A 42618-nucleotide genomic window follows, 5' to 3' on the forward strand; every position below is an offset into this window, starting at 1 on the left:
CCGGTTGCCGGCGTGTCGTGTTGGTGACGCCGCCAGGTGCGCCGCTCGCGTCCGATATCGCCCCTGAGATCATTTATGCCGCGCAGCTATGTGGCATTCGCGAAATGTACACCATCGGCGGCGCTCAGGCGATCGCTGCCCTCGCCTATGGCACTGCAACTATCGCCAAAGTCGATAAAATTTTTGGCCCGGGCAATCGTTTTGTCACTGAAGCCAAACAACAAGTGTCACGCGACGCGCAAGGGGCTGCTATTGATATGCCGGCCGGACCTTCTGAAGTGTTGGTGATTGCTGACGAGACTGCAGATCCGGCTTTTGTCGCTGCCGATTTGTTGTCGCAAGCCGAGCACGGTATGGACTCGCAAGTCATGCTGCTCAGCCCCAGCGAGAAATTGCTGAAAGACACTATGGCCAAACTGGAAGACCAACTGCTGGTGTTACCCCGCGCCATCATTGCGAAAAAAGCGCTGGATCACAGCCGGTTTATTCTGGTGGAAGATTTAACGCAGGCTGCGCAGGTGTCGAATCAGTATGCACCGGAACACTTAATTATCCAGACCGCCCAAGACGACAAATTACTGCCGCAGCTGAAAAATGCTGCCAGCATTTTTGTTGGCCCCTGGACGCCGGAATCTGCCGGTGATTACGCCAGCGGCACCAACCATGTGTTACCGACTTACGGTTATAGCCGCAACCACAGCAGTTTATCGCTGCTGGATTTCTACCGGCGATACACAGTCCAAACCCTGACCAGCAAAGGCCTGCAGACGATAGGCCCGGCGATTGTCACACTGGCCACCGCAGAGAGTCTGAATGCCCACGCCAATGCAGTCACGCTTCGGCTGAAAAGCCTGAACAAAAAACTGCAGCAGCAGGACGAATTCAGCCCAATTCCGCAAGAGAGTGAATAAATGAGCAGTATCAGTAATTTAGCCCGTGACAGCGTCAAAGCACTGGTGCCTTATGCCTCAGCGCGGTTGTCGATGTCCGGTGGTTCGGTCTGGCTGAATGCCAACGAAAATGCTTTAGCGCCGGAGTATCAGTTAAACGGCAGTTTTAACCGCTATCCGGATTGTCAGCCACCGGCACTTATTGCCGCCTATGCAGACTATGCCGGCGTGGCACCGGAGCAAGTATTAGTCAGCCGCGGCGCGGATGAAGGCATTGAGCTGTTGATCCGTAGCTTCTGTGAACCCGGCACAGACAATATCGTCATTTGCCCACCGACTTATGGCATGTATGCCATCAGTGCCCAAAGCAATCAGGTTGGCCGTACCGTCGTGCCTTTAACGGCTGAGTTGACGTTGGACCTGCCAGCAATCAAACAAAGCCAGCAAACCAAGCTGGTGTTTATCTGCAGCCCGAACAATCCAACCGGCGATTTAATTCCGCGCTCGCAAATTACTGAGCTGCTGGAATTCTACCGCGACAGCGCTTTAGTGGTCGTCGACGAAGCCTATATCGAATTCGTATCAGAGGCGTCCACGGTGGATTTATTGGCACAGTATCCGAATTTGGTGATCCTGCGCACTTTATCCAAGGCGTTTGCGCTGGCTGGCCTGCGTTGTGGTTTCACGCTGGCAAGCCCAGAGGTGATTGGCGCGCTGAAAAAAATGATTGCGCCATACCCAATCGCTGCGCCTGTTGCTGATATCGCCGCTCAGGCGTTGTCTGCAACCGGTCAACAACGGATGCACCAAAGCGTAGCAACCATCAACGAGCTGCGCGCTGCGTTTAGCCGTTTTGCCGCGAGCCTGCCGCAGGTGCACCGCGTATTTAATTCCAATGCCAACTACGTATTGCTGGCCGTCGAAGACGCGGCAGCCTGGGTTCAGGGCATTGCTGCACAAGGCATTCTCATTCGCAACCAATCCAGCCAGCTCGGTTTAGACCGGCTCGGTTGTACTCAGGTCGTCAGGGTGTCCATTGGCAGCCCGGCGGAAATGGCTCTGCTCGAGCAGGCGATCCAGACATTTTGGGCGCAACAAGCAACTAATACTCGCAGTTCAGGGGAACAATAATGGCCGGACAGCCTATTTTATTTATCGACCGTGATGGCACTATGGTGGAAGAGCCACCGATTGATAAGCAGCTGGATTCATTAGAAAAGCTGGCCTACGAACCGGGGTTAGTGCCGGCCTTATTAAAGCTGCAGGATGCCGGTTTTCGGCTCGTGATGGTCACCAATCAGGATGGCCTCGGTACCGATAGCTTCCCGCGCCACACTTTTGATGCGCCGCATGACAAAATGATGCAGCTGTTAGAGTCGCAAGGCATCCGCTTTGACGACGTACTGATTTGTCCGCATTTTGACCGCGACAACTGCAGCTGCCGCAAGCCGAAGCTCGGTTTAGTCAAAGATTATCTGCAACAAGGCCGGATTGATTTTACCCGCTCTTATGTGATTGGCGATCGCCTGACCGACGTGCAACTGGCTGAAAACATGGGCTTGCCGTCATTTCGCTATGACCGAGCCACGCTTGGCTGGGCTGAAATCACCCGCCAGCTGTTAAGCCGTGGCCGGGTCGGTTCGGTACGCCGCACCACCCGCGAAACAGATATCAGCGTGCAGCTGGATCTGGACCGCAAAGGCGGCAATCAAATCAGTACGGGTATTGGCTTTTTTGACCATATGCTCGACCAAATCGCCACCCATGGCGGTTTTTCGCTGCAACTGTCCGTAACCGGCGACTTACACATCGACGACCACCACAGCGTCGAAGATGCTGCACTGGCACTTGGCCAGGCGCTGAAACAAGCGATTGGCGACAAACGCGGCATCAATCGCTTTGGTTTTGTGCTGCCGATGGACGAATGCCGCGCTGAAGCCGCGCTGGATTTATCCGGCCGGCCGCTGCTGAAATTTGATGCTGCGCTTGGCGAAGGTAAAGTGGGTGAACTGAATCTGGAAATGGTCGAACACTTTTTCCGCAGTCTCTGTGATGCGATGCTAATGACGCTGCATTTGTCGGTCTCTCCAGGCAATAAACACCACATGGTGGAAGGTTTATTTAAAGCCTTCGGCCGCGCCTTAGGTCAGGCCATTTTGAAATCCGGCGATGCGCTGCCAAGCAGTAAAGGTGTGCTCTAATCATGGCAGAGCAAACAAATAAACCGCAGCTAGTGATTGTTGATACCGGCTGCGCCAATATCACTTCAGTGTTTTGTGCACTGGAACGGCTCGGTGCCAGCGTGCAGATCAGTGCCGATCCGGCCGTGATCCGCGCCGCAGAAAAGGTGATTATTCCAGGTGTTGGCACGGCAAAACAGGCGATGGCGAATATCGACGCCAAGGGCCTGCGCAGCACCTTGCAACAACTGACGCAACCAGTGCTCGGCATTTGCCTCGGCATGCAGCTGCTAACCGAACATTCGGCCGAGGGCGATGTGACTTGCCTCGGTTTGATACCGGGCCAGGTCGCGCCGCTTGAAGCGAAAGGTCTGCGTCTGCCGCATATGGGCTGGAACACGCTGCAGGTGGAAAGTACTGCGCTGCAGGCCGCCCATCCAGTGCTACAGGGCATCACTGCGGCGGATTACGTCTACTTTGTGCATAGCTTTGCGGTGCAGCCCTCGCCTTATATGCTCGCCAGCTGCGACTACGGCAGCAAGTTTGCGGCCGTGATTGGCCGGCGCAATTTCCTTGGCATGCAGTTTCACCCCGAGCGCTCCGGCAAAGTCGGTGCCCGCCTTTTACAGAATTTTATCCAGCTGGATGCGCAATCACTGCGCGCGCCAGACTGAGCACAGGACTAAGCACAGGACTTCGGAATGATAATCCCGGCAATAGATTTAATTGATGGTCAGACCGTGCGCCTTTATCAGGGCAGTTATGACCAAACTACTCACTATACCCAAACGCCGTTTGAACTGCGTGACCGCTACGCCGCTGCGGGCGCTGGTGTGCTGCATCTGGTTGATTTGTCCGGTGCCAAAGATGCCAGTCAACGTCAAACTGCGCTGCTGCGTGAACTGATGCAACAAAGCCCGTTACCGGTACAGGTGGGCGGCGGTGTACGCAGTGAAGCCGACTTAGTCACTTTGTTAGAAGCCGGCGCCAGCCGGGTGGTGATTGGATCCTTGGCCATTCGGCAAAGCGCGCTGGTGCAACAGTGGCTTAAACAATATGGCGGCGAGCGCATCGTGTTGGCGCTTGATGTATCCATTAACGAGCGCGGCGAAAAAACGCTGCCGAGCCACGGCTGGATCGAGGCCTCTGGCATCGTGCTGGAACAGGTGCTCGATGGCATGCTGGACGCCGGTGCCCGCCATGTGCTTTGTACTGATATCAGCCGTGATGGCACGTTACAAGGGCCGAACGTTGGCCTCTATCAGGAACTTGCGGCGAAGTATCCCAGCATCGCCTGGCAAGCGTCCGGCGGTGTTGGCAATCTTGACCATATCCGCAGTTTACGCGGTCAAGCAGGCAGACCGTCGCCAGTGGCCGGGGTGATCCTCGGCCGGGCCTTGCTTGAAGGCAAATTCAGCATTGAGGAGGCGATCGCATGCTGGCAAAACGGTTAATTCCTTGTCTGGACGTGCGCGATGGTGTCGTCGTTAAAGGCGTGCAATTTCGCAATCACGAAATTATTGGCGACATAGTCCCGCTGGCCGCCCGCTACGCCGAAGAAGGTGCCGACGAGCTGGTGTTTTACGATATCACCGCATCCAGCGACGGCCGCGTCGTCGACAAAAGCTGGGTGCGAAAAATTGCCGAAGTCATCGATATCCCGTTTTGTGTCGCCGGTGGCATTAAGTCTGTTGCCGATGCCGGCAAAATTCTTGAACTCGGCGCCGACAAAATTTCGGTCAATAGCCCGGCACTGGCGCGTCCGGAACTTATCAGCGAGCTGAATGCCGCTTTTGGTCAGCAATGCGTGGTGGTCGGCATCGACAGCTATTTTGACGCCACCACCGGCCAATATCAGGTGTACCAATACACCGGAGACGAATCGCGCAGCCAGAAAACCCGCTGGTTATTGCTGGATTGGGTAGAAGAAGTGCAGCGTCGCGGTGCTGGTGAAATCGTGCTCAATTGCATGAATCAGGACGGTGTGCGCCAAGGCTATGATTTAGCCCAGTTATCCTTAGTACGGCAATATTGTCAGGTGCCATTGATTGCCTCCGGCGGCGCCGGCGCGGTGCAGCATTTTATCGACGTGTTCCGCGACGCCGACGTCGACGGCGCACTCGCTGCATCAGTGTTTCACAAAGGCATTATTGCCATCCCTGATTTAAAAGCAGCGCTGATCGCTGCCAATGTGGAGATCCGGCCATGAGTTTTGTGCTTGACCCTAATGCGCCCCTGCCCGATCAGCTGGAACAGCTGAAGTGGCCCGCCGACGGTTTGCTGCCATTAATAGTCCAGCACGCCGTATCCGGCAAAGTGCTGATGCAGGGCTTTGCCAACAGCGAAGCAGTTGCGAGCACGCTGCAAAGCGGCCGGGTGACTTTTTTCAGCCGCAGTAAAAACCGGCTTTGGACCAAAGGCGAAAGCTCAGGCCATTTTTTACAGCTGCAGAGTTTAAGTTGCGATTGCGACCGCGACAGCCTGCTGGCCCTCGCCCTACCGGACGGCCCAACCTGCCATGTCGGCACCGAAACCTGCTGGCATGACCAAACCAGTAATGCTCCTGCTCTAAGCTTTTTAACCGATTTAGAAGCAGTGATCGCCAGCCGCCAGCATGCGGATCCCAAATCCAGCTACACCGCCAGCTTGTTTGCCCGCGGCGTCAAACGCATCGCACAAAAAGTCGGTGAAGAAGGCGTCGAATCTGCGTTGGCGGCGATGGCCGGTGATCGCGAAGAGCTGAAAAATGAAGCCGCAGATTTAATCTTTCACTTGCTGGTCCTGCTGCGCTCGCAGGATCTTGCGCTCAACGATGTCATTGATATCCTCAAAGCCCGTCATCAGCAATAAACAAACTGAGGCAACGGACCACAAGGCTCGTTGCCTCAGGCATCCCCAATCGCTGATACCCAACATCATGCTCGCAGCCCATTGACCAGAGCGAACTCCTTTTTACACAATCAGAAATAGAAATAATCACCGGTCATTCACCGCAAGGATCTCTCGATGAAATGCATCATTCTTGGCGCTACAGGCTTAGTCGGGCAACAGCTGCTCGCCCAGGCGCTCGCGAACCCTCAGATAAGCGAGGTGATAGCACCAACCCGCAAACCACTCCCTGCTTGTGCAAAGTTGACCAATCCCATTGTCGATTTCGCGCAACTACCAGAGCAAGCGGCATGGTGGCAAGCCGACATTGCCCTGTGTGCGCTCGGAACCACACTGAAACAGGCTGGTAGCCGAGGCAGATTTTTTGAAGTTGACCACGATTACGTGCTGCAAAGTGCCAAGCTGATGCTCAAGGCCGGCACGCCGGTCTTTGTCTACAACTCGTCACTGGGCGCCAATCCGCACGCGAGCTCGTTTTATTTACAGGTCAAAGGTCAGATTGAAACAGACCTGACCGAGCTCGGCTTTCAATCGCTTGGCATCGTACGGCCATCATTACTCGATGGTGGCCCCCGCCCGGATCATCGCGTTGCTGAACGCATTGGCTTAGTAGTCGCTAAACTACTGGGCCCGGTCGTGCCAAAACGTTATCGCGCGGTAAAAACTGATGCTGTGGCCGCCATGATGTGGCAATTGGCAATCACAGCGGCGCATGGAAAGACTATTGTTGAATCAGATGTAATCTATCGAATGCAGCAGGACATACAGGGTGGCCGCTATCGAGGCATCAGCGAATGACCATACAGGTGGTGGCACGTTGTAAGCGAAGACGCTCTGCCATCTGACAAGACCAAATCGGCCCGACAGTCTTGTACCGTTTCAAGTCACTTGGTAATCTTGCGAGTGAATAAATAATCAATATAAAACTACAAGGAGTTAACGATGTTTGGCAAAATTGCATCAGAAGCACTGGGATTAAGTGATATTGGCCGGGTGATAAGCCCGGAAAACTACCACAAAGTGGAAGCCGACGACTACATCAAGCACGAAACCGGTGAAAAAATCTTCTTTTTAATCAAAAGCAAAACCGACGAATATTGCTTCACCAACTTCGCTTTGCTGCATCTGGACGGCAATACTGCGCTTAGTAAAAAACGTCTGCTTAAACGCTACGAATACATCAACGCCGATATCCGCAACGTGTTACTGGAAACTGCCGGGACTATTGATTTAGACGTTGAACTGAAATTCCGCATCCACAGCACCGATTTTTCCATCGATGTGCACAAAGAGCATATAGAACAGCTCAAAGACATCTACAAAGTACTGAGCGAAATCAGTTTACTGATGGAAGCGGAACAACGTGATTTGCAAACCGTGGAAAAGAGCCTGCAGCATGTCGTCAGCTCACTGGCGCGCCAGGGCGGTGAAGGTGCGAATATCGCCCAGCAGGCGCGGGAACTCTATAGTTTTTATCACGATACGTTAAGCGATGCGATGTCACAGGCCTATCGCAAAGATTACAGTAGCGTGTTTGAAACCTTTATCCGCAATTAAATGAACTGGCGCTCTGTAGTTTTAACAACCACCGCTATCGCGGCGAGCTGCTGGTGGTTTTGGCCAGATAGCATGGTGACCGCCGATGCCACCGGTCCATTGCCCTTGGCTGAAAAACAAGAAGTCATTGCGCCTGCGGGTAAAACCCTGGCGTTTTCTGACCAACCAGTGACCTCCCCCACAGTAAAGACGCAATGCCAGCTTCCCGATATCAATGCGTTTGAGGAGCGCCGCGCACCACTTCGGCAACAACTACAGCTGTATTTACAGCAACAGTTGCAGGATGCGGTGCCCTATACCGAGTTGCAACGCGCGTTGCCGGCGCAGTATTTGCCAGATTTAGCACTGGCCCAGCGCAAGCTGCTGACCGAACAGGCAAAAAACCCGCAATTGATCTCAGAGCACCGCGATACACTGCAGCGGCTGCAGCAAGTGCTGGGCGATCCTGTAACTGCAGTGCCACAGATCAAAAATTCAGCGTTATTTAATGCAACACTGATTGCGCCAGACGGCATGGCGTCGCCATTCTCACTGAAATCATTATTGCTGTCGGCCGCGGCGGATGACATGGTATTGCTGACCCAGGCACTGGATGACGTTGAACTCAGCGGATCTGATTACGCCATTGGCTTACGGCATATGGGAAAGGCGCAACTGGCGTTACTGCTGCAAAAAACCAAAACGCCTGCCGAATTTCGCATGGAAGGCATGAATCTGGCGGATGTCGCCGTGATGTATTTGCGCGCCGATTTATTGCCACTGTTAGCCAGTTACGACATCATCCCAACCGAGATCCGTGGCCAATATAGTGCAATGGATTTAGCCTTTACTGCTTCAGAATGGCCTGAACCCAAGCAAACATCAGTCCATAAAGCGGACCGCCAGCAAACCATCCGCTATCTGCAACAACGTGGTTACGTGCTACACGGCGCATTGATACAACAGGATGGTGCTCCGGCATTAACCGTCAATTCCATCTGGAACTATGGCCGCAGAACTCAGCGGGATAACTTCAAGCAGATCATCACAGATGCGGCGCGTTTGGCGTTGGCAAATGAGCAGCAGTTGGAGGCCGTCACAACGGCTGCAGTGCCAGCTGAATTCGCCGCGTTGTTACAGCCGCTTCAAGACGAAGAGCGGCAATTTGAACAATCCCGTCAGCATTGCCAACAGATGCGTGATAGTGCTCGGCAAACGCAAGGTCTTTGGACTGATGCACAAATCAGAGCTGCTATACAAAATGCGCTGAAGACGCTGATCTCGCCCGAAACTGCAGCGGCAGCGTTGCATCAACAAGACCCGGCATTGGCGGATCGACTATGGCCAACGCCCAAAAAGGATCTGAATATCCCTGTGCTGGATCAAGCTGGCCGTGAACGACTGATCGCCCGCTTGCAAGGGGCTGGGCATCCGATCCGCGCCAGCCGCGCGCTGAAACATCTGCAGCAAGAACCGGCTCTGGCGGTACATTGGCAGTCGCAGAACGTTGAGTACTTGAGCTATTTGCAAAGCCAGAGCAATACCGTCGCTTTCTGGCGTGAATTAATCAAATACGGCTTTTCGCTGCATCTGCAGGACATCCACGGCCGGAATTTGTATCCACAAGCTTTTGCCGCCGGCCCCGATGCAGTCGCGTTGTTGTTAGCAGAAGGTGTGGCGGTCGATGTGCCCGCTGTGGGGCCGGACGCACTGGATGTGGCGCTGGACCGCAGCTACCGCGACAAGAAACTGCATCCGGCAGTGCTGACCATCATGCAGAAAGTCGGCAAGCCGGAAGCGTCGCATCTGAGCCGGCTGCGCCGGTTACAGCAGTATCAGCCTGAGGTCTTTACGACTCTGCAGCAGGCGCTGGCCAAAGAGCCGATGTTACTGGCTTGGCTAGATGATCTCAGCCGCTATGAGGCCAACCCGGTGCTGGCGGTGGCGGATGAATAGAGGCTGGTTTTCGCTGCTGGCCGGCCTGTTATGCGTCGCGATGCTGTTATTCTGGCGCATGCAGGCAGATATCACGCTTTTGCCGCAACCACAGCCTGCTGAGACGAAAACGACGTCGGCGCACGCGCCTTCACCTGAGAGTTCCGCACCGCAACAATCAATCACTGTCGCCAAAGAAGTCCCCATCTGCCAGCAAGTGCTGCCCGACCATGACTGGCATCAGACACCGCAGCGTGAGGCCATCCGGCGATATTTGTATGAGCGACTGCAACAAGGCGACAGCTCTGAGCAGTTATTACTGATGCTGCGCGACCAATCGTCACCAGATAAAGGGCTGAGCAAGCGTCAGGCAGAACTGCAGTATGAATTGTTTGATGCGTTCAGCCGTTTTGAAGGCAGTTTGATAAAGCATGTGTTTCAGCAAAAAGCATACAGTGCTTTTTTCAACGGTTTAAAACGCCTGCCACCGGCAGAGAAAATCGACTATCTGCGCAGCGCGCCTGAAATCGAACTGGTATACCTCGAACCTTCAGGTCGGTTGGATAATTTTCAGCCGAAAACCATCTTGCTAATGATGGCCTTGCAACAGCAGCAATTTGACAAAGCTTTGCACGGTGTACGTTTTTTATCGAGGGATTACAGTATGTTGCTAGGGGAGCACCTCAATGCCCCACAATTAGAACAGCTGTTGCAACAAACCGACGATGTGCAAAGCCGGCACAACCTGTTTAATCTGGCAGATATGGCGGTCTATCATTTCAGGGACGACTTGCTGCCACTCCTCGCCCGCTATCAGATCCTGCCAAGCCGTAAAGACGGTCTGTTCAGTGCAATGGATTTTGCTTTTAGCAGTACCTGGCGGCAAAAAGGCTGGGACGACAACCAACGCTGGCAACGCCAACAAGCGACGATCCAGTTCCTGCAAAATCTCGGTTATCCGCTGCATGGCGAACTGAACACGGCGAAAAACGGTCGCTCTTTTCTGCAGGTATCTGCTTTGGGTGAAGCACGGTTTGTCAGCTATGACGAAGATCTCATCAACCTCGCCAAAGCCCAGCAACTATTGCCGCTACAAAGTCTGCCGGCGCCTGAACCGCTGCGCACTTTACTGCAGCAATATCAACAGCTCGACCAACAGCAACAACAAATCAAAGCGGCTTGTAAGGCAGAGCAAGATGCGGAATTAACTGCACAAGGACTATGGTCAGAGTCTCAGCTCCTCGGCCAGCTGGATACGCTGACTAAACAGCATAGCCCCGGCGAACTGCCACAGCTGTTACATCAGCAGGATCCGGCTTTATTAGCATTTTACTGGCAGCAACAAGATATAGAATTGCTGACCTCATATGACGTGCCAGACAACGAAGTTGATTTTATCAAAGCCATCGCGGCAGGCCCGTCTCCTGAGCAAGCTGCAGCTTTACTGCTCGCGTTGTCTATGCGACCAGACTGGGCAAAGCACTGGCCAACCGGTCTGGCGGTCAGTCAACTCGAACACATGCTCACTTATGACGGCACTGAACACTGGCAGGTCCTGCAACAACAGGGTTTTGACCTGGGGATCACCGATACCAAAGGCCGCAATTTATACCCGCTGGCCTTTGCCGACAGCACTGAGGCGGTGAGTTTGTTGATTAACGCTAAAGTACCGCTGCAACAAAATCCGTTAGGCCCGGATGCGCTGGATTTGGCTTTGGATGCCAGTTACCTGCAGCAAAAACTGCATCCGGCACTGTTTTATATTCTGCAGGAAACCGAAAGGTTGCGCCCGTCGCACTTGTCACGCTTAAAACGTCTGCAGCAATATCGACCGGCGTTATTTCAACAACTGCAGACCCAGTTTAAGTTGCCGGATCTGACTGCAATGACGCCAAACCCGATGCTAAGCCTGGAACCTTAAAAGCGGATTTCAGCCGGGTAAATATTGTCTGACAAACATCTGCACATTGCTGTTAAGCACCTGCTCTGCCTGAGCAGAAAAATCATGAAAGCGGAACACCGCCGGCCAGAAGGCGAAACTCTTCATCAGACCCCAGAACTGTGTTTCAGCGATTTTGATATCCGGGATTTGTAATGCACCGGCGCTCACCGCCTGCTGCAAAAATGGTAAAAGTCCGCATTCCTGATCATTGACCTGTGCTAACGCCTGCTCGACCAACTCGGGCTGTCGGATCAGTTCCGCTAAAACAATCCGCGCCTGTTCTATTAGCTCGGCACTCTGATACACAGCCCAGACTGAGCGGGCAATTTGCAGCAGTTGATCTTCAACTGTGCGACTGGCGTCAAATTGCAGACTAGCCGCTTGTTTACTGCGTACCCAAAATGAGCTGGTTACTTCATTGAATAACAGATCTTTGCTGGCAAAATGGTTATACACGGTACGTTTGGAGACCTGCGCGTGCTCGGCAATCGCGTCCATGCTGGCACCGACAAAACCTTTGTCTTTAAATTCTGCCAATGCAGCATTTATCACCGCCTGACGCTTCTGCGCTGAACGACCTACAGGTTCCATCACTACCCTCTTTTTCAACATCATCAATGCCGCAGCACACGGCCACGGCAAAATACAATTGCTGAAAATATTACACTAAGCAGTTTACTTTTGCTATTTTAACACTAAACTACACCGTGTAGTTTACTTCTGATAATTCCACGCCAGCCACTCACAGCAGGAGCCCCTGATGAGCATCGCAGATAAACCTTGTGCACTTTTCCGATCCGGCACCGCGCAAGTCCCGGCGCGCGCCAGATTTCGTAATAGCGCTAAAACTCAGGATGGCAGTGCGGCACTTGGCCAGATCATCTGGCGCTATCTGACGCAAAAAGTGGCTGACAAAACACCCCGCCAAACAATTCCGGTGCAAGCTGCGGATCTGTCCGGCAACCATGACATTCTGCTGAAAATCAGCCACAGCTCTGTGCTGCTGCGCCTCGATGGTCAGTATCTGTTATTAGATCCGGTGTTCAGCAAACGTGCGTCCCCCCTGCAATGGCTGGGACCAAAACGTTTCCACGCCCTGCCACTGCAACTGGATGAGCTACCTCAACTCAGCGCTGTGTTGATCTCACACGATCATTACGATCATCTGGATAAACATGCCGTCCGCGCTTTAATCAGCAAAACCCGCCGCTTTATTGTGCCGCTTGGTGTTGATGCGCATTTGCGCCGTTTTGGCGTGCCGGCCGAGATGATCACGGTATTGGACTGGTGGCAACAGACGGAATTTGCCGGTTTAACAGTCCACGCGACTCCCGCGCAGCATTTCTCCGGCAGAGCATTAAACGACAAAAACCAGACGCTGTGGGCTTCTTTTGTCATTGGTTCCAGCCAGAAACGACTGTTCTTCAGTGGTGACAGTGGCTATTTCAGTGGTTTTGCCGAGATAGGCCGGCGCTTTGGGCCAATTGACGTCGCCATGGTTGAAACCGGCGCTTACGACGAACTTTGGGCCGATATTCACATGCAACCAGAGCAAAGTCTGCGCGCACATCTGGATTTGCAGGCGTCTTATCTGGTTCCCATTCACAACAGCAGTTTTGACCTTGCCATGCATGCCTGGTATGAGCCACTGGAACGGCTCGCAGTCGCTGCAGATGCCTATCAGGCGCAGCTGGTGACGCCGGTTTTTGGTGCATCAGTAGATTTGTCGCAACTGAGCTTCGCCCCTGCCCTACACCATGCCTGGTGGCGCGCACTGATGCCGGTGCAGACACAGAATCAAAACGTACTGCAAATTCCGGCTTAAACAACTTACTTCCTTTTACATCACAATAAAAAAAACCGCAGCAAAGCTGCGGTGCAGGGAACTCAGCAATCAGGGATGACACTGATTGCTGACTGTAGTGTTTGTGCTGAGGAACGCGCTACTTACTTAAGAATTGCGGATCAGGTAATCGAAGGCACCCAGTGATGCGGTCGCGCCAGATCCCATCGCGATGATGATTTGTTTAAACGGTGTATTGGTCGCATCACCGGCGGCAAACACCCCTTTCATTGACGTCTGGCCATGGCTGTCGACGATGATTTCACCGCGATTCGTCAGCTCCAGCGTGCCACGCAACCATTCAGTATTTGGCACCAGACCAATTTGTACGAAGATACCAGCTAAGGCCACATGTTTGGCTTCGCCTGTGACGCGGTCTGTGTAATTAATGCCGGTCACTTTGCTGCCATCACCCAGCACTTCAGTACTTTGTGCGTTCAGCACGATGTCGATATTGCCCATCGACTGTGCCTTTTTCACCAGCACAGCGTCGGCCCGCAGTTTGCTGTCGAATTCCAGCACTGTGACATGCTCGACAATACCAGCCAGGTCGATCGCCGCTTCAATGCCGGAGTTACCGCCACCAATCACAGCGACGCGTTTGCCTTTGAACAGCGGGCCATCACAGTGCGGGCAATAGGCCACGCCACGACCGCGATACTCTTTTTCGCCCGGCACGTTCATCTCTCTCCAGCGCGCGCCGGTCGACAGGATCACGGTTTTCGCTTTCAGTACGGCGCCGTTTGCCAGTTCCAGTTCAAACAACTCGTTTTGCGACAACTTCACCGCTTTCTGGCTGTGCATAATGTCGACTTCATAGTGACGCACATGGGCTTCTAAGTTCGCCACCAGCTTCGGCCCTTCGGTTTCTTTCACCGAAATGAAGTTCTCAATCCCGACAGTATCGGCAACCTGACCACCAAAACGTTCTGCGACCACACCTGTATTCAGGCCTTTGCGTGCTGCATAAATGGCTGCCGCAGAACCTGCCGGGCCACCACCGACGACCAGTACGTCGAAGTTATCTTTTTTCGCCAGCGCTTCGGCTTGACGGGTTGCTGCTGACGCATCCACTTTGTTCAGAATATTGCCAAGGCTGATAGCTCCTTGTGAGAACTGCTCGCCGTTTAAATACACCGTTGGCACGGCCATGATATTGCGATCAGCCACTTCTTGCGGGAACACAGCACCATCCACCATCGTCGTGGTGACATTCGGGTTCACCGCCGCCAGCAAATTCAGCGCCTGCACCACTTCCGGACAGGTCTGACAGCTCAGCGACACATAGACTTCAAAATTCAACGAACCTGGCAGTGCAGCGATTTGTTCCAGAACTGATGCTTCCTCTTTGATGGTGTGACCACCAGAGTGCAACAGCGCCAGCACCAGTGAAGTAAATTCGTGGCCCAACGGCACACCGGCAAAGGTCATCACAGTGCCTTTCGCCTGTGAACGGACCTGCATCGAAGGCACACGGCTCGCCGTGGTGTTTTGCGTGACAACAATCAGGTCAGACAGACTGGCGATATCATCAACCAGTGCTTTTAACTCTAAGCCTTTTTCGCTTTGATCGACTGCTAACGCCAGCTCTACTGGTGTTTTCAGGTTTTGCAGATAGCCTTTTAATGCTGATTTTAAATTGTTGTCTAACATGCTGAGTTCCTCTTCATGACGAAAGCTGGGTGTTGCCCGTTGTTCAACTGACCGGCAACTGGGTTTCTGTTTGATAAAGCTATCTTAGGCAAAATAACCAATCTCATAAAACGAATTAAACGGATTCATTCAATTTGTTTTATAGATTAAACTTCAAAACTCACTCGGCGCAGTGCCAAGTATCCCCGCCTGCTATTTCGGCCTTAAAAAACAAAAAGCCGGAAAAATTCCGGCTTTTTTAAAGGGTTACATCATGCGGCCAGGTTAGATTTTACCAACCAGATCCAGTGATGGTGCCAGAGTCTTTTCACCCGGAGTCCATTTTGCTGGGCAGACTTCGCCGTCATGGTTAGCAACGTACTGAGCAGCCTGCACTTTACGGAACAGTTCAGAAGCGCTACGGCCGATACCCAGGTCATGGATTTCAGCAACTTTCACTACGCCTTCTGGGTTGATTACGAAAGTACCGCGCAGCGCCAGACCTTCTTCTTCAATCATCACGTCAAAGTTGCGAGTGATAGTGCCTGTTGGGTCAGCAACCATTGGGTAGTTGATTTTCTTGATGGTTTCAGAAGCGTCATGCCACGCTTTGTGCGTGAAATGGGTGTCAGTTGATACTGAATACACTTCAACACCGATTTCCTGGAATTTCGGGTAGAAATCAGCCAGGTCGCCTAATTCAGTTGGGCATACGAAAGTGAAGTCAGCCGGGTAAAACACAACGACAGACCATTTGCCGATCAGGTCCTGATCAGATACAGAAACGAATTTACCCTGATGGAAAGCCTGTGCATTGAATGGCTTGATTTTGCTGTTGATAATCGACATTTGTCGTTCTCCATGTTGTGGTTAATATGAATGCTTTGTCTACAAAAGCTATCGCGTTGCAAGCATAGTAGTCCAGTGTGACAATTGCGTATAACGAATAAAATGAATTCATCTAATCTATTTTAACGATGAAATTCCCGTTTTTTGCCCATCTAACAGCGCTACACTGCAACAATTACTGCTGCAACGGAGATGGGGTCACAAGTTGCAGAACACAATAGAGTTTTTTGCGAAAAAACCCACAATCTCAGCAAGCAGGCAAGTTGTGCCGGTACATTGCAACATCAGATAGTGGCGTCTAAGCTGCTTGAATGTTACACCTTGATTAAGCGCGATATTTCCGGCATTCCGGTAGACATCAACCAGCCAATGAAGCAATTTAAACTCGATTTAAGCAAATTGTTCGATTTGCAGGTACTGCTGATAGAAGCCGACCCTGACCTGTTGCATTTGTTTAAACAAATGCTGCTGAATCTGGGGATCAAAAAAATTGAAACCGCCCGGCAAATCGACGAGTTGCTCGGCCGGGAGACACCGGTCAATGTCGATATTATTTTTCTTGATTACGCCGTCGACACCCAGCTAACCGGAGGTGAGATTGTCGACCAACTGATACAACACGGTATTCTGCCGAACCGAACCCGGCTGGTCCTGATGGCGCAACAAAATGACCGGGCACAATATGCCATTGAATACCCTTATCATTTAATCAGTTATCTGGAACGACCATTTAACAAAGTTACGTTAGACCAAGAACTTAAACAGCATGTACTGTTTTATCCGCAGCTACGGCCATTGTTGACGCTGGCCGGGATTGGCCGCTATGCCGATTGCCTGAAATTGTTATTACACACCCAAAGCCAGCCATTGCCGTCAGGCCTTGAACAAATTCTGCAACGATTGCGTGTGCAATTACTGCTGGACTTACATAAGTTTGATGCCGTAATCCCGCTGCTCAAAGCCCCTATTGCTGAACAACAAGGTTGGGCATTGTGGGCGCTGTTCCGCGTCCGCTATGAACGTGGGGATTTAACGGCATGCCAGGCGTTTCTGACTGACAGCTCAGAAGAGCTAGCCCGTTACATGCAGCGCCGCGAACTCTGGCTAATCTATCTGGCATTGCAGGAACGTGATTATGCCGCCGCTTTACAAGTGGTAAATAAAATTCCGGCGGTTGGCATGTCGAGTAATTTAGTGCGACTGGTTCATCTGGTGATGATACTGGCGGACGAATTTGAGCGGGCACAGGATTTTATTGAACGAAAGCGCCGCTTAGCTGTGCGGGGGGAATTGTATGTTCAGCTGAGTATCGCGCAGACGCGGGCAGTTTTATGGCAGCTGCAACACAGCGAAGCCGAGCAACGTCCGGCATTGTTAAGTCAGCTTGAACAACTGCAGACACAAATTCGGCAAGATAAAACTGCGGCGGTCTTTAGCGTCTCAGTGAGACTGCTGGAAGCACATATCTGGCAGTTCCTTGACAGTACTGAGAAGGCATTGCAGCTGATCCAGGACCACCTGCGGGAAGTGCAGTGGCAACAACAACCAGCTTACGTGTTATGCCATGCTGCACTGGTATTTCACAGCCTGCAGCAAACTCAGCTGGCGGCCGATTTGCTGTTTTATGCTGACAACCAAATACAGTCGATGCTGGACAACTGCCATCGGGTATTTATTGGCTGCTTACACCAGCACGCCTTTGATTTGGTTTATCCGGCAGCCACAAGATCCATCGCCTATCAACAAATGGCCAGCCGATATGTACAACAACAAAATCTGCTGGCCGCTGCCAAAATGCTGCGTCGTGCCTGTCGCTACGAACCACAAAACCAGACGTTACGGCAAGCTCTGTATAAACTGATGCAGCAGTTGGGGATCCAGCGCTTCCGTGGCATCAACCTGCCGCAGGAACAAACCTGAGCAAGTGTGGCTAAAACAGCACTTGTTCAACAAAACCGCCAAAGCCACTGGTGGGATCCAGCAGTTGGATCTCCAAAACCCAAATACCACTGCGAACTTCCCCATCGCAGCCCCCCAGCTGACCACTGGCGTATAGTTTATGCGGGAAATCGCCAACGCGATGACCTTTGATCTGATGGTTCAGTTGCATGCCATATCGTGCTGCCGCCTCTGCGGCAAACTGATACAACGCCTCGCCAGAACAACCTGTTTGACGCCAATGAGCCGCAACCTGATCAAACACCTGATGCACAGCTTGTTGCACTTTGCGATGCACCGGATTGTGCCCCAGACAATAGGTGGCACCAACATCGGCTTCATGTCCGGCAAACACCGGCCCGATATCGACAAAAAAGATATCCTCTGCCTGCAACAACACAGCGGCATCGGACGCTTCGCTATAAATTTTCGCAGTATTGTGGCCAAACCTGACAATAGGCGGGTGCCAGTGCTGCTCAGCGCCGGCTTGTTGCAACAATTTCAGCGCCAACGCACAGGCTTGCTGTTCAGTCATTCCAGGCTGCATTTGGTCGGCAAGCTGCTGCAGTACCTGCAAGGCGTGCATCTGCGCCTGTTGCATTGCAGCTATTGAAAAATTAGGACCCACTGCTTGGGCAAGCGATTGATTTTGCATCTGAAACTCCGAAACCTCAGCAAAGGCCCATGATAGCCGCCCTTGTAGAGCGTCGCGTATTTATTTTGTTGAATTGATGTAATTTTTAGCGCAATAATCAGCCGGGCTGACTTTGCTTGTCGCTGCGAAGTCTGCTTTCTATACTGTAACTCCGAACAAAAAAACAAGGGAACGACCATGGCACTGACCATCAGCTTTGACCTGCAAGAGCAGGATTTAGATTACTTCCGTCAATTAATGCAAAAAACTGAGCGTGTAGTCAGTCATCATAGCAGCGAGGAGATCCTGAACGCCGCAAAAGCGTTGGCAGGTGAAGTACAAAATCAGGTGCCAGAATTTGTCGCCATACGTTTAAAACAACTCGAAACATTGGTCGCGATGGTTGAAGATCAGGATTGGGATCTGACTGAAGAAGAAAAGCTGGATGTGCTGTCTGCACTGGCCTACTTCACTAAACCGGAGGACTTGATCGCCGACCACCTGCCGGTATTGGGCTTCCTCGATGATGCCATCATGATCGAGCTGGTAGTGCAGTCACTGGCTGATGACTTTGAAGCATATAGCCAATTTTGTACTTTCCGTACCAACGAAATCGAACGCCGCGGCCCGGACGCTCAAACCAGCAAAGCTGACTGGCTGGAAACAAAGAAACAGGAACTGCATTCCTGGTTACGTCGCCGGCGCGCCGAAAAGCGCAGCAGCACCGGTGGTGGCGGTTTCCGCTCTGTCTTCTCGTTCCGTCGCTAAACCGGATGAAACAAGACGCTCTGATAAAAGCAGCAGGCGCCCTCGCCTGCCTGCTTTTATTAGCCAGCGTACCGGCTCACAGCAAACAACTAAAGGTATATCAATACACCCAGCCAAATGGTGTTGTCGCTTTTAGCGATAAGCCACCCGCTGACAGTCCTTTTAAAGTATTGCGCTACGACTGCTTTGCCTGTGGCGTCACATCCAGTGTTAACTTTCATACGACCCCATTGTTTTTACAGCAGTATCATCAGGAAATTCAGACTGCAGCCCGCCAGTATCAACTTGAACCCAGTCTGCTTCGTGCTGTGATCCATGCAGAATCCGGTTTTAATCCAAGAGCCTATTCAAAAGCGGGTGCGCAAGGGTTGATGCAATTGATGCCGGATACCGCGAAAGAACTGGGGGTCGGCGATGTCTGGTTGCCGCAACAAAATATTCAGGGCGGTGCGGCTTACCTCGCCAGTTTATTGCAGCAGTTTAATGGTAACCGCCGCCTGGCACTGGCGGCTTATAATGCAGGACCCGGCGCCGTCAGTCGACATGATGGGGTACCACCTTATGCTGAAACCCGTGCTTATTTGCAACGTGTGGATATCCTGCTGCGTCGCTATCAGCAACAGTCGGCCACGCTCTAAAGATCTACTGTAATTTTATTTGCAGCTGATTTAAACCATTCGAAGCGTCAGCGCGACTACCCCTTTAAGAGCCCATGGAGTGCATCACCAATTTGCCTAAATTTTGGTGAAACACACAGTACCTCCATGGCACCTGATCCTACACAATGCTGATTTTATTAAATATTTTATATGGTATAGCTTTTGCTCACGAGTCTGTACTCTCACTAAAAAGGACGTGTCATGAAAAAGATTGTTCCACTTATTTGTTCGTTAACGCTGTTAAATGCCTGTGTGATCCATGTCGGCGCCAACGAGCCTGCCAATATTCAAAACCGCCAGCTACAACTCAATGCCAATAATCTGCAACAACTGGTCGCCGAAACAGAAGCCGGCGATCTGCATGTTATCGGTGAAAAAGGCCGTGAGCAGATTGAAGTCGAAGCACGCATCAATTTTGATAACATCGACCAGTTGGAATTGACGCTGGAAGCCAAAGGCAATGCTGCAGTGCTGGTTGCCCGCAATAAAGAACAAGTGTCCTTTGGTTACGTTGATAACGCTTCGATCGATTTAGTGGTAAGAGTGCCGGAACGTTTTGCGCTGAAACTGGAAGACGGTTCAGGCGATACGCGGGTTGAAGGCTTAACCGGTGATCTGCTGATCGCGGATGGTTCCGGTAATCTGCAGGTCTCTGGCGGTCGTCAGGTCACCATTGAAGATGGTTCAGGTAATTTGTCATTAGCGCAAACGACTGGCAATGTCAGTATTGATGATGGCTCTGGCGATATCCGCGCCAGTCAGATTGGCGGGACTCTGACTTTGACCGATGGCTCAGGCGATGTCGAAATTAGTCAGGTTCAGGGCACCGTCACTATTGAAGATGGATCAGGAGATATCCGTGTCGCTCAGGCCGGCGGCCTGACCGTGGATGATGATGGTTCCGGCGAGCTGAGTTATCAGCAGATCTCAGGCCGGATCACCGTGCCGGATGACCATATGCGCGAATAGTGAAAGCCTGCAAATTGCGAAATACAACGGGGCTTCTGCCCCGTTTTGTTTTTCAGTGCGACAAGGGTTAAAACAACGCGGCAAATTTTTCCTGTAATTGTGGTTTTAAGGCAAAAGTAATCAGTTTACCAGCCTGTTCCAAAAACGCGATTTGGCTGGCATTCCACTCCATGACACTGCCCACCTGCTCACAACAAAACACCCCCACCAACTGACCGTTATAGCGAATGCCGACATCCAGCAGAGACAAAATGTCATTCGGTTCAAAGTAGGCTTCGTTAAAACAGGATGTTGCCGGATGCGTCGCTGCATCAGGGGCGTTAATGCCGCCGTCATTGCGCATGGCTTCGAAATAAGGCGCAAAATCGTCTTCATGCAGTGCAACCCCCTGGTAGTGCGCATCCTCATTACTGTCGTATAAATCCACAGCGATAATTTCGCTGAGCAGCGCATCAGAGTAGAGCCACAGGCTGGCGCGGGAACAATGCAGTTGTTTCGTGATGGTTTCGGTTAGCTGACGGTAGAACGCCTCCGCCGAGATTTGTTGATCTTTAAATGCTTTAATCAGCAGTAACAAGGCCGTCTGGTCGAGCATAAAGTCTCCTGCAAACAAGCTCCGCTGCCGCTCAGCGGAGTCGTTTCAGTTATAGCTGCAGTTAAAGTGTTTGTCAGGCCATCTATCGCAAAGTCAAACCACTTAACCTTATTGCTGCTGCCGATACCATTCGCCGAGGATCAGACTGGCAGCGACACTGACATTCAATGATTCAACTTTGCCGGTACCTGGGATCTGCAAGGCAATCTCGGCACTGTTGGCGACCGCTTTTGACACGCCTTGCATCTCCTCGCCAAACACCACCACCACTTTTTTCGGCAACTGGCTGTTGTACAACGATACCCCAGCATGGCTTGAGGTGGTGATCAGCGTGTAACCTGCTTCTTTACAAAGTTTCAGTGCCAGTGGCAGATGGTCGGTCTGCAGCGCTTCAACAAACTCCAGTCCACCTTCTGCGGTGCGTGCTGCAGCGCCGGATTGTAGCGCTTCAGGCGCGGTCAGAATAATACCACTGACGCCAAAATGGGCACAGCTGCGGGCAATAGCGCCGAGGTTATGCGGGTTACCGACCCCATCCAGCGCTAACAAACAATCCTGTGTTTTTTTCCGGTGCAAAGTCAGGTAACTGGCGACTGACATGGCTTCACGTTTTTTCACCACGAAGATCACGCCGCCATGGTGCTGGCTGCCACTGACTTTCTCCAGTTCAGCATTATCTACAATGTGATAAGCCCGTTTATTTGCCGCCAAATATTTCATTACGTCGGCAAATCGCGGTGCATAGTCGGCATGCAGGTACATTTTGATGACCGCATCCGGCCGCTCATTAAAACAGACACGGCAGGCATTTTCGCCCAGCACCCGGCTTTCATGCTGGCCTTGTTGTTTCAACTGCGCCGGTGAAACGGCTTTTGCCGGTACAGCGACTTTGGCTGCGCGCACGTTTGTTGACGGTTCGGTGCGGTCTGGCCGGCGGCCACTGTCCGGGCGCGCATGCGCTGGCTTTGCCTCAGTATTTTTACCGGCAGCGCCTTTCCATGGTTTTTGCAATAAGGCGCCATCAGTATCACGTTGACGGGGCGGACGGGATGATGAGGTCTGGCTCGGTTTTTTCGGCGGATATGCCACGATAAAAAATCCTGTATCTGACGGGCCTGCAGGCCGGAAAAGCCTTCAGTTTAACGCAAAAAGCCGCGGTATCGAAGAAAGACTTGAGTTTGTTATTGGCTGCAGTAAGCTGGCGCCAATTTGCGCCGTTTCGGAATATTTATGCTCAGTTACCGTCACAGTTTTCATGCTGGCAATCACGCCGATGTGATCAAGCATCTGGTAGAAGTCGCTATCCTGATGTATTTAATGAAAAAAGATAAACCGTTTTGCTACCACGACACCCACGCCGGTGCCGGTTTATATAGCCTCGACAGCGCGCAGGCGCTTAAAACCAGCGAATACCAAACCGGGATTGGCAAGTTGTTTCACCATCAGGCCAGCAGCAGCGCGCTGCAGACCTACCTGGGGCTGGTGCGTGAACTGAACCCAGACGGTCAGCTGCAGTTTTATCCGGGGTCGCCCGGCATTGCCCGACTGCTGTTACGTGATGGCGACAGCATTCAGGCGACGGAATTGCATCCCGCGGACTTTCCGCTGTTACAAACCCAGTTTCAGGGGCGCCGGCACTGCCGCATTGAAAAAATGGATGCGTATGCCGGCCTGCGCGCTATGTTACCGCCGCTGCATAAACGCGGTCTGGTACTGATAGACCCACCCTATGAGCTGAAAACAGAATATCAGGATCTGGTCAAAGGCCTGCAGCAGGCGGTGCAACGTTTTCCGCAAGGGACTTTTGCCATCTGGTATCCGGTGATTGAACGCGCCAGTATCGAAGCCGTTATTGATGCGATTGTCACAACCGGTATCCGCAATCAATTACGCATTGAACTGTGCCCGCTGCCGGATAGCAGCGGTTTTGGCATGACCGGCAGCGGTATGCTGGTGATCAACCCGCCCTATACGCTGGCCAATGACATGCGCGAGGCGCTGAGCGAAATCGCGCCGCTGCTGGGTGCTCAGGTGCAGTGGACAGTTCAGCAACTGGTGGAAGAATAATGCGGTACAGTTTTTTGTTGTCGCTTTGTTTGCTGTTAGTGCCGGCCAAAGCGCTGGCATTTGGTAGCATCGGCCATCAGCAGGTCTGCGACTTGGCTTATCAGTTAGTTCAGCCCATCACAAAACAACAGATTGATGCCTTGTTAGCAATAGGACCGGAACAACAGTTTGCCAAAGGCTGTGTCTGGCCGGACGAAGTGCGACGCGAGCCAGCTTATCAGTTTACTGCCGCTTTTCATTATCTGAACGTGCCACGCCAGCAACAGCAGCTAAAAACGACAGATTGTGCTGCCAAAGGCTGCCTGTTGAGTGCGATTCAGCACTATGGCGCATTATTAAAACAAGACGGACAAACCCGGCAACGGGCGGAAGCCTTGTTGTTTTACAGTCATTTTATTGCCGATCTGCATCAGCCATTGCACGTCAGCTATGCCGACGACCAGGGCGGCAACAAAACTGCTTTGTATTATTTTGGCCAACCTTGGAACCTGCATGGCGTCTGGGATAGTGCAATGCTGAAAAGTCTCGGCTATCCAGGGAACTCGCAACTGGCGGCAGACAAACTGGCAAAGCTGCAAGCGACGGCGGTAAAGCGTTGGCAAAGCGGTCAGCCGCTGGTCTGGGCGCAGCAATCTCTTGAACAAACCCGGCGTATTTACCGAGAATACAAACCGGGCATGTTATTTAGCCAGAAAGAGCTGGACCGCGACGGTCCGGTGATCGAACAACGCCTGCTACAGGCCTCGGTGCGGCTGGCGTGGCAGCTTGATCAACTGTTGCAGCCTGCCACTGGCAACTGAAGTTCCGCCAGCCATTGCAGCATCTGCTGCTGTAATGCCTGGCCAAATCGATGGCCCTGCCCCTGCTCCACATGCAACTTAGGGCCTGGTGCACCGCACTGCCGGTAACGCAACTGAATATGTTTAAACGCCAGTTCGACCTGATGCCGCGGCATCAGCGGATCTTCATCACCATGCAAAAACAACAGCGGTTTTGGCGTGCTAAGCGCGGCGATCTCCGGTAAATCCAACTGCCGGTATAACCCCGGATGGATCATGTAAAAGGCGGTCTGACCGCGGCTGAAATTATTGGTCGGTTCGCGTAAAAACTGCAGACTATTGAGCCAACCGACACTCACCGCAGCGTCCACATTTGCCGACAAAGCCGCCAGCTGCCAGGCGCGAAATCCGCCCATTGAAAAGCCAACGGCGGCGATGCCCTTCACGCCGGGTTGCCGCGCCAGAAATGCCGCTGCGGCTTGATCTTCCCGCGCCATCAGACCAGCAAGACTTGCCCCCTGCGCCTGCAAATTCGCCGCCAGCTGTTGCTGTTCAGCATATTGCAGCGGCCCGCGCGCACCAAACCCCGGCGCATCGGCCAGCAACACCAGATAACCCTGCGCGCGTAATAGTTCGGCAATGGCGATGCCATCAAAGTACTTTTGTTGCCATTGGCTCACCAATTCTGGCGCCTTGCTTTGCCCAGCAGGCAGCCATTTGTCTTTGCCAATGCGAAATTCGGCGCCATGATCATGCAACAGGATCACTGCATTCACTGCGCTCTGGCGCAGGTTTTCCGGTTGATACAGATACAAGTCAAGCGGCTGCCATAACTGCAGTCGCCACTGTTCGGTACTGGTTTTGTCTTGAGGCTTGATCCGTGTTGCTGCCGCGATCAAGGCCGGATCTGCCGGCGGCAGTAATAAGGCGTTATTGAGCAGCGCCTTCGCTTGTCGCTGCCACAACGCAAAATTAGCCGCAGCAGCGTCAGAAAAAGTTCCATCCGGCGCCGGCCAGCGCAGTACAGGTGCCAGCAGCGCTGGCTCAGAGGCTTCGGCTTTTGCGACGTCGCTGACTTTAGGTGTCGTTGCGGGCTCCGTCGCTACTGCCGGCGCAAGAGCCGACAACACAAATATCAACAGCAGTATCAGCGCCCCCTTGCCAGACCAGGCTGCGGCGCGAAAGACCATCAAATCACGGAGAAACAGAGTGTGGAGCAGCATGATGCCGGCAGTCCCAAAGTTCATTTAAACCTGAGCTTGCCAAAAACAGCGTTCGAGTACCAGTAGATTTTGCCACCGATAGACAATTCATCATTTCAGCAATCAATACCGACTGACTTTATGGTCGTGCGGCGATCCAAGCCGCGACCAAGGCACAATCAACGGTTGCTGATAAAATGCAGCTTGCTTCGGGCAATACCAGCACATCACCGGCAGCTAACAGCCAGTGCTGTGAACCGCTTTGTACCCTAATGTGCTGACCTTCAGACAGGCCATCAGCGTAAAGCAGCCAACTGGCGTTGGCCAGGCTATTTAATGTGAATGGTTGCTGCGCGAAAAGTTGCAACGCCCGCAATCCGCCTTGCAAGCCGGCGGACAGCATCAGATTAATATCGCACACCGGACCATCAAGCAGCTTGGCACTGGTTAGTGCCGAACCGGCAAAACAGGCCTGATGCTGTGGGCTGGTCAGCTGTATCCGCTGCTGGGGCGCACCTGAAGCTGTCACTGCCAGATCGAGGCCAGCGCCACTGCGTATCGCCAGATACCGATTGTAGCCATCGAAGGTAGTAAAGGGACCGGATTGCAACACAGTGGCAGTGCTAAAACGCCAGTGAAAATCTCTGGCTGCGACTGTTGCTCCAGCAGGTGCAATCGCCAGCTGGCGAGTTTCGCCGCCAGCCCATTGCGTCACAGTTTGCTGTGATGCCGTGATCAACGTGGCATTGATTGTCATTGTTGCTCCGTCATGACCACTTATTGCACACGCTGCTTATCGTCCACGCCGCTTATTGTCCACGCCACTTATTGTCCGCGCCATTGGGCATGACACAACGCGTCGTGTTTTTCCCGGCTCAGCAGGATCCGCGCTAATACCAGATCAGGGGCGCCATCAGTGCCGCTCAGGCCAATCAGCGCTTCCAGATGCAGTTCGGCATCTAACTCGGCACCAATCAGTTCCAGCCAGTCTTTACCGGCAGGAACCAGGTCAACATAAGCCAGCGTTTCATAATGTTGCTGGTACAGTGCATAGTCCTCAGGACTCAGATTTTCACTGGCCAGTTCTTCAAAAATGGCAAAAGCATGATCACAAAGTTCATCCATCGACCAGAGTTCTAAACTATCTGACATTCCACATCCCCGCTGATAAATAGCGGCACAGTATATCTCAGCGCACCGCTGCCGTCTTGAGGCCAGCACGGCCTTTTGCATACCGTCTGTTGTACCAGAGCGTGGCAGCAATACCCAGCACTGACGGCAGGACCCAACTCAGTAACTGCAACTCTGGGCCAAGGTCCAGCACTTTACGGCCACCGAAGGCAAAAAATGCGGTAAACACCGCAATCGCTGACGCCAGCATATTGCCAATATGTTCTTTTAACAGATCTGAGCGTTCAACGCTGGCGCGGTGAATGTACCGGAAGCAGCCAACACTGCTAAAGAGTGCAATTCCACCAAAGATTTGCCCTAAGACAAACTGACGCGGCACCGCATGCCACAACGTCCAGAGCGCACAAAGGAAAGTCAGAGCCACCAAGCCCTGATGGGTCCAGAGCCGCAGTGACAACCGTGCCGGGCCGGCTTGTAAGGCCAGCAGTCCCTGACGCAAATTCATCAATGCCAGCAAACATAACAACAATAAAAAGCCGGACATTTGACGCACTGCAGCCGCAAACTTAACGGGGTCTTGCCCTGGCGACAAATCAGCCGCTTTCACCACCAGCGGCGCGGTCAAGACCAGCGCGCACATCAGGATACCGGCGCCACAAATCAGATACATCAGTTGACTGTACCAGCGCCCACTGCGCACATGCCAGGGGCTACCTTTTTTAGCCAGCATCGGCCCCCAAAACACGCACAATGCCAACACACCACTGATAATGTGCAGAATTAATAAATACTGATGCAGAGTTTGCATAGGCCCTCCAGGCTGTTGCGGAATTCACTGTAGTCAGCATGCCGGTTTAACGGACGGTGCCACAGTGCCGGAAGTCACGATCGTGACTATGACTTCCGGCCTATTGCCGGCAGAACCTGCCCTCACGCATACTGCGGCATCTGCTGATGGAAGATCTAACGACGAGCTACTGATGACTCACCCTGCTGTCCCCTTGCCAACGGATATACCGCCATCGCGCTGGCTGCAAAAAGAAAATCTGGCTGCAGTGCTGAGCTGGTTGGTGTTTGCCTATATCCAGCAAAGTGGCGCCATGCACATCTATGGCAACTGGCATCCGCTGAGCCTGCTGTGCGCAGCCAGTTTATTGCTGTTTATTGGCTTGTTTTTTTATTGTCAGTCCTGCGAAGAGAATTCCACGCCAACGGTCGCGTTGTTGCTGATGTGGGCCGCGATGACCACCACGGCTGTGCTGGTGCCGAACGGTTTTTCTGCCGGACTTGGCGTGTTATGGGTTTGTCTGTTGCCTTGGTTTATGCCAGCGCGCTGGTTATATCTGATGATTGCGCCAGCGTTATTACCGGTACTGGTGATGCAAAGTTTGAATGGTTTGCAGCTTGGCGAAGGTCTGATGGTGCTGGTCTGTGGTACTTTTCAGTTTTTTGCCATGTACGCCATGAGCAAAGCCCGTGAGGAAAAACTGGCGCGCGAAGCCTTGGCAAAAACGCATCAGGCGCTGTTGGCCGCACAGTCGCAATTGGCAATACAAGCAGCCGATGCAGAACGCCTGCGCATTGCGCGCGACCTACACGATAGCCTCGGTCATCATCTGACGGCACTGGTGATCCAGCTGCAAGTGGCAGGCTACCAAAGCAGCCAGCTGGTGGCAGATGACTCAGCACCAGATGCGCCACAGCAAGCCTTGACGGGGCAAATTAATCATTGCCATGATTTAGCCAAACAGCTGTTGCAGGAGATCCGCCACACCGTCTCGCAACTGCGCGAACCCGCGCTGCCGCAGCTGGCTTTGCAACTCAAAGCACTGGCGCAAAATGTGCCGCAACTGCAGTTAGAATTGCAAATTCCACCCGGATTGCCGACAGACCCACTGTCAACCGCGCTGTTGTTCCGTGTCAGTCAGGAAGCGGTGACTAATAGTGTCCGCCACAGTGGCGCCACGCAGGCACAGTTGCAGGTGTGGACCCATCAACAGCAGCTGTTTTTCCGCTATCGCGACAACGGGACGCTAGCACACTGGCCACTGCATGAAGGTAATGGCCTGACCGGCATGCGCGAGCGGATTGAACAGGCTGGCGGCAAGCTGCTGCTGTCGAATGAGCAGCAACAATTGCAGATCGATATTGAATTACCGGCGGAGATCGCATGAGTATCCGGTTGATTGTGATTGACGACCAGACTTTAGTCCGTCAGGGCATCATCAGCTTATTGCAGCTGGACGCGGAGATAGAAGTCGTCGCACAGGCCGCAGACGGTAGTGACGTGGTCGCGCTGGTGCAACAGTTTCAGCCGGATGTGCTGTTGATGGATATCCGCATGCCGCTGGTCAACGGCATTGACGCGCTGCGCTTATTACAACAAGCGCAGCTGCGCGTACCGGTGCTGATGTTGACTACTTTTGATGATCATCAGCAAGTGCTGGAAGCGATGCTGGCTGGTGCCCGCGGTTATCTGCTCAAAGATGTGGCTTTAGATATCCTGCTTCAAGCCATTCGAACCGTCGCAGCCGGCGGCTCTTTGTTGCAACCGGCGTTGACCGACCGTATCCTGCAGGCCCGAAATGACACTGCCGGCCATACTGAGGCGGAGAGTTTGTCGCCAAAAGAACTGGAAGTACTGCGACTGCTCGCGGCCGGTTTCAGTAACAGGGAAATTGCTGCCGCCGTCTTTAAATCCGAAGGCACAGTGAAAAATCAGGTGTCAGCCATTTTAGGTAAACTAGGCGTGCGCGACAGAACCAAAGCGGTGCTGAAAGCGATCGACCTTGGTTTATTGCATTAACTCTTTCAGGAAAATTGCATCATGCAACAACAACTCGCCCTCGTGAGTCTGCTCGTACGCGACTATGACGAAGCTATCGAATTCTATTGCCAGAAACTCGGGTTTAGGTTGGTAGAAAATACTCCGCAAGGCCAAAAACGCTGGGTTGTGGTGGCGCCGCAGGGCGACAGTGGTTCCGCTTTGTTACTGGCTCGCGCCAGTGATACAGCACAGCAGGCGCTGATTGGCCGTCAGGGCGCCGGCCGTGTCTGGCTATTCCTGCAAACTGATGATTTTACGCGTGATTATCAACGAATGCTGGCTGCAGGTGTCGTGTTTAACGAACAACCACGTGTGGAGCCTTATGGCACTGTTGTCGTGTTTGCCGACCTGTATGGCAACTTATGGGACCTGATTGAACGGAAAAATAGCTGATATTTTTGTGACAAATCATCAACCTGACTTGGGCAAGTCACATTCCCACTCCTACACTGAGCAGACCGGCACACTGCTGCCGGGAACTGCAGCCAACAAGGAGTGGGGTGATGGTCGATTCGGTGCTTGTCCAGGTGCGTCATTTGTTTCGTCAGCCTCCCGCTCAGGTGTTTGACCATTGGCTGGCCGAGCATCAGGCCGGTCGCTGGATGTTCGCCACGCCGCAAGGCCGGATGCACCACCTGCAACTCGAACTGGCGCCCAATCATCAATTCCGCGTGACAGAACAGATACACGGCCGCACTTGGGTGCACACCGGTGAATACCACCAGATCCACAAGCCACATTTATTGTTATTCAGCTGCACAACGAGTGGCACCCAACCGGGTCGGGGTGAACCTGACATGGTGCAACTGCAGTTTCAATCCCATCCTTTGGGCTGTGAGCTGGTACTCAGTCACCAGACTTCGGGCCAATGGGCGCCGTTTCGACAGCAATTAATTGAAGGCTGGACGCATATTTTTGCCGGGCTGATGGCAGAGCTGAATGACCGCGAATACCAGCCTGGCGAGATCCTGAATTAAGGTGCGGGGCGCGCTGGCCTTGGCTATAATCGCCGCTTTTGCGCCAGTCTCGGAGATCAGATGTATCGTTGCCCCCTTTGTGCTGAAACACTGAACCAGCAAGCAAACGCCTGGCGTTGTCAGCATGGTCACCAGTTTGATATGGCGCGGGAAGGTTATGTCAATCTGTTGCCGGTGCAACAAAAGAAGTCACTCGATCCGGGCGATAACGCCGAGATGATCCAGGCTCGTCGTGCTTTTCTGGACGCCGGCCATTATCAGTTTTTATCAAATGCGATTAATCAGCAGCTCGCTGCTGTGCTAGCAAGCACGGTTCAACAGAGTCCCGCTGCGCTGTTGGATATTGGCTGTGGTGAGGGGTATTACAGCGCAGCACTTGCCAACGCGCTACCAGGTTTAACGGTCTATGGCCTCGATATCTCCAAAACCGCAGTCCGTTATGCCGCCAAACGCTACAAACAGCTACAGTGTTGTGTTGCCAGCAGTTATGCCCTGCCGTTTACTGATGGCGCTTTTGCTGCTCTGTTGCGGATATATGCGCCTTCTGATGCCGCAGAAATGGCGCGAGTGCTGCGCCCGGGCGGTTATCTGTTAACAGTGAGTCCGGCACCCGAGCATTTGCTGCAGTTTAAACAACAAGCCTATAGTGAAGTCCGGCTACATGCGGATACGGTGAAAACCGAAGCAGGCTTTCACCATGTTCGCCGCGAGCGCTTGCAAAGTTTGTGGCAAGCACCTGATGCAGCGGCCATGCTGCAACTGATTGACATGATCCCGCTGGCCTACAAACTCAACACACAAATGCGTGAGACGCTCTGCCAGCAATTGCCGGCGATCCAGCTGGATTTCTATCTCGATTTGTATCAAAAAGATTAAATAGATCGGACTGCCCCACCGCCGAAAGCGAAACTCAGGCGCTACATCAAATCAATGACATAGCGCCTGTGTACGTCATTTTTTTGCTGCAGCGTTTTTCTGAGCTGCTTTTTTCGGTGCCGGCTTCTTCTTCACCGGTGCTTTCTGCGTCTTTTTGGTCAGCTTCTTCACCTGCTTTTTAGCGGCTTTTTTCGGCGGTACCGGCACTGCTTGCGCCGGCGTGTCCAGCATTTCATGCCAGAAGTAACTGCCAAGCTCAGCTACCGCATTAGTTTGTGCATTCACCAACACAGCCACGCCGAGGCCTGCTTCCGGCGAATACGACATATCAGTGCGATAGCCACGCACCAAACCGCCGTGGTGATACACCTTATGCTGGCCAAATTGGTAAATCCGTAAGCCCAGACCATATTGTGCAGTGCTGACATAAGGCCCATAAGTGCGCCCCTGCAGGTTATCCGCTGTTTTGACCCGCGGCGTCTGAATATCGTTAAGCACCGCTGCTGATAACACCGCCGGCCGGTGGCCAAGACGTGCAATCAGCCATTTGCCCATATCCATCGCACTGGCATTGACGCCGGCGGCCGGATTGACCCGGTAATACGTCGGTACCACTTTAGTTTCAGCCCAGCCCTTACGCGTACCGATATGCGGCATCGCGCGGTTTTTACTGGCGAGGAAACCGGCATAACCGACACTGGCGGTATGCATTTGCAGAGGATCAAAAATGCGCTGGTCCAACAGTTTTTCATAAGGCTGGCCTGTGGTTTTCAGCAGCACGGTTTCAATCTGGCTGAACAATACATTCTGATAGCCATAACAGCGTCCAGGCACACAACGCGGATTGATATTCTGAAATTTAGGCAGGATCTGCGCGGGTGTCTGACCGGCTTCAATCAGTTCGTCAAACGCATTGTCGACTAAGCCAGCATTCTGGCCCAGCAAGTGTTCAACTTTCAGCTGCGCTGTCATCGCCTGACTACGGAATTGCAAACCCGGCACATAGCGGGTAACGCGGTCGTTCCAGTCAAAACGGCCTTCATGTTCCAATTGTGCCGCTAATGCACCGGCGAAGGTTTTCGATACTGAAGCCAGACGGAAAATCGTATTGGCGTCCACCGGCGTTTTGCTGCCGACGGATCGGACACCGTAAGCACCGACCCGAACAATTTTGTCATTTTTAACAATGACATAAACGGCACCAGGTACCCGATTTTTTTGCATTTTCTGCTGAAATTCGCGATGAAACTGATTGGCGAATTCGTCGATCGAAGGGGCAGCCAGCACAGAACCCGCCCATAAAAACAGGCCTGCGACTGCAGTTAATTTCCACATAGATGAATATCCTGTCCCGCGGTCACAGCTGGGCAGCTCAGGCCTGCCGAAGAGCACTGTCACAACAAAATCAGGCTTTTGTTGTTGCCAATGCCTGCAACATCTGCGGGATCACTTGCTGAATAAAATGCGCTTTTTGCGCCTCACTGACCAGCTCCGGTTGCCAGTCACCTGAAATATAAGGTGTTAAAGCCGGGCCAATCGCATAACAGAATGCCGAATACCACTGCCCTGCGGCCTGCACCCGCACAGCTTTTTTTACATAATGACCGGAATCGATTTCTTCAAAAAAATCCAGCGCTCTGACTGCGTCCGGACCAACGTCCAGCAGAAGTTTGCCCTGTTGGGCGCGCCCCGGAGCCTCCGTCAATACAGGAACGGGGGCATTGAGCGGACTTTGACTGAGACCACGGCGCTGGTGGTCGGCTAGCACAGCATCCAGCATCTGATAACGTTGGCCGGTGATGGCTTCAACGATCTCCGGAAACATCAATAAGCCGTAAACGAAAATATGCTCAGTTGGTTGCATCCGGTGCTCCTCCAGCCAGGTCCTGCCAGGTCAGATATAACCGCAGGTCAAGTTCAAGTTGATGATACTGGGGTTCCATATGCTGACACAATTGATAAAACGCCTTGTTATGATCTTTTTCCCGCAAATGCGCCAATTCATGGACCACAATCATGCGTAGCAGCGGCATCGGCAAGGTTTTTAACAGACTGGCTACGCGAATTTCATTTTTGCTTTTCAGCGCTTTGCCCTGCACCCGGCTCACCTGGCTGTGCAGCCCAAGCGCGTTATTAACGATATGAATTTTAGGGTCAAAACAAATTTTGCTGATTGGCGCCGAGCTGCGCATAAACTGCTGCTTCAGCGCCATAGTAAATTCGTAGAGGCGCGCATCCGATTGAATGTCATGGACCGCATCCGGATAGCGTTTTTTTAACGTATTGCCGAGAGTGCCGGCCTGCACTAAAGCCCGAACCTGCTGCTGGATTGTTTCCGGATATTGACGTAAATAAGGTAAATCCACCGGCCGCTTGCCCCTTTGTTCCTGTGCGTGTTACTACGAATGCCAAAATACTATTCTACCCGCCGTCACCTGAACGACCAAGCCTGCCTTATGTGCAAACGGCGATCAAATCGCACAATGCGGCGCTTCGACACCGGGTTTTAACGCCAGAATTTGTCCCTGCGCACCGGTGGTGAGCAACAAATAACGACTCTGTTCCAGCAATTGCCACTGCTGTTGATCCGCCTGTTGCTGTTTGAGCGCAGCCAATAGATCGGCCTGCACCTGCACCTGCAAATGATCGCAACTCTGCAACTGCCAGCCATCTGACTTGGACTCGCGCCACACGGCCACTGTGCGGGCCACCTGCTGCTGACTATGCAGATAATCCTGATAAACCAGCTGATATTGCTGTTGTCGTTGTTGTGCAGCAGTCGGCGCTGAGGTTGCCGGTGCAGACGGATGCAAGTCAGAAGCCGGCGCCAGTTGATGGATTTGAATGGTATACAAACCTTGTTGCTGCTGTTCAATCTGATACATCAACTCAGGCGGCGTTAACCAGACCACTAACACCAGAATACAGGCAGCCAGCGCGACCATTTGTTGCATACCGCGTTGCCAGTGCCCGCTTTGACGTAGCGGTTTTTCCTTGAATACCAGCTGCTGCAGTGTTAGACGCTGTGCGCTATCCAGCCGATGTTGCTGCTTGCTGTGCTGATGCCACTGCCGCAGCGCAGCTTCAAGCTGTTGCGCTGCTCTGGTTTCCGTGGCGGCCGGACTTTCCGTGTTGGGTTCCTGCGGTAAAGGACCGGATTTATCTGTCGTCATTGCTCTCTTCCTCCGCCGGAGTTAGCCAGTGTTGCAATTGTTGTCGCGCATAGCGGAGCCTGGTTTTCACGGTTTCAGCACCGGCACCGGTAATTTCACTGATTTGGGCCAGAGAAAAATCTTCCAGTTGCAGCAGCAAGGCTTCACGTTGCACCGCAGGTAATCGCTGGATCGCTTGGCCCAGATCGGCAAGCTGCTCAGCCTGCAGCAATTGTTGGAGTGGCTTTGCTGCAGGATCTGGCAGTTGTTCCAATAGCTCCGGTTCCGCTTGCGGCCGTTGCCGGCGCCATTCATCAATCAGTAAGTTCCGGCCAAAGCTGAACAACCAGGTTTTGACTGAACTTTGCCCCTGATAACTGCCGGCATGCAGCATCAATTGGATCCAGGCTTGCTGACTCAGATCCTGCGCCATTTCAGCATCACTTTGCTTCAGCAAGAAATGATACAAAGCGTCGGCATAGCGCAAAAACAACTGCTGAAGCAGCGCAGGATCAGGCTGTTGTTGATATTGCAGCAACAGCAACCGGCTGTCAGCCTGCGTCATACCGGCCATTTGCGGGCGCCCAAGCACTGCCAGCCGCGCCATCCACTTCCACCCCATACTGCTTCCCCCTTGCCATCATGCGCGCCTAACAGCCGCTGCGGCTTCAGCTGGCATCAGCTCATCTTTAGCCTTGCTGATCAAGCCGGAAGTCTAATTGGACCTCCAGATCACTTTGCGCAACGGCACGGCCGTTTTCAAGTTTTGGCTGATATTTCCAGTTCTTCAGCGCGCGCATCGCTTCGTGATCAAATACCCGTCTTGGCTCTGCTGCCAGTACTTTCACATCCGTGACACGACCGTCTGCCGCGATGTTAAAACGCAGCCGGACCCAGCCGTTTACACCATCCCGGGCTGCGGCCGGCGGATACTTAGGTTCAATCCGTACCAGCGGGGTGGCAGCTTTATCATGGCTCGGCGGAGTCTCTAATGTCGGCCCTTGTAATGACATCACCGGCTGTTGGGCGCTGATTGGCACATCCAGCAAATCTCCCGGTTCCGCTGATGTTGGAACCACAAGCTTTGGCGCCACCTGTGACACTGGCGGTGGCGGGATCTCACGGATTATCTTTTTCGCAGCAGATTCCTCACGCGGTACCAACGGGGTGACATCGAACACGGTATCAACGCGAGGGGTGATCGGCGCAGTAGACTGAACAAGCTGTGCCATCAGCTGAAACAAAGCAAAGCTAATCAATGCAGCAGTGAGAGTCATGGTCAGGCCACGACCAATCGCTGGCAGCGGGGTCAACGGTGTCAGATCATGCTGCCGTTCCAGCAGCAACGGAGAAAGGTGTGGATTGTCTCGAATTGAAATGGTTGTCATGATGCTACTCCAAGAAAAGCGCGTTTTAGCGCGATGCGAAGCTTGATGCTCCGGTGTCAGAGATTGGACGCAGCAGAAAAACAAAAGGGGTGAACATGTTGTTAAAATTTTTTCAGATGGCGAGAACCATTGGCGCAGGTTTGATGCTGAGTGCGCTTTGGGTACCCACCACACAAGCCGCCGACATTCAACAGCTCTATCTGGTCCGGCATGCGGAAAAAGCCGATCTCAGTAAAGACCCGGTGCTGTCTGCTTGCGGCGAGGCGCAGGCTACGGCTTTAGCCACCTTACTAAAGGATGTGAACCTGCCGCTGCTCTATCACAGTGGTTATCAGCGCACACAACAAACTGCAGCAGCCAGCCTCAAAGCCGGGCGACAGCTCCAGCAGTATGACGCAAAAAATTTGCCGGCTCTGGCCGCACAACTATGCAAGAGCACAATCAACGCGCTGGTGGTCGGCCATAGCAACACTACGCCGCAACTGGCGACGCTGTTGAGCCAGCTGGCTGCACCGGCGCTGCAAGAAGATGATTATGGCCGGATTTATCAGCTGACCCGTGCCGGTGAGCAATGGTCATTGCAAATCCTGCAACTGCCTCTACCGGTACTTTGCCAGCGCTAACAACGATCAATCGCCTTGACGCAGCAACAGCACCAGAACTTCAGCGTGATCCGTATGCGGAAACATATCAAAGAGTTGCGCGCGTTGCGGCTGATAGGCCGGCAAACTTTGCAGATCCTTTGCCAAAGTGATGGGGTTACAGCTTGAATAGAGCAGCGCTTTGGGTTTTAACGTCTCTATTCGCTGACAAAGTGACTGCCCCAACCCTCTGCGTGGTGGATTAACGACCAGCAAGTCAGGCGCTTGCGCGGCAGCATCGGCAAAAGCTGTTGCGTCCAACGCACGAAAATCAATGCTGACACCGCGCTCAAGAGCTGCGCGAGTGGCGCAGTCAATAGCAGATGCCGAGATTTCGATGCCGGTGACCTGCACTTCAGGCGACGCTAAATGCAAAGCAAAACCACCAACCCCACAAAACAAGTCCCAGATCCGGGCCGGCTTGAGCGCAGCAGTCCAATCACGGGCAGTTTGATATAAAGCAGCAGCAACAGCACTGTTGGTCTGGAAAAAGCTCTGCGGCTGCAGATACAGCACCACGTCATTCAATTGCTGACGCAGCATGGCCTCAGCGCTCAGTACAAATTCCTGCTCACCTTCCAGGATAGCTTTATGTTCTGGCTGCAGGTTGACCGTGACCACTTTCAGTGTTGGCCATTGCTGCTGTAAGGCCGGCAGATGCTTACGGATAGCCGCCAGATGATGTTGTGAGCGCAAGACAAACCGAAGCAACCAACCATCCAATTCGCTGTAACTAAGCAGAATAAATTTCAGCTCACCGCGCCGGCTGTCCAACTGATAAGGTTCCAGCCCGACTAAGCGGATAAAATCAATCAAAAGGGCAAAAGCTTGCTGAAAACCGGTCGGATAAAGCTGACAAGCTGTCAGGTCAACTTGCTCGTCAGCATTGAGGATCCCGAGTACCGGAGCTTGACTGCTCCCCATCACGACCATTTTGGCTTTATTGCGAAAATGTGCAGTCTCGCTCGGACACGGCAGCTCGAGCGGCAGCTCAGGGAAAATCTGCTGTAATTGCGCCTGTTTGCGCTGTAACTGCTGCAAATAGGATTGATGGATATGCGGACAAGACACACACTTGCCACTGGCAAAAGCTTCGCAGTACAAATTACGGATCCGATGGAGGTCAAAGTGGCGATTTTAGCAAAACCACCGCTGGGGCGCATGGAATAATCGGGAAAACCAACGCAGACAACAGTCCGCCAAAGTAGTTGGTTCCAAAAACAAAAAGCCCCGCAATAACATGCGGGGCTTTTTGCTGAATATGGCGGAGAGAGAGGGATTCGAACCCTCGTTAGGGGTTAACCTAAACACACTTTCCAGGCGTGCGCCTTCAGCCACTCAGCCATCTCTCCGGGACTTGCCGAAGCAAGCGCCGACATACTAGGTAAATTCTATTGCCTTGGCAACTGGAAAATACCGCAGGGCCGCTATTCGCTGTAAATTTCAGCAGTTCCGCAGCGCTTTGATTCTTCAGGCATTGCCTTTCACAGCCACCCGGTTGGTTTTGGCAAAACCTAACATCCTGTTTAACGGTACCAGCGCCTGTTCACGCAGCGCTGCGTCGACAAAGATCTCATGGCCTGCGGTATCCGTCAGTGCCGCTTCAATCGCCTGCAGGCCATTCATCGCCATCCAGGGGCAATGCGCACAGCTGCGACAAGTCGCGCCATTGCCGCCCGTGGGCGCTTCGATAAAAGTCTTATCCGGCATCGCCTGCTGCATCTTGTAGAAGATCCCGCGGTCTGTGGCGACGATAAACGTGGAATTTGGTAATGTCTGACTCGCCTTGATCAGCTGGCTGGTGGAACCTACCGCGTCGGCCAAATCTACGACGTTAGCCGGGGATTCAGGGTGTACCAACACAGCAGCGTCAGGATACTGCTTTTTCAGTTCAGCCAAAGCGTTGGCTTTGAACTCGTCGTGCACGATACAGGCGCCCTGCCACAGGACCATATCAGCGCCGGTTTGGGTCTGTACGTAAGCACCCAAATGCCGATCTGGTCCCCAAAGAATTTTTTTGCCTTCGCTATCGAGATGTTCAACCACGTCCAACGCAATAGACGAAGTCACCACCCAGTCGGCACGGGCTTTGACTGCAGCAGACGTATTGGCATACACCACCACTACGCGGTCTGGGTGCGCATCACAGAATGCAGCGAATGCATCAGCCGGGCAGCCCAAATCAAGCGAGCAGGTTGCTTCCAGCGTGGGCATTAACACGGTTTTTTCCGGATTCAGAATTTTGGCGGTTTCACCCATAAATTTAACCCCGGCCACTATCAGAGTTTTCGCCGGATGCGCATTACCAAAGCGTGCCATCTCAAGAGAATCCGAAACACAACCGCCGGTCTCTTCGGCTAAAGCCTGAATTTCCGGGTCTGTGTAATAGTGTGCGACCAGTACGGCGTCTTTTTGCTGTAATAGGGTTTTAATCCGGGCCTTGTAAGCTTGTTTGTCATCGATAGACAGCGGCACAGGCTTTTTCGGGAAGACAAAATCGAGTTCGTTAAAATGCAGCGCTTGATTCATGCGGATAAACTCCGGGCAGAAAAATGTGGCGTATTATACACAGCTTTATGGCAGAGAGACACGTGCAGGCTTTGCTATTGGATGATTCAGAAATTGGTGGGTCATGATGGATTTGAACCATCGACCAACGGATTAAAAGTCCGCTGCTCTACCAGCTGAGCTAATGACCCTCATACGAGGTGTGTCAGATTGGTGGGTCATGATGGATTTGAACCATCGACCAACGGATTAAAAGTCCGCTGCTCTACCAGCTGAGCTAATGACCCAATCTGACTGTCTGAACTGGTGGGTCATGATGGATTTGAACCATCGACCAACGGATTAAAAGTCCGCTGCTCTACCAGCTGAGCTAATGACCCAATTCAGACTAAACTGCGAAAGGTGGTGGGTCATGATGGATTTGAACCATCGACCAACGGATTAAAAGTCCGCTGCTCTACCAGCTGAGCTAATGACCCCTCTCGAGGACGCATATCTTACTTATTTACGCGCACAGTGCAACCAAAATCTGGCAAAAACATCGTTTTCGCGCACTGACTGCTTAAAAGTGCGGCACTATGGCGAAGAAGTAACTGTTCTGGTCTGTTGATACAATATTGTATCGTCGATGCAGAGCGCCCGGCACTGCTGAAAAAAACAGCACTCAGATAGGAAAGTGAATCAGTACTTCGGGAAGAGTGGTTTTTTGCAGATAAGAAAAAACCGCACTATGGCGGCTTTAGCGGGATTCCAATTTTGCCTTTGCAGTTGCTGCAGGCTTAGATTTTGGAAAACTTTTTATAAGTTGGTTGTAGTATTTCTTTGCAGCTGCAGCATCATTCTGTTTATCAGCGACTAAACCAAGCTTCAATAATGCATCCGGAACTTTACTGGAGTTCGGAAATTGTTTTACCACACGCTCATAATGCGTCTTGGCTTTTGCGAATTCGTTTTTCTGGTAATACAGCTGCCCTAACCAATAATGAGAGGTAGAGGTGTATTCAGAGTTTGGATAATTCTGGATAAATTCTTCGAATGCTGGAATCGCCGCAGTATAGTTGCGGTCTTTCACCACATAATTGATCGCCTGCTCGTAAGCCTGCGCTTCGTTTAGTACACCACCTGAGGTTACTTGTGGTGTCGGTACTGCAGATTCCGCTGCAGCAGCCTCATCGGCTGCTACAACGGCTGCAGGATTGCCCGCCGGCACTACGGCTTCTGGTTGTTGCGCTGGAACACTCGTCTGAGAAGACGTTGTACCCGCTGCTGCACCACCCAGTCGGCGGTCAATTTCCTGATAGATATCCCGCTGCTGCTGTAATATCTGTTCTAATTTGTATGAGTGCTCTTCCGTCGTCCCGCGTAACTCACTGACTTCGGTTAACAAAGTCTCGAGCTGTTGCTGCATTGAAAGCTGAGCTGCTGCCCTAGCCTCAACCACACGCTCCAAAGCAGCAAGCCGCTCCGAAACTGACCCGCTGCGAACAGCTGTCTGTGTAGAAATGCCTTGGACACTGCTGCGACTGAGATCTGCTACAGGCGCAGGATCTGCAACCGCAGCGGTTGCAAGCAATGTAAATGCAGTAACAAACGACGTCTTAACGGTCATGCAAACTCACAACTTAAATTAGTAAACCAGAACAGCGCGACGGTTTTTAGCGAATGACTCTTCGGTGTTGCCAGCATCAACTGGTTTTTCTTCACCGTAGCTCACTACTGACATCTGACCAGCAGCAACACCCAGGTTTTCCAGGTATTTCTGAACTGATTGACCACGACGCTCGCCCAGTGCGATGTTGTACTCTGGAGTACCACGTGCATCAGTGTGACCTTCGATAGTTACAGAGATAGTTGTGCGAGCACGCAGGAATGCAGCGTGTGCATCCAGAACTGAAGCGAATTCAGAACGGATATCAGACTTGTCGAAGTCGAAGTAGATAGTGTTTTGCTGACGCAGGGCTTCTAATTGCTGACGCAGTTGTTCTGCATCGCTCATGCCTTGATCTGCAACTACTGGCTGAGTAGCGTTTGCGTTTGCATCGCCAGCGTCAGTTTCATTGTTAGAGCTACATGCAGCTAAAGTCAGCACTGGCACAGCAACTAACAAACCTTTTAAAACTTTATTTAAGTTCATGATGTTGTCCTTAGTATTACGATTTAACCAAATTTTTGTATTTTATAAAAACGGCGACCAGGCCGGCGATTTAACCCGGCCATTGGTAGCTGGCAACCTTGCTTTAAAGCGACCATCCATGGACACCAGTGCCAGTACTTGGGTATTACTACCATGCAAAGTACTATAGATAATCATTGAGCCATTCGGCGCAATGCTCGGTGACTCGTCCAGGTAAGTACGAGTCAGCACTTGCATAAACTTTGTAGTTCTATCCATGCGGGCGATATTATACTGACCGTTTGTCCGGTTTACCATAACTATTGCTTGACCATTTGGCGTATATTTGCCTGCCAAGTTCATTTCACCCTCAAAAGTAACCCGAGAAACCTGGTTTGAGCCTAGTTCTACAGAATAAAGTTGTGGGCGGCCACCGCGTTCGGATGAAAACAAAATACTTTTCCCATCTGGTGCCCATGTAGGTTCTACATCAATTGCGCGGTGTGGCGCAACTTTAGTTAATGCTTTAGTGGCAATATCCATCACATAGATTTCTGAATTACCGTCTTTTGACAATGTCATCGCCATTTTACGGCCATCCGGCGACCATACTGGCGAGCCGTTAATACCTTTAAAGGATGTCAGAATGCTGCGACGAGCAGTGTACACATCTTGAATATAAATCTGCGATTGTTTACGTTCAAAAGTCACATAAGCCAATTTAGTGCCATCGGGCGACCAGCTCGGTGACATCAACGGCTCTTTGGCGCGCAGTAACACTTGTTCATTTTCACCATCATAATCAGCAACTACTAACTGATAGCGATATTCCTGACGGTCACGCACAAGGACATAGGCAATTTTCGTAGAAAACGCTCCACGCTCACCGGTCAGTTTTTCATAGATCACATCACTCATCCGATGGGCATACTGCCGGAACTGTTTACCGGTAATCGTAATTTCACTTGCATGCAGGATGTGATTGGTTCCACCCACAATGCGGCCCGCTGCATTCATCATCGGCTGACCTACGCCGCCTTTTGCTTTCACGACATCGACCAGCTCGTAACTAATGGTGTACCGATCCATCCCGACTTCTTTAATGGTACCCATCACAACGGCTTCAACACCGGTTCTATCCCAAGCGCTGGCATTAAATTGGCTGCTGTTTTGTGGTTGTTGTGGCATCCGCATCGCATTGATTGGATTGAATTTGCCACTGCGCATTAAATCAGCAGATACAATCTGGCCGATATCCTGAGTCGGCTTGGTCGCTCCGACAAAAGCAAAAGGTACAATAGCCACAGGGCGAGCGCTGTCGACACCTTCGGTAATAATAATTTCCAATGAAGCCTGAGCACAGCTGGCGATTAATGCCGCAGCAACAATCACTGACTTCGTTATCCATCTGAAATTCATATAGTCTCGTCTCTGTGTTATTTCTTAAACGGTAATTTCAATTCACGGAATTGCTGATTTAACTCAGGGTCTTCCGGCATCGGGAAACGTCCAACCCGATTAATGGCATTGACAGCGGCATTACAAACACCTGCATCACCACCAACCACATTCAAGCTTGTCACAAACCCATTACTGGCTAACTTGAGCTCAATGACGCATTCTTTGCCATTCATCGTGTCGTCAGTAAACCAGCTCTGACGTACCCGCTCAACGATCATCGCAACATAACGCTGCTTC

The 42618-nt window shown here is 52.3% G+C and carries 46 protein-coding genes and 5 tRNA genes; 24 read left to right on the top strand and 27 right to left on the bottom strand.

Features of this window, described 5'->3' with window-relative positions; translation table 11 throughout:
• The 11 genes from hisD to ACFFJP_RS18590 all read left to right on the top strand — a co-directional run.
• Window positions 1-911, top strand: a 911-nt coding sequence (hisD, locus tag ACFFJP_RS18540; protein ID WP_377247817.1) for a histidinol dehydrogenase, incomplete at its 5' end; no start/stop codon positions are given.
• A complete protein-coding gene (gene hisC, locus ACFFJP_RS18545; protein ID WP_377247820.1) occupies window positions 912-2021 on the top strand; it encodes a histidinol-phosphate transaminase in 1110 nt (369 codons plus the stop codon). It abuts the gene before it with no gap.
• A complete protein-coding gene (gene hisB, locus ACFFJP_RS18550; RefSeq protein ID WP_377247822.1) occupies window positions 2021-3091 on the top strand; it encodes a bifunctional histidinol-phosphatase/imidazoleglycerol-phosphate dehydratase HisB in 1071 nt (356 codons plus the stop codon). The genes hisC and hisB overlap by 1 nt, the downstream gene beginning before the upstream one ends.
• Before the next feature lie 2 nt (window positions 3092-3093).
• Window positions 3094-3744 carry an imidazole glycerol phosphate synthase subunit HisH gene (gene hisH, locus ACFFJP_RS18555; protein WP_377247825.1) on the top strand — a complete coding sequence of 217 codons (651 nt, stop codon included), beginning with the start codon at window positions 3094-3096 and terminating at the stop codon, window positions 3742-3744.
• Between the two features lie 27 nt (window positions 3745-3771).
• On the top strand, window positions 3772-4524 hold the full coding sequence (locus ACFFJP_RS18560; protein WP_377247828.1) for a 1-(5-phosphoribosyl)-5-[(5-phosphoribosylamino)methylideneamino] imidazole-4-carboxamide isomerase: 753 nt from the start codon (window positions 3772-3774) through the stop codon (window positions 4522-4524).
• Window positions 4506-5279 carry an imidazole glycerol phosphate synthase subunit HisF gene (hisF, locus tag ACFFJP_RS18565; protein ID WP_377247831.1) on the top strand — a complete coding sequence of 258 codons (774 nt, stop codon included), beginning with the start codon at window positions 4506-4508 and terminating at the stop codon, window positions 5277-5279. Before ACFFJP_RS18560 ends, hisF begins: the two co-directional genes overlap by 19 nt.
• Entirely contained in the window at window positions 5276-5920 is a 645-nt protein-coding gene (hisIE, locus tag ACFFJP_RS18570) for a bifunctional phosphoribosyl-AMP cyclohydrolase/phosphoribosyl-ATP diphosphatase HisIE (protein WP_377247834.1), read from the top strand. Before hisF ends, hisIE begins: the two co-directional genes overlap by 4 nt.
• A gap of 156 nt (window positions 5921-6076) precedes the next feature.
• Window positions 6077-6757: a Rossmann-fold NAD(P)-binding domain-containing protein gene (locus ACFFJP_RS18575; RefSeq protein ID WP_377247837.1), complete on the top strand. Its 681-nt coding sequence runs from the start codon at window positions 6077-6079 to the stop codon at window positions 6755-6757.
• Between the two features lie 144 nt (window positions 6758-6901).
• Window positions 6902-7516, top strand: coding sequence for a PH domain-containing protein (locus tag ACFFJP_RS18580; RefSeq protein ID WP_377247840.1), 615 nt, complete (start codon window positions 6902-6904; stop codon window positions 7514-7516).
• Window positions 7517-9451 carry a hypothetical protein gene (locus ACFFJP_RS18585; RefSeq protein ID WP_377247843.1) on the top strand — a complete coding sequence of 645 codons (1935 nt, stop codon included), beginning with the start codon at window positions 7517-7519 and terminating at the stop codon, window positions 9449-9451.
• On the top strand, window positions 9444-11351 hold the full coding sequence (locus ACFFJP_RS18590; protein ID WP_377247846.1) for a hypothetical protein: 1908 nt from the start codon (window positions 9444-9446) through the stop codon (window positions 11349-11351). Before ACFFJP_RS18585 ends, ACFFJP_RS18590 begins: the two co-directional genes overlap by 8 nt.
• A 9-nt stretch (window positions 11352-11360) precedes the next feature.
• On the opposite strand, the gene ACFFJP_RS18595 is transcribed toward ACFFJP_RS18590, so the two are convergent.
• A complete protein-coding gene (locus tag ACFFJP_RS18595) occupies window positions 11361-11963 on the bottom strand; it encodes a TetR/AcrR family transcriptional regulator (protein WP_377247849.1) in 603 nt (200 codons plus the stop codon).
• A gap of 169 nt (window positions 11964-12132) precedes the next feature.
• Here ACFFJP_RS18595 and ACFFJP_RS18600 point away from each other — a divergent pair, with 169 nt between their 5' ends.
• The gene (locus tag ACFFJP_RS18600; protein WP_377247852.1) at window positions 12133-13197 is read left to right on the top strand and encodes an MBL fold metallo-hydrolase; all 1065 of its coding nucleotides are present in this window, start codon (window positions 12133-12135) and stop codon (window positions 13195-13197) included.
• Between the two features lie 126 nt (window positions 13198-13323).
• Here the strand turns inward: ACFFJP_RS18600 and ahpF are convergent, their stop codons facing one another.
• Both ahpF and ahpC read right to left on the bottom strand, forming a co-directional pair.
• Entirely contained in the window at window positions 13324-14868 is a 1545-nt protein-coding gene (gene ahpF, locus ACFFJP_RS18605; RefSeq protein ID WP_377247855.1) for an alkyl hydroperoxide reductase subunit F, read from the bottom strand.
• A gap of 264 nt (window positions 14869-15132) precedes the next feature.
• On the bottom strand, window positions 15133-15696 hold the full coding sequence (gene ahpC, locus ACFFJP_RS18610) for an alkyl hydroperoxide reductase subunit C (protein ID WP_377247858.1): 564 nt from the start codon (window positions 15694-15696) through the stop codon (window positions 15133-15135).
• Window positions 15697-15987: 291 nt separating this feature from the next.
• Here ahpC and ACFFJP_RS18615 point away from each other — a divergent pair, with 291 nt between their 5' ends.
• Window positions 15988-17616, top strand: a complete 1629-nt coding sequence (locus ACFFJP_RS18615; RefSeq protein WP_377247861.1) for a response regulator — start codon at window positions 15988-15990, stop codon at window positions 17614-17616.
• Window positions 17617-17626: 10 nt separating this feature from the next.
• Here ACFFJP_RS18615 and ACFFJP_RS18620 read toward each other — a convergent pair whose 3' ends face one another.
• On the bottom strand, window positions 17627-18289 hold the full coding sequence (locus tag ACFFJP_RS18620; protein ID WP_377247864.1) for a M24 family metallopeptidase: 663 nt from the start codon (window positions 18287-18289) through the stop codon (window positions 17627-17629).
• A 177-nt stretch (window positions 18290-18466) separates the two neighbouring features.
• Between ACFFJP_RS18620 and ACFFJP_RS18625 the strand changes: the two genes are divergently transcribed.
• The 3 genes from ACFFJP_RS18625 (at window position 18467) to ACFFJP_RS18635 (ending at window position 20664) form a co-directional block, all read left to right on the top strand.
• On the top strand, window positions 18467-19036 hold the full coding sequence (locus ACFFJP_RS18625) for a YkvA family protein (RefSeq protein ID WP_377247867.1): 570 nt from the start codon (window positions 18467-18469) through the stop codon (window positions 19034-19036).
• Between the two features lie 5 nt (window positions 19037-19041).
• Window positions 19042-19674, top strand: coding sequence for a lytic transglycosylase domain-containing protein (locus tag ACFFJP_RS18630; RefSeq protein ID WP_377247870.1), 633 nt, complete (start codon window positions 19042-19044; stop codon window positions 19672-19674).
• 222 nt (window positions 19675-19896) lie between these two features.
• Window positions 19897-20664: a DUF4097 family beta strand repeat-containing protein gene (locus ACFFJP_RS18635; protein ID WP_377247873.1), complete on the top strand. Its 768-nt coding sequence runs from the start codon at window positions 19897-19899 to the stop codon at window positions 20662-20664.
• 67 nt (window positions 20665-20731) lie between these two features.
• Here the strand turns inward: ACFFJP_RS18635 and ACFFJP_RS18640 are convergent, their stop codons facing one another.
• Complete coding sequence (locus tag ACFFJP_RS18640; RefSeq protein ID WP_377247876.1) at window positions 20732-21259, bottom strand: GAF domain-containing protein; 528 nt, start codon at window positions 21257-21259, stop codon at window positions 20732-20734.
• A gap of 108 nt (window positions 21260-21367) precedes the next feature.
• The gene (locus ACFFJP_RS18645; protein WP_377247879.1) at window positions 21368-22348 is read right to left on the bottom strand and encodes a tRNA/rRNA methyltransferase; all 981 of its coding nucleotides are present in this window, start codon (window positions 22346-22348) and stop codon (window positions 21368-21370) included.
• 141 nt (window positions 22349-22489) lie between these two features.
• On the opposite strand from ACFFJP_RS18645, the gene ACFFJP_RS18650 reads away from it, so the two are divergent.
• Together ACFFJP_RS18650 and ACFFJP_RS18655 are read left to right on the top strand one after the other, a co-directional pair.
• Window positions 22490-23326: a 23S rRNA (adenine(2030)-N(6))-methyltransferase RlmJ gene (locus tag ACFFJP_RS18650; RefSeq protein WP_377247882.1), complete on the top strand. Its 837-nt coding sequence runs from the start codon at window positions 22490-22492 to the stop codon at window positions 23324-23326.
• The gene (locus tag ACFFJP_RS18655) at window positions 23326-24126 is read left to right on the top strand and encodes a S1/P1 nuclease (RefSeq protein WP_377247885.1); all 801 of its coding nucleotides are present in this window, start codon (window positions 23326-23328) and stop codon (window positions 24124-24126) included. The genes ACFFJP_RS18650 and ACFFJP_RS18655 overlap by 1 nt, the downstream gene beginning before the upstream one ends.
• Here the strand turns inward: ACFFJP_RS18655 and ACFFJP_RS18660 are convergent.
• From ACFFJP_RS18660 to ACFFJP_RS18675, 4 genes are all read right to left on the bottom strand, one after another.
• Window positions 24096-25352 (bottom strand): dienelactone hydrolase family protein, encoded by a 1257-nt coding sequence (locus tag ACFFJP_RS18660; RefSeq protein WP_377247888.1) that lies wholly within the window; start codon window positions 25350-25352, stop codon window positions 24096-24098. The genes ACFFJP_RS18655 and ACFFJP_RS18660 overlap by 31 nt on opposite strands.
• A 94-nt stretch (window positions 25353-25446) precedes the next feature.
• A complete protein-coding gene (locus ACFFJP_RS18665; RefSeq protein ID WP_377247891.1) occupies window positions 25447-26064 on the bottom strand; it encodes a HutD/Ves family protein in 618 nt (205 codons plus the stop codon).
• A gap of 68 nt (window positions 26065-26132) precedes the next feature.
• Window positions 26133-26459: a DUF440 family protein gene (locus ACFFJP_RS18670; RefSeq protein ID WP_377247894.1), complete on the bottom strand. Its 327-nt coding sequence runs from the start codon at window positions 26457-26459 to the stop codon at window positions 26133-26135.
• Window positions 26460-26496: 37 nt separating this feature from the next.
• Window positions 26497-27246 carry a hypothetical protein gene (locus ACFFJP_RS18675; protein WP_377247897.1) on the bottom strand — a complete coding sequence of 250 codons (750 nt, stop codon included), beginning with the start codon at window positions 27244-27246 and terminating at the stop codon, window positions 26497-26499.
• Window positions 27247-27418: 172 nt separating this feature from the next.
• On the opposite strand from ACFFJP_RS18675, the gene ACFFJP_RS18680 reads away from it, so the two are divergent.
• From ACFFJP_RS18680 to rlmA, 5 genes are all read left to right on the top strand, one after another.
• Window positions 27419-28612, top strand: a complete 1194-nt coding sequence (locus tag ACFFJP_RS18680) for a sensor histidine kinase (protein ID WP_377247900.1) — start codon at window positions 27419-27421, stop codon at window positions 28610-28612.
• Entirely contained in the window at window positions 28609-29244 is a 636-nt protein-coding gene (locus tag ACFFJP_RS18685) for a response regulator (protein WP_377247903.1), read from the top strand. Before ACFFJP_RS18680 ends, ACFFJP_RS18685 begins: the two co-directional genes overlap by 4 nt.
• A 21-nt stretch (window positions 29245-29265) precedes the next feature.
• Window positions 29266-29658, top strand: a complete 393-nt coding sequence (locus tag ACFFJP_RS18690) for a VOC family protein (protein WP_377247906.1) — start codon at window positions 29266-29268, stop codon at window positions 29656-29658.
• 110 nt (window positions 29659-29768) lie between these two features.
• Window positions 29769-30242 carry an SRPBCC family protein gene (locus ACFFJP_RS18695; RefSeq protein ID WP_377247909.1) on the top strand — a complete coding sequence of 158 codons (474 nt, stop codon included), beginning with the start codon at window positions 29769-29771 and terminating at the stop codon, window positions 30240-30242.
• A gap of 60 nt (window positions 30243-30302) precedes the next feature.
• Window positions 30303-31118, top strand: a complete 816-nt coding sequence (gene rlmA, locus ACFFJP_RS18700; protein WP_377247912.1) for a 23S rRNA (guanine(745)-N(1))-methyltransferase — start codon at window positions 30303-30305, stop codon at window positions 31116-31118.
• A 75-nt stretch (window positions 31119-31193) separates the two neighbouring features.
• On the opposite strand, the gene ACFFJP_RS18705 is transcribed toward rlmA, so the two are convergent.
• The 6 genes from ACFFJP_RS18705 to ACFFJP_RS18730 all read right to left on the bottom strand — a co-directional run bounded on the left by ACFFJP_RS18705 (window position 31194) and on the right by ACFFJP_RS18730 (window position 35658).
• Window positions 31194-32453 (bottom strand): serine hydrolase domain-containing protein, encoded by a 1260-nt coding sequence (locus ACFFJP_RS18705; RefSeq protein ID WP_377247915.1) that lies wholly within the window; start codon window positions 32451-32453, stop codon window positions 31194-31196.
• 70 nt (window positions 32454-32523) lie between these two features.
• Window positions 32524-32982 (bottom strand): gamma-glutamylcyclotransferase family protein, encoded by a 459-nt coding sequence (locus ACFFJP_RS18710; protein ID WP_377247918.1) that lies wholly within the window; start codon window positions 32980-32982, stop codon window positions 32524-32526.
• Window positions 32969-33484 carry a M48 metallopeptidase family protein gene (locus ACFFJP_RS18715; RefSeq protein ID WP_377247921.1) on the bottom strand — a complete coding sequence of 172 codons (516 nt, stop codon included), beginning with the start codon at window positions 33482-33484 and terminating at the stop codon, window positions 32969-32971. Before ACFFJP_RS18715 ends, ACFFJP_RS18710 begins: the two co-directional genes overlap by 14 nt.
• 105 nt (window positions 33485-33589) lie before the next feature.
• Window positions 33590-34291, bottom strand: a complete 702-nt coding sequence (locus ACFFJP_RS18720; protein WP_377247924.1) for a hypothetical protein — start codon at window positions 34289-34291, stop codon at window positions 33590-33592.
• The gene (locus tag ACFFJP_RS18725; protein WP_377247927.1) at window positions 34278-34892 is read right to left on the bottom strand and encodes an RNA polymerase sigma factor; all 615 of its coding nucleotides are present in this window, start codon (window positions 34890-34892) and stop codon (window positions 34278-34280) included. The genes ACFFJP_RS18720 and ACFFJP_RS18725 overlap by 14 nt, the downstream gene beginning before the upstream one ends.
• 67 nt (window positions 34893-34959) lie before the next feature.
• Complete coding sequence (locus ACFFJP_RS18730; protein ID WP_377247930.1) at window positions 34960-35658, bottom strand: TonB family protein; 699 nt, start codon at window positions 35656-35658, stop codon at window positions 34960-34962.
• Window positions 35659-35753: 95 nt separating this feature from the next.
• Between ACFFJP_RS18730 and ACFFJP_RS18735 the strand changes: the two genes are divergently transcribed.
• Window positions 35754-36281 (top strand): SixA phosphatase family protein, encoded by a 528-nt coding sequence (locus ACFFJP_RS18735; protein ID WP_377247933.1) that lies wholly within the window; start codon window positions 35754-35756, stop codon window positions 36279-36281.
• 6 nt (window positions 36282-36287) lie between these two features.
• Here the strand turns inward: ACFFJP_RS18735 and rlmC are convergent, their stop codons facing one another.
• The 11 genes from rlmC to tolA form a co-directional block, all read right to left on the bottom strand.
• On the bottom strand, window positions 36288-37403 hold the full coding sequence (gene rlmC, locus ACFFJP_RS18740) for a 23S rRNA (uracil(747)-C(5))-methyltransferase RlmC (RefSeq protein WP_377247936.1): 1116 nt from the start codon (window positions 37401-37403) through the stop codon (window positions 36288-36290).
• A 158-nt stretch (window positions 37404-37561) separates the two neighbouring features.
• Window positions 37562-37651: transfer RNA gene (locus tag ACFFJP_RS18745), tRNA-Ser, on the bottom strand.
• A gap of 118 nt (window positions 37652-37769) precedes the next feature.
• Window positions 37770-38828: a quinolinate synthase NadA gene (nadA, locus tag ACFFJP_RS18750; RefSeq protein ID WP_377247939.1), complete on the bottom strand. Its 1059-nt coding sequence runs from the start codon at window positions 38826-38828 to the stop codon at window positions 37770-37772.
• A gap of 94 nt (window positions 38829-38922) precedes the next feature.
• Window positions 38923-38998, bottom strand: a tRNA-Lys gene (locus ACFFJP_RS18755).
• Window positions 38999-39018: 20 nt separating this feature from the next.
• Window positions 39019-39094 (bottom strand) — tRNA-Lys (locus ACFFJP_RS18760).
• A 17-nt stretch (window positions 39095-39111) separates the two neighbouring features.
• A tRNA-Lys gene (locus ACFFJP_RS18765) sits at window positions 39112-39187 on the bottom strand.
• Between the two features lie 23 nt (window positions 39188-39210).
• Window positions 39211-39286: transfer RNA gene (locus ACFFJP_RS18770), tRNA-Lys, on the bottom strand.
• Window positions 39287-39546: 260 nt separating this feature from the next.
• On the bottom strand, window positions 39547-40416 hold the full coding sequence (gene ybgF, locus ACFFJP_RS18775; RefSeq protein WP_377247942.1) for a tol-pal system protein YbgF: 870 nt from the start codon (window positions 40414-40416) through the stop codon (window positions 39547-39549).
• A gap of 18 nt (window positions 40417-40434) precedes the next feature.
• The gene (gene pal / locus ACFFJP_RS18780) at window positions 40435-40941 is read right to left on the bottom strand and encodes a peptidoglycan-associated lipoprotein Pal (protein WP_208932255.1); all 507 of its coding nucleotides are present in this window, start codon (window positions 40939-40941) and stop codon (window positions 40435-40437) included.
• Between the two features lie 42 nt (window positions 40942-40983).
• Window positions 40984-42339: a Tol-Pal system beta propeller repeat protein TolB gene (tolB, locus tag ACFFJP_RS18785; RefSeq protein ID WP_377247945.1), complete on the bottom strand. Its 1356-nt coding sequence runs from the start codon at window positions 42337-42339 to the stop codon at window positions 40984-40986.
• 17 nt (window positions 42340-42356) lie between these two features.
• Window positions 42357-42618: cell envelope integrity protein TolA (gene tolA, locus ACFFJP_RS18790; protein WP_377247948.1), on the bottom strand; the 262-nt coding region annotated here is incomplete at its 5' end.

The sequence above is a fragment of the Rheinheimera tilapiae genome (genome assembly GCF_042432165.1).
Classification (GTDB): domain Bacteria; phylum Pseudomonadota; class Gammaproteobacteria; order Enterobacterales; family Alteromonadaceae; genus Pararheinheimera; species Pararheinheimera tilapiae.

Coding starts and splice junctions, on each gene's coding strand:
- hisC (WP_377247820.1), top strand. CDS start 912: ATGAGCAGTATCAGTAATTTAGCCCGTGACAGCGTCAAAGCACTGGTG.
- hisB (WP_377247822.1), top strand. CDS start 2,021: ATGGCCGGACAGCCTATTTTATTTATCGACCGTGATGGCACTATGGTG.
- hisH (WP_377247825.1), top strand. CDS start 3,094: ATGGCAGAGCAAACAAATAAACCGCAGCTAGTGATTGTTGATACCGGC.
- ACFFJP_RS18560 (WP_377247828.1), top strand. CDS start 3,772: ATGATAATCCCGGCAATAGATTTAATTGATGGTCAGACCGTGCGCCTT.
- hisF (WP_377247831.1), top strand. CDS start 4,506: ATGCTGGCAAAACGGTTAATTCCTTGTCTGGACGTGCGCGATGGTGTC.
- hisIE (WP_377247834.1), top strand. CDS start 5,276: ATGAGTTTTGTGCTTGACCCTAATGCGCCCCTGCCCGATCAGCTGGAA.
- ACFFJP_RS18575 (WP_377247837.1), top strand. CDS start 6,077: ATGAAATGCATCATTCTTGGCGCTACAGGCTTAGTCGGGCAACAGCTG.
- ACFFJP_RS18580 (WP_377247840.1), top strand. CDS start 6,902: ATGTTTGGCAAAATTGCATCAGAAGCACTGGGATTAAGTGATATTGGC.
- ACFFJP_RS18585 (WP_377247843.1), top strand. CDS start 7,517: ATGAACTGGCGCTCTGTAGTTTTAACAACCACCGCTATCGCGGCGAGC.
- ACFFJP_RS18590 (WP_377247846.1), top strand. CDS start 9,444: ATGAATAGAGGCTGGTTTTCGCTGCTGGCCGGCCTGTTATGCGTCGCG.
- ACFFJP_RS18595 (WP_377247849.1), bottom strand. CDS start 11,963: ATGGAACCTGTAGGTCGTTCAGCGCAGAAGCGTCAGGCGGTGATAAAT.
- ACFFJP_RS18600 (WP_377247852.1), top strand. CDS start 12,133: ATGAGCATCGCAGATAAACCTTGTGCACTTTTCCGATCCGGCACCGCG.
- ahpF (WP_377247855.1), bottom strand. CDS start 14,868: ATGTTAGACAACAATTTAAAATCAGCATTAAAAGGCTATCTGCAAAAC.
- ahpC (WP_377247858.1), bottom strand. CDS start 15,696: ATGTCGATTATCAACAGCAAAATCAAGCCATTCAATGCACAGGCTTTC.
- ACFFJP_RS18620 (WP_377247864.1), bottom strand. CDS start 18,289: ATGCAAAATCAATCGCTTGCCCAAGCAGTGGGTCCTAATTTTTCAATA.
- ACFFJP_RS18625 (WP_377247867.1), top strand. CDS start 18,467: ATGGCACTGACCATCAGCTTTGACCTGCAAGAGCAGGATTTAGATTAC.
- ACFFJP_RS18630 (WP_377247870.1), top strand. CDS start 19,042: ATGAAACAAGACGCTCTGATAAAAGCAGCAGGCGCCCTCGCCTGCCTG.
- ACFFJP_RS18635 (WP_377247873.1), top strand. CDS start 19,897: ATGAAAAAGATTGTTCCACTTATTTGTTCGTTAACGCTGTTAAATGCC.
- ACFFJP_RS18640 (WP_377247876.1), bottom strand. CDS start 21,259: ATGCTCGACCAGACGGCCTTGTTACTGCTGATTAAAGCATTTAAAGAT.
- ACFFJP_RS18650 (WP_377247882.1), top strand. CDS start 22,490: ATGCTCAGTTACCGTCACAGTTTTCATGCTGGCAATCACGCCGATGTG.
- ACFFJP_RS18655 (WP_377247885.1), top strand. CDS start 23,326: ATGCGGTACAGTTTTTTGTTGTCGCTTTGTTTGCTGTTAGTGCCGGCC.
- ACFFJP_RS18660 (WP_377247888.1), bottom strand. CDS start 25,352: ATGAACTTTGGGACTGCCGGCATCATGCTGCTCCACACTCTGTTTCTC.
- ACFFJP_RS18665 (WP_377247891.1), bottom strand. CDS start 26,064: ATGACAATCAATGCCACGTTGATCACGGCATCACAGCAAACTGTGACG.
- ACFFJP_RS18670 (WP_377247894.1), bottom strand. CDS start 26,459: ATGTCAGATAGTTTAGAACTCTGGTCGATGGATGAACTTTGTGATCAT.
- ACFFJP_RS18675 (WP_377247897.1), bottom strand. CDS start 27,246: ATGCAAACTCTGCATCAGTATTTATTAATTCTGCACATTATCAGTGGT.
- ACFFJP_RS18680 (WP_377247900.1), top strand. CDS start 27,419: ATGACTCACCCTGCTGTCCCCTTGCCAACGGATATACCGCCATCGCGC.
- ACFFJP_RS18685 (WP_377247903.1), top strand. CDS start 28,609: ATGAGTATCCGGTTGATTGTGATTGACGACCAGACTTTAGTCCGTCAG.
- ACFFJP_RS18690 (WP_377247906.1), top strand. CDS start 29,266: ATGCAACAACAACTCGCCCTCGTGAGTCTGCTCGTACGCGACTATGAC.
- ACFFJP_RS18695 (WP_377247909.1), top strand. CDS start 29,769: ATGGTCGATTCGGTGCTTGTCCAGGTGCGTCATTTGTTTCGTCAGCCT.
- rlmA (WP_377247912.1), top strand. CDS start 30,303: ATGTATCGTTGCCCCCTTTGTGCTGAAACACTGAACCAGCAAGCAAAC.
- ACFFJP_RS18705 (WP_377247915.1), bottom strand. CDS start 32,453: ATGTGGAAATTAACTGCAGTCGCAGGCCTGTTTTTATGGGCGGGTTCT.
- ACFFJP_RS18710 (WP_377247918.1), bottom strand. CDS start 32,982: ATGCAACCAACTGAGCATATTTTCGTTTACGGCTTATTGATGTTTCCG.
- ACFFJP_RS18720 (WP_377247924.1), bottom strand. CDS start 34,291: ATGACGACAGATAAATCCGGTCCTTTACCGCAGGAACCCAACACGGAA.
- ACFFJP_RS18725 (WP_377247927.1), bottom strand. CDS start 34,892: ATGGGGTGGAAGTGGATGGCGCGGCTGGCAGTGCTTGGGCGCCCGCAA.
- ACFFJP_RS18730 (WP_377247930.1), bottom strand. CDS start 35,658: ATGACAACCATTTCAATTCGAGACAATCCACACCTTTCTCCGTTGCTG.
- ACFFJP_RS18735 (WP_377247933.1), top strand. CDS start 35,754: ATGTTGTTAAAATTTTTTCAGATGGCGAGAACCATTGGCGCAGGTTTG.
- nadA (WP_377247939.1), bottom strand. CDS start 38,828: ATGAATCAAGCGCTGCATTTTAACGAACTCGATTTTGTCTTCCCGAAA.
- ybgF (WP_377247942.1), bottom strand. CDS start 40,416: ATGACCGTTAAGACGTCGTTTGTTACTGCATTTACATTGCTTGCAACC.
- pal (WP_208932255.1), bottom strand. CDS start 40,941: ATGAACTTAAATAAAGTTTTAAAAGGTTTGTTAGTTGCTGTGCCAGTG.
- tolB (WP_377247945.1), bottom strand. CDS start 42,339: ATGAATTTCAGATGGATAACGAAGTCAGTGATTGTTGCTGCGGCATTA.